This window comes from Acinetobacter sp. A47 (genome assembly GCF_000805455.1).
In the GTDB taxonomy this organism is placed as follows: domain Bacteria; phylum Pseudomonadota; class Gammaproteobacteria; order Pseudomonadales; family Moraxellaceae; genus Acinetobacter.
Genome location: NZ_JSUS01000001.1, coordinates 288,358 through 346,028 on the forward strand (window position 1 = coordinate 288,358; position 57,671 = coordinate 346,028).

Consider the following 57,671-nt stretch of genomic DNA (forward strand, 5'->3'; position numbering starts at 1 on the left):
GGCTGAAAAGGTCAGTTATGATCCAGACCATCTACAGGCAGTAACCTTTCACTTAAACCCCAAGGCCCGTTTTAACAATGGGTTGCCGTTAACGGCAGACGACGTCAAATTTACCTTTGATACCTACCAAAGCAAAGCCAATCTGGGCTTTCAAATGTATTTATCTGATCTGGCAAGAACAGAAGTGCTGTCCAGACATCAGGTTAAATTTATTTTCAAATCTAAAAATAATGTCGAAATGCCCCTGATTGTGGCAAGTTTACCGATCTATTCCAGACAGGACTGGAAAAATAAAGATTTTAGCCGCGTAACACTACAGCCGATTGTAGGCTCCGGGCCTTATGTGGTGGAGCATATTGATGCCGGGCGCAGTATTACCTATAAGCGTAGTCCGGATTATTGGGCCAAACACCTGCCTGTCAATCAAGGACGTTATAATTTTGACCGGCTCAAATACGTTTACTATCGTAATTTGGAAGTCAGTTTTGAAGGTTTTAAAGCGCGGCAATTTAACTTATATGAAGAAAAAAATATCCGTAACTGGATGACATCCTATAACTTTCCCGCAGTCCAGTCAGGGCAGGTCAAAAAGTACAAGGCCCGTTTAGGTACGCCGCTTGATATCCAGAGCCTGGTGTTTAATATCCGTCGCGCGCCTTTAAATGATATTTATCTGCGTCAGGCTCTCACCTATGCCTATGATTTTGAATGGCAAAATAAGGCCCTGTTTTTTAATCAAAACCGTCGTTTGCAGAGTTACTTTGATAATACCGATCTGGCTGCCACAGGACGGCCCGGTGCGGCGGAGCTGAAGATACTGCAGCCTTATCTGGCACAACTCAATCCGGTCATGCGACAGGGGGTAATGGCTGACTGGCATTATCCGGTTTCTGATGGCAGTGGTTTTAATCGCCGCAATTTACTGATCGCGCAAAAGATTTTAAAAGATGCCGGCTATGTTATTCGTGATGGCAAATTATATGACCATACTGGCAAAGCGGTTCAAATTGAGCTGTTGATGCAGCAGGAAAATCCGCAGCGTGAGCTGATGCCTTTTGTACGTAATCTGAAAAGACTCGGGATTCAGGTCAATCTTAGACAGGTAGATGTGCCGCAGTATATGGAGCGGATTCGCCGTCAGGATTTTGACATGATGGTATTAAAATTGCCGCAGACCTTAACACCGGGTAAAGAACAGGCCCAGTTCTGGGGAAGTGCTGCTGCAGATGAAGCAGGCAACTATAACTATTCAGGGATTAAACATCCTGTCATTGACCAGATGATTACAAAAATTGTCAGGGCCAGAACCCGTGAAGAGGTGGTGCTGTATAGCCGTATCCTCGATCGATTGTTACGTGCCGGTTATTACCAGATTTTGACCTATGGCAAACCTGAACGCTGGTTTGCTTATTGGGATATCTATCAGCAACCGTCAGTGAAGCCAAAGCTTTCTGTGGGATGGGAATATTGGTGGGTGGATGCAGATAAGGCCAAGAAACAGGGACAGTCTATACAAAAGCATTAATTAGAATGGTTTTGTCTGGCATTTGATGAAGTTGTTAGATTAATATGACAGAGCCAAACCGGGTTGTTATCTTGATTTTAGGCCAAGCTTTTTGCTGGAGTGACTTTGGTTTCGCCCAATAAGAAGCGATGCTACGAAAGCAAGAGTTCTGGCGCCGCCATAAACGTCGCTCACTACAAAACCTGAGGTGCGAATAGCAAAGATTTATTATCTTTGCCGTACCGCAAGGCGAAAGCTATGCTTGAGTATAGACTACGCAGGTTGTTGCCTTGCGCTTCACCAAAGCTTTAGTCGCTTTGGCTTGCTCAGGTTCTGGATGGTGTTTCCGTGTATTTTATCTCATGTTCGATTTCATAAAAACTTAGTAAATGAATGAATAAGGGTTCGATTTCAATGGTTCACTATATTCTCAAAAGAATGTTGTTGATGATCCCGACACTATTTTTTATTTTATTGATCAATTTCTTGATTGTGCAAATTGCGCCTGGCGGGCCGGTTGAACAGGCCATCCAGCAAATTCAGACTGCACAAGGTCTGGGAACTGGCGCAAGTGGTCAGTCGAATCTGGCAAATCTGGCCCAATATCAGGGGGCACGGGGGTTAAGCCCCGAAATGATTGAAACAATCAAAGCCCAGTACGGTTTTGACCGCCCCGCTACAGAGCGGTTCTGGTTAATGCTGAAAGGATATGCACGTCTGGATTTTGGCAGCAGTTTTTTTAAGGATAAGCCTGTTACCCAGCTATTATACGAAAAAATGCCTGTGACCCTGTCTTTAGGGTTGTGGAGTACTTTCCTGATCTACCTGATTGCCATTCCATTGGGGATTAAAAAAGCCAAAAGTAATGGCTTGCTGTTTGATCAATCCACATCATTACTGCTGGCAGTAAGTTATGCCATTCCATCGTTTGTTTTTGCTATCTTATTAGTCGTTTTTTTTGCCGGGGGGAGCTATCTGCAATGGTTTCCTTTGCAGGGGCTGGTCTCTGAAAATTTTAGCCAGTTGAGTTTGTTGGCAAAAATCAAGGACTATCTGTGGCATATGTGTTTGCCGATTCTGAGCATGCTGCTGGGCAGCTTTGCAGCTCGTAGCTATCTCACCAAATATGCCTTTGTAGAAGAGCTGAACAAGCCTTATGTATTAACAGCCCGGGCCAAGGGGTTAAGTGAGCACCAGGTCCTGTATGGACATGTATTTCGTAACGCGATTCTGATTGTGGTGGCAGCCTTGCCTGAAACGCTGGTGGGGATTTTCTTTGTCGGAAACCTGTTTATCGAGATTATTTTTAATCTGGATGGGATTGGCCTATTAGGTTTCGAGGCGATTACCCAGCGGGATTATCCGGTTATTTTTGGTACCCTGTTTTTATTTACCTTATTCGGCATGATTTTACGCCTGATCGGTGACTTGCTTTATCAGGCCATTGATCCTCGCATTGATTTTGAGTCAAGAGGTCGTTAATGATGTCACCTTTGATGCGTGCACGATTCGGGCGTTTCCGGCAAAATAAACTCGGCTTTGGCTGTCTGATCCTGTTTCTGATCATTTTTGTGCTGTCCTTGCTGGCCGAGCTGATCGCCAACGATAAACCGTTGCTGGTCCGTTATGAGCAGTCCTTTTATTTTCCAGTGCTAAAGGATTATCCGGAAACCACCTTTGGTGGAGCATTTGAAACTGCGGCCGACTATCAGGACCCGGTTGTAAAACAGCTGATACAGGCGCATGGCTGGATGATTTCTCCACCTGTGGCTTTTTCCTATCAGACGCCTAATCTGTCGCTTGCGGTCCCTGTACCTTCTGCACCGAGTGCGCAGAACTGGCTGGGTACCGATGATCAGGGGCGTGATGTATTTGCCCGAATCCTGTATGGATTGCGGATATCTTTATTATTCGGATTTGTGCTTACATGTTGCTCAGCAGGAATAGGCATAATGGTCGGGGCTATACAGGGCTATTATGGAGGCTGGGTAGACCTGATCGGACAGAGAGTCCTGGAAGTATGGGGAGGATTACCCATGCTGTTTATCGTGATGATTCTGGTCAGTATGTTTAGTCCGAGTGTGTACTGGCTGTTTGTGATCATGTTGCTATTTGGCTGGACGGAACTGGTCGGGCTGGTACGGGCCGAATTTCTACGTGCCCGCAATCTGGATTATGTTCGGGCAGCACAGGCTCTGGGCGTGAGCCATCACAAGATTATCGTTAAGCATATATTACCCAATGCCATGAGCTCCAGCCTGTCACAGATTCCGTTTATGCTGACTGCAAATATTATTGCCTTGACTGCCCTGGATTTTCTGGGCTATGGCCTTCCAGCCGATGCAGCTTCACTTGGTGAGCTGCTATTGCAGGGCAAAAATAATCTGGATGCGCCGTGGCTGGTGTTGTCGGGGTTTTTTAGCCTGGCAATTGTTTTGTCTTTACTGATTTATATCGGGGAGGCGGCACGAGATGCTTTTGACCCAAGAAGCTAAACTATCTCGGTTTCAACCTCTGCTTAACGTACAGCAGCTCAGTATTTGTAGCGGAGCTAAAACGCTGCTTGAACAGGTAAGTTTTGTGGTTTATCCGGCACAGACCGTTGCCATGGTCGGGGAGAGCGGTTCGGGTAAATCTATTACTGTACTGGCACTGCTGGGTTTATTGCCTACGGCATTGAGCGTGTCCGGGGCTGTGCAATTTCAGGGTCAGGATTTACTAGGGCTCAGCCAGACACAATTGCAGCACATACGTGGCAAAAAAATTGCCATGATTTTTCAGGAACCGATGACTGCATTGAACCCTTTGCATACCGTGGAAAAAATGATCAGGGAAAGCCTGCTTTTACAGGGACATGCAAAAGCGAGGGTAGCGCAACACACGCTCAACCTGTTACATGAGGTGGGCCTGACTGAAGCAGAACAGATTTTAAAATGCTACCCCCATGAGCTGTCGGGCGGTCAACGTCAGCGTGTGATGATTGCCATGGCTCTGGCGTTAGAGCCAGATATTCTGATTGCTGACGAACCCACGACAGCTCTGGATGTCGTGTTACAGGCACAGGTGGTGAGTTTGCTCAAAAAAATACAGCAACAACGGCAGATGGCGATGATCTTAATCAGTCACGACCTGCATCTGGTGAAGCAATATGCAGATCATGTGGTCGTACTGAATCAGGGGCAGATCGAAGAGCAGGGAAGCAGTGCTGAAATTTTTACGCAACCTCAGAGTGCCTATACACAAAATTTATTAAATCATGATTTTGGGCAAGCTTTGACCTTACAAGCGACCAAGCCTGTACTTGAACTTAAACAGGTCACAGTAACATATCCATTAAAACGGGGTTTATTGAATCGGGTACAGTCTTATCAGATTGCCGCTGAATCCATCAGCTGCCGGCTCATGCAAGGTGAGGCGCTGGGCATTGTCGGGGAAAGTGGTTCAGGCAAGTCCTCGATTGCCTTGGCGATTGCCCGCTTGATTGCCAGTCAGGGCGAAATCATTTTTCAGACTCAAGACCTGAACCGGCTGAATCAGAAACAGCTTCGACCGGTTCGCAGTGAGTTGCAAATTGTTTTTCAGGACCCGTTCAGCAGTTTAAATCCACGGATGACCGTCGAGCAGAGTCTTGCCGAAGCACTCGGATTACACACGATATCCCGGCAACAGCGGGCTGCAAGAATTACCGAAGTCTTGCTCAAGGTCGAGTTGGCTGCTGAGGATAAGCACAAATACCCGCATCAGCTTTCAGGCGGACAACGGCAACGGGTAGCGCTGGCACGGGCGTTGGTGGTGCAACCAAAACTGATTATTCTGGATGAACCCACTTCGGCCCTGGATCGGTCTACCCAGCTTGCCATCATTCAGTTATTACGGCGTTTACAACAGCAAGAGCAGATCAGTTATGTGTTCATTAGTCATGACTTGCAAGTCATAAAGGCCCTGTGTCAAAAAGTGTTGGTGATGCATCATGGAAAAGTTGTGGAATATCAGTCCACTGTCACTTTATTTGCTCAGCCCCAGACTGAATATACCCGTCAGCTCATTGCTGCCAGCGGGTAGCCGGGCAGCACTTCCTGATATTGTAAATAAACTGACATGTGGTATTGTCAATTTGTCGGAATAGCTATTGACACCAATATTAATCGGATTAAATTAGAGTAAACGCTCTAATCGGGACAGAGGATGATCATGAGTCAGATTGCAGACAGTATCCAGATACGCAATACCACATTTAAGAATCGCATTATCAAAGGGGCAATGAGTGAAGCGCTTGCCAATGATGCAGGGCAGCCGAATGATGTGCTGATTGGCTTATATGAAGCCTGGGCAAAAGGCGGTCTGGGATGTGCCGTTACCGGCAATGTCATGGTCAATATTGAAGCCAAGAATGAACCGGGTGTAGTTGCAATCGAAACTGAACGTGATCTGGAAAAGTTAAAACAATGGGCCGCTGTCGGCAAAAAATATGGCATGGTGCAGTTGATCCAGTTATCACATCCGGGACGCCAATGCCCAAAAGGTTTAAATAAGGAAACAGTCGCTCCTTCAGCAGTCCCTTTTAGTCCGGTACTGGCAACCATGTTTGGTACTCCGCGTGAACTGACGCATGAAGAAATTCTGGATATTGTCCAGCGTTTTGCGACCGCCGCTGCGGTCTGTGAAAAGGCAGGTTTTGAAGGGGTGCAGTTTCATGGAGCACACGGTTATCTGATCAGCCAGTTTTTATCGCCTTTGACCAATAAGCGTACTGACCAGTGGGGCGGTTCAATCGAGAACCGGATGCGTTTCTTGCTGGAAATCTATCGGGCCGTGCGTGCGGCAACCTCTGAAGATTTCATCATTTCGGTTAAATTGAATTCGGCTGATTTCCAGCGTGGGGGAATTACCGAAGAAGATGTGATTACTGTATTTAAAGCCATTGATGCAGCCGGTGTTGATATTATTGAAATTTCGGGCGGAACTTATGAGGCACCTGCGATGGCAGGTGTGAAAGCTGAAAAAAGGAAGGCCAGCACCATCGCCCGTGAAGCATACTTTTTAGAGTTTGCCGAAAAGATCCGTGAGCATGTGTCATGCAAACTGATGGTGACTGGTGGCTTTCGTACCGTTGCCGGAATGAATGCAGCATTGGCAAGTGGGGCATGTGATTTTATCGGGATTGCAAGGCCTTTGGCTGTTGAACCGGATTTGCCGGCGCGTTTAATTGCAGGTCATGATGTACGTTATGCCGTCAAACCGATTAAAACCGGCATTCCCTTTGTCGATAAAATGGCAATCATGGAAATTATCTGGTATGCAGCACAATTCAAGGCCATTGGCCTGGGCAAAAAGCCAAACCCGAAACTGTCTCCTTTATTGGTATTCCTGAATTATGCCAAAGGCAATATCAAGGCTGTAGTCAAAGGCCGGGTCAATTCACGGAAGTCTGCATAATGATTTTAGGGCTCTGCGGAGCCCTTTTTATTTTAATTATGGTTTAAACACTGCTGGATTAAGTTCTTTTGTTCGCTTGATTTTTTCATTTAGAATATTTCCTGTATGAGGGGGATATTTATGATTTGGATCATTATTTTAATTATTGTCTTTACAATTATAATTTTGGTTTTAGGCAATACAAATAAAGCAAAAAAAGCAAGTATGCGTAGTCCGATTAAGGGTAAACGTGTGCTAACCATGAATGAACAACCAACCTTTCTAAGGTTAAGGGAAGCCTTGCCAGAACATATTATTTTGGCTCAGGTTGCATTTAGTGCATTCATGACAGCTCAGGGTTATGCGACTCGAAATTTGTTTAACCGGAAGGTTGCTGATTTTGTGGTGTTAGATAAGCAGTTTAATATTGTGGCTGTTGTTGAGCTTGATGATTCATCCCATCGGGGAAAAGAAGATAAGGATGCGCATAGAGACAGTTTAATTGTTGAGGCTGGGCATCGGATCATCCGTTATGCAAGAACACCTGATATAGAGCAGATTAAGCAAGATTTTGGGATAAGTGTTGTGGAGGCTACCACAATTGAAACTGAAAATCCGGAGAAAACGGCATTTGTTGCCGAAGCCTTTGTTTTTGAAACCGAAACAAAACAACAAAAAGGCTGGTAATTGTTATAGGCTAGATTTTGATTAAATAAAAAAAGCCACTGTCTGAATGATGCAGTGGCTTTTTTGAATTTGGCGTCCCTACGGGGATTCGAACCCCGGTTACCGCCGTGAAAGGGCGATGTCCTAGGCCTCTAGACGATAGGGACTTCTTGAGGTGGGTGTATATTAGGGCTCTGTCACCAAAGTGTCAAGAAGGTGAGGAGACAGTTTGTTCAAAATATAGCAAAACAGTTCTGCTGTCTTCTGGGTATCGTATAACGCAGAGTGCGCTTCTTTACCATCAAACTCGATTCCAGCCTGAATACAGGCACGTGCCAATACGGTTTGTCCAAACATCACCGCACTCAACGTAACAGTATCGAATACCGAAAAGCTATGGAACGGGTTCTGGTTTTTGGTACCAGAGCGTGCAATGGCTGCTTGCAGGAAACCTAGATCAAAGTGTGCATTATGTCCCACCAAGACCGCATGGGTACATTGCTGGGCCTTGCGAACTTCATTTAAAGATTTGAAAATACGGCGTAAAGCAGTACGTTCATCTTCAGCCATAGCGATACGCATTGGATTGAATGGATCAATCCCGATAAAATCCAGAGAGCGGCGATCCAGATTGGCTCCTTCAAACGGATTGATATGGGCCTGAAATGCCGGCCCCGGCACGAATTGGCCATGCTCATCATAGACAATTGGAATGCAGGCAATTTCAAGCAAGGCATCGGTTTGTGAATTAAAACCCGCGGTTTCAACATCAACCACAACAGGTAAAAATCCACGAAAACGCTGGCCAATCACAGGAGCTTTGTTTTCTTCTTGTGTCACACTTTTCTCCATTGCAGGGTCTTGCCAGCATGAAGTGGAATGATTTTTTGATCTTCAAGATAATCAAAAGAGTCGGCAACGGTATGCTCTTCCTTGATCAACGTGATGGTTGACGTATTACGCGGTAAACCATAGAAGTCAGCACCAAACATACTCGCAAAGCCTTCCAGACGGTCAAGTTTGCCTACCTGGTCAAATGCCTGTGCATAAAGCTCGATAGCATTTGGTGCACTATAGCAGCCTGCACATCCACAAGCATTTTCTTTGGCATTTTGCGCATGTGGGGCGCTATCTGTACCAAGGAAGAATTTTGGGTTACCGCTGGTGGCGACTTCCAGCAATGTCGTCTGATGGGTTTGACGTTTCAAGATCGGTAAGCAGTAGAAATGAGGCTTGACGCCGCCAACCAGCATGTCATTACGGTTAAACAGTAAATGTTGAGGGGTAATGGTCGCTGCAACGTTACGGTCTTGCTCAAGCACAAAATTGGCCGCATCACTTGTTGTAATATGTTCTAACACGACTTTTAATTGAGGGAACTGGCGGAGTAACGGTGCAAGTACTTCGTCCAGGAACCTTTTTTCACGATCAAAAATATCCACATGATTGTGGGTGACTTCACCGTGTAGCAATAAAGGTACCTGATATTCCTCAAGCTTTTCAATAACGCCATATACCTTGCGGATATCGCTTACGCCATTGTCCGAATTGGTCGTTGCACCGGCGGGGTAGAGTTTAATGGCATTGACCGACTCGGATTCCTTGATTTTACGGACTTCATCTGGCGAGGTATGGTCAGTAAAATAAAGTACCATGCGCGGGTCAAAGTTAAGGCCTTCAGGAACATGGGCAAGAATACGCTCACGGTACGCTAAAGCTTCTTCAACCGTTTTAACCGGTGGAACCAGATTCGGCATACAAATTGCGCGTGCAAACTGCTTGGCCAGATCAGGAACAGTACGTTTTAAAGCTAAACCATCACGCAGGTGTGCGTGCCAATCATCGGGTTGTAAAAGTGTAAGAGTATTCAAGGTCTACTTCAAACTTAAAAATAATACAAATAATAATGCATAAAGTGTGAAAATGGTAACTAGAATTACGGATAAGTGGTTAAGCAAAGCGCATGACAAAATGAGAAATTGTGTTATTTTTATGCGGCACAAGAATAGTGCATTGTAAAAAGAGTAGTCGGGATGGATAACCAGTATGATCTTGATCAATTACGGCGGTCGAAAGAAGATCTAGAGCAACTTGTTGCCCAGCATGTCCAGTCCAAAAATGCCCATCAGATGTTACCCCGGCAACTCGAAAATGAATTCTGGCGGTTTAACATTGACCGGACACGAAGTAATGCCATCCAGTTTTTTGGACAGGGGGTGATTACCTATACTATTTTTGTGCTGTTGATCTTACCCTCCAACTTTATTGTCATTCGCAACAGCGACAATTTCGTGCTGGACTTTGTTTACAGTATTCTCAGCCTGATTGTGGTGGGCATGGCACTTTTCCTGTTTTGGGCCGTTTCCCGTTTTAAACAGGCTGGTTCCATCTTTTATCCTGCCGTCTGCAGTATTGTTTTTTTAACGATCGTATTGAGCTCATTATTAATGATGAGTGTCTCTAACCTGGTCTTGCAGAATCAGGCCATGGTGCTGGTTGCTTTCCTGTATATGCTGGGTTTTATCCTGAGTGGCATTCGGCCTGTCCATATGTTGTGGATTGGTGCTTTTGCGGCGGCGACCATTCTGCTGTTTTTATATATATTGAATATTCCCGGCGATGTGTTAATGATTGGCAGAACGCTGATCGGAAGCCTGCTTCTGGGGTTCTCAATTAGTGTCATGCTGACCTCCAAAGAACGAAAAATATTTATCAAGTCAAAGATTTCAGAAATTGATGAGCAGATTTTAAGAATTCAGGCTTCCGAATTGCTGCATTTAAGCCAGCATGATGAGCTGACCAATGTATCCAATCGGCGTACCTTTGAAGAAATGTTCAGTCATTATTATGAGCAGGCCTGTAAAGACAGGAAGGCCTTATCGGTACTGTTTATCGATATCGATTATTTTAAAAACTATAATGATTTTTATGGTCACCAGATGGGAGATCAGGTCATTTCCGAAATTGCAAAAACCATAAAGAGTGCGATCCGGCATATGGATTTTGTGGCGCGCTATGGTGGCGAAGAGTTTGTGGTATTACTGCCTGAAACACCGGCTCAGGGAGCTTATGCGGTTGCAACCAATATATATCGGGCCATTGACCGTTTAATGATTCCACACCAGAAGTCGCTGGTTTCACGCTATGTCACCATCAGTCTGGGTATTACGGTGTTTAATGGCAATCCGGCGATTCGTCAGGAAAAGCTGATTCATACTGCCGATAAAGCCTTATACCGTGCCAAGCAGCTTGGCCGTAACCAGATCTACTATCAGCCATTGACCAGTGAAGAAACAATGTCTGGAGAATAAAAAAACCGGATATCAAACTGATATCCGGTTTGGCTGGATGGGTCAATCCTGAAGATTATTCAAGGAATTTGACCGTCACGCCTGAACGGACTTTACCGCCCAGATCATTGGCATCCCAGTTGGTCAGACGGATACAGCCATGCGATGCAGTCTTGGAAATTAAAGACGGGTTTGGTGTACCGTGAATACCAAATGATTTTTTGCTCAAACCGATCCAGATATTACCCACTGGGGCATTCGGGCCTGGTGGTAAAGTAAGTGGCTTCAGGTTTTTGCCTTGTACAAAGTTTGATGGCGAATAGCTGTAGTACGGGTTGCGGGCAACACCGACGACTTTATATGTACCTGTTGGTGAAGGGGTGTCCGAACTACCGATGGTTGCCGGGAATGATGCAATCATCTGGTTACGGCTGTTAAACAAATACAGCTGACGTGCACCTTTATGTGCCACAATCAGGTGGATGTCTTCAGGTAAATCATTGCGGACATTGGCAACAATAATTTTTTCACCCGGCTTTTTAAAGGTAGCAGTCGGATTAAGCTTTTTCAGGAAAGCTTCGTCCATATGGAACTTTTCACCCAGCATTTCTGTGACACGGGTGTAATACAAGCCTTTCATTTTTGCTTGCAGGGCGTAGTCTGACGGAATTGAATCGGCATACGGCCCTTTAAAGTCAGCATCCGTCGTGGTGTATTCGACATAGGCTGGTTTGGTCTGTTTGGCAACCAGCGCATCCCAGGTTTCTTTGTTGAGCTGGCCTGTTGGAGTAATACCATTCATCTGCTGGAATGATGCAATGGCTTTGAGGGTATTTTTACCATTTGAACCGTCAATTGCCCCAGGAGAAGCATGTGAATTGTTCAGCATCACATGGGCACGCGCGTAGGCAGGAAGCTGTCCTTTTGGCAAATCTGCAGGCCATTCAGCATTATTCATGCTGTCCAGTGTCCATGAAATTTTAGCTGCTGGGGCTGCTGTTTTGCTTGAATCCGGGGTGTTTTCTAGTTTTTGCGATACAGCAGAAGCAGCACCGGTATCAACCTGAGGTTCAGATGCAGCCTGGGCAGCCACGCCAGATGCGGGTTGTGCCGCAACAGCTGATGCAGGGCGCTCAATCGCCAGAGGATCAATTGGATCTTGTACTGAGCCTGCGATTTTTTTTGGATTTAATGGTTGCTCAGTTGTTGGAGCAGCAAAAGCAACATTAGCAAGAATACAACTTAAACTCATAGCGAGTAATGAGCGAACAAACATGTAATTCAACCTTATGAATTATTCATATTGAGATATAAGATATTGCAAGTATTACAGAAAATGAGCCTGCTTGCAGTAGCAGTTTTGTGTCAAAGCGAAAATTTATTTTAAGTCAGGAAGTTTGTATGGATTTCAAATTATAAATTCCAGCCTAACTTTGTTATCATGCGCGTTATATGAAAAGATTTAGAGATGGTTAATGACAACGTTGAAAAATGATCGTTTTTTACGAGCTTTGTTACGTGAACCTGTAGACACTACACCGGTATGGATGATGCGTCAGGCAGGGCGTTATTTACCAGAATATCGGGAAACACGCGCTCAGGCTGGTGATTTCCTTTCTTTGTGCAAGAATACCGAATTTGCCTGTGAAGTAACTTTACAGCCCTTGCGTCGTTATGAACTCGATGCGGCAATTCTGTTTTCAGATATCTTAACGGTTCCCGATGCTCTGGGGTTAGGACTGTACTTTGAAACCGGTGAAGGTCCGAAGTTCCATAAAACGGTACGTACCGAACAGGACGTTGCCAATCTGCTTAAACTCAATGCCAAGTCCGATCTGGCCTATGTCATGAATGCAGTTTCGACCATTCGTTCTGCTTTGGGCGGTCAGGTGCCATTAATCGGTTTTTCGGGCAGTCCCTGGACACTGGCTACCTATATGATTGAAGGTGGTTCAAGTAAAGAGTTCCGTTTTACCAAGCAGATGATGTATGCGCAGCCAGAAGTTTTGCATGCTTTACTGAATCATCTTGCAGATTCAGTGATTGATTACCTCAATGCCCAGATTGATGCAGGTGCTCAGGCGATCCAGATTTTTGACAGTTGGGGCGGTGCACTGGCGCATAGAGAATATGTTGAGTTTTCCCTGAACTATATGACCAAAATCATTGCTGGGCTGCAACGGGAAAAAGACGGCCGCCGTATTCCGGTGATTGTGTTTACCAAAGGTGGCGGGCAGTGGCTGGAAAATATGCTGACTACAGGTGCAGATGCATTCGGTCTGGACTGGACCACACCGCTATATACCGCACGTGAAGTCATGGCAGGTCGGGCGGCCTTGCAAGGTAATCTGGACCCGGCGGTACTTTATGGTTCAGCCGCTTCAATTGAGAAATCGGTCAAAGCCATGCTGGATGATGCTTATGCCAATGGTGAAAAAACTGGTTATATTGCCAACCTGGGGCATGGGATTACCCAGTGGGTTGATCCGGCACAGCCGAAGATTTTTGTGGACACCGTACATGAATACAGCGCGAAATATTTAGGCTGATATTGAACAGACACTTCAATCTTAAACACGCCAGGATCAGTTTCGTGCAGTTGATTGTATTACCACTCAGTTTTATTACTAAGGCAGCTTCGGCTGCCTTATTTGGGTTATTGTTGCTGATTGCCTTTGCAGTCACTGCACCGATGGGAAGCCACGAATATGGAGGCTTCTTCCGCTATGACTACTTGCTGTTTTATGCATTGATCATTCAGGTATGCCTGATCTATTTAAAGCTGGAATCATGGGCCGAGGCAAAGGTGATTGCCTTGTTTCACATCATGGCAATGGGGATGGAGATCTTTTTGACCCATCCGGCAATTGCTTCCTGGCAATATCCGCAACCTGCCGTATTTAAATTGTGGACTGTACCCTTGTTTGCAGGTTTTATGTATTCGGCTGTGGGGAGTTTTTTTGCCCGTTCTTTACGCTTGTATCAGGTTTCATTCGAAGCTCTGCCACGTTTTAGCAGCATGTTGTGTCTGGCGGTGTTATCGTATTTAAACTTTATGACCAAGTTTTTCATTCCGGATATCCGGATCGCTTTATTTGTCTGGAGTGTGCTGATTTTCTGGAACACCAGACTGCATTTTCAATTGCAGCAGCATCGCTTTAAGGTGCCGATGTTGCCTGTGTTGTTGCTATTGGCTTTTTTGATCTGGGTTGCTGAAAATATCAGCACCTTTTATAAAATCTGGCTTTATCCAAGTCAGGTCGATGCCTGGCATATGGTGGGGTGGGGCAAGCTCGGGTCCTGGTATCTGTTATTATTACTCAGTCTGGTGCTGGTATTAAAGATTTTGGGAACGCGCGATAAACATGGCGCATGGCGGTTAAATTAAGCCAGCGGGTTGAGGGGCGCTTGCCCCTTATATGAATATTTCAGATATATTGCAAAATTTAATTGCTAAAACAGGCCAAGCTGGTTATTTTAATTTCTGTGTAAGCAGAATTACACAACACAATAGTGATAACAAAGCGTTAAAAAAATAATTGATACTGGAGATCATTCCTATGTTAAAAAAAATTGCATTCGCTGCATTATTGGCTGCTGGCTCGACGGTAGCAATGGCAGATAATGATGTGGGCTGTGGTGTGGGTACACAAGTTTGGGCGGGTAAAAAAGGTGTTGCACCAAAAATTCTGGCTGCAACGACCAATGGTATCTTTACCAACCAGCTACTCGGTATTACGTTTGGTACTTTAGGCTGCCGTCAGGGTGGTACGGTTACGGCACAGGTCGTGACATTTACCAATGAAAATGCAGAGTCTTTGGCGCGTGATATGGCAGTGGGTCAGGGCGAAAGCCTAAATGTACTGGCTGAATTGATGCAGATCAAGGCCAGCGATAAAGCACGTTTCTTTGCTGTTTCTAAAGCCAATTTTGCGCAAATTTATTCAAGTAAAAATACGAACTCGCTTCAGGTGTTAGATGCTTTGCAAAGTGTGATGGCAAAAGACGCCGTGCTGAAAGCATACGTTTAATTTACTGTCTGATAAAACCCTGTCTTGATGGCAGGGTTTTCTTATACTTGATTTTTCATACCTAAAAATATTTGCTGCTGAATGAAATTAATTACTTTTGCAATAGCGTCTTTGCTGTGCCATTTTGCCCATGCTACGGTTGAATCCGATGCAGACAAATATTTAGACCTTGCTCAACAAAAACAATTAGACCGGCACATCACATGGCAACGCCTGCTGTATGCCGATCAGCAACAACACAGTGAAGTGACCTATAGCGGATATTTCTACGCAGAAGATGGAAAAACGAATCTAAAACATGAATTACAGGCAGACATTAAGGCCTTATTTGTTGGGGCTGCCGATAACCAGTCAATCCGGTGCAAATTTCCTGCACGCAGCCGCTGGTTAATGCAGCAGCTTCAAATTGCCCCCCAACAGCTTCCCACAGTCAGTTGTCCTGAGTTTGCAGACTGGATTAATCAGATCAAGCCTTATAAAGCCACGCTGATTTATGCCACAGATTTTATGGGCAATCCGAGTTCCATGTTTGGGCACACCTTGTTACGCCTTGATCCGAAAGACCAGAAGCAGCTGAATCTGGTGTCATACGCAGTCAATTATGCGGCTACCGTAAAAGGTGAAGACAACTGGTCTTATGCATGGAAAGGCTTAACCGGACAGTATCCCGGTGAATATTCATTAATGCCGTATTACCGCAAGGTCAAGGAATATGGTGATTTTGAGAGCCGTGATTTGTGGGAGTACGAACTCAATCTGACACCGGAAGAAACCCGCTTTCTGGTGGAGCATATCTGGGAAATGCAGCACGTCAGTTTTCCCTACTATTTTGTCAGCGATAACTGCGCCTACCGTCTACTTGGCTTGATTGATCTGGTGCGGCCACATTTAAACCTGAAACAGCAGTTCAGTTATGCTGCGATTCCGATTGAAACCTTAAAAGCGGTTGATCGGCAAAATCTGGTCAAAGAGGTGGTATACCGGCCTGCACTGGAATCCCAGTTACTTGCTCAAGCCAAACAGCATGGCACAGCTTTGGCAAAAGTTGCACATAAAGTCGCCTTTAACGAGGTCGAACAGACACAGCCAATTCTCAAAAATTACAGTCAGTCTGAGCAGGCCAAAATTCTTGAGATGGCCTATGACGATTTATACCTGCAATTTATTAGCCGTAAAGTTGATACTGATTTTGCCCAACCACAACTGCGCCAGCTCCTTGCTGAGCGTAGTCAGATTCCGGTGGATAAACAACGTCAGGAACCGACCCGACCACAGAAACAGCCGGTCGAAGGGCATCATGCACGTAATATTTCAGTCAATGTGGGTGAAGTACAAGGCCAGAGTTTTGTTGAGCTAGGCCATCGTCAGGCCTACCATGATCTGATTGATCCTCAAGGCGGTTACCGTACCGGCACACAATTACTGTTTCTGGATGGCAGCCTGCAATATCGTGATGACAAGCTTAAACTTGAGCATCTGGATGTATTATCGGTCAATTCATATAATCCGATTCAACCTTTTAAATCGCCCTTCAGCTGGGGATTTAATCTGGGCTGGAAACAGGAAGCCATTGAAAACGGACAGTTTAGCGAAGATAAACAACATGGCGTGATGAACCTGAACATGCAAGCTGGCTATAGTCTGGCAGATTATGACCGTCAACATATTTGCTATGGTCAGCTGCAAAGTCATATTCAAGGTGGCAAAGCGCTGGATAAAGGCTGGCGCGTTGGTGTCGGGCCAACGGTTGGCTGTATGAATCAATGGTCAGACAAAATTAACAGCGTGGTACAGGTAGAGTTGCCGTACTGGCAAGATTTAAGTCAATGGAATTTAAGAGTTGCTACCCAGCTACAATATAGCCTGAGTACCAGTCATGCTGTACGTTTGAATTGGGATTTTGAGCAGCAGGATCATCAGGACTGGAATAAGCTAGGTCTAGCTTATGTACGGTTTTTTTAATCATGTATCATATTGATCAAGCTCATGAATTTGAAAAACTACACCAGCTGCTTGAGGAGCTAAACGGTGTTGTTTCCGATGCACAGAACTGGAGAGTATCGTATCCCGGGTCTTTTGATCACTGGAACAGTATCAAAGAGCAAATCATTGAATATAAACAGAATGAGTATTTGTTTTTTGATTCGTGTCGCCCGGAAACTAGCGATATTTATCAGTTATTAGAACTGGAAATCCATTTTAAAAATTTCTGTCTCGAGATGACCTATCTGATTCGTCTCGGCTATGATCTTGGCCTGGCAGCCCGCCAGATCCGTGAACTTTATCTGTCTGTCTATGCGTTCTGGTTGGCTTATGCGGATTTACTTGCTCTGATTCAACAGCAGGGCCATGCGACGGGTATCACTCCGATTCAACTCGCAACAGACTATGCGCATGCCTTGTTATTGCTGTGCTGTGCCATCTGTTATGGCGATGAAAGTGATATTGTAAAAATAATTGACGGGTTACTGGGTTATCCTTCCGACTGTTTCATTGATCTGATCAGTTATCCTTACCTTGAGGTAGAAACCATCAGTCCCGATTATGCGGTCAACTATCCGTTTCAACAGCTCGATCAGCTCCTGAATACCAGCGTAGAGGCCTCAACCTTAGGGGGATATGTCCAGCAGATCGAGCAGGACCAGCAACAAGGCAAATACTGGTCAAAGAAGTTTTTTCATCAAATTGCACTATTTGGAAAATGGCGCTTTGAAGCCTTGATTATCGCTAAACTGTATCAAATTGACCTGAATGAAATGACGCAATATCAGAGTTTTCCAGAGGCATTTTCAAAAATATCTGATCAGACCTCTGTAATCACATAATATTTTTTGACGGCTTCTACCACTTCAAAGGTTCCGGCAAATGCAGGTGGAATAATACCTGCATGGCCAGCAGTCACTTCAATAAAGTCATTGCTTTTGGCATCATGGATGCGCACAACGCCTTCAATGACCTGAAAGAATTCTTGCTTGTTTTCAGCAAATTGAATCTTCCATGCACCGACTTCACACTGCCAGATGCCACACTGCATATGCGGATGTTCATACAGGCTATAGGTAAGCCGTTCAGGATTACCCTGAACCAGGCGGTCTGGCCGAGGATAATCAATGCTGGCTTCACTTTGTATTAAATGACCGAAACCGGCGAGCTGAATCGATGACATCTCAGTACCTGGATCAATAGCTTTCTGGTACAGCGCTTAAAAATTCACGACGGGACTCTTTATCGGTTTTGAATTCACCAATAAAAGAAACCGTACGTGTGGTCGATTCTTGCTTGCCCACACCACGCATCATCATACACATATGTGCAGAGTCAATCACCACAGCAACACCACGCGCCTGGGTGACCTGGGCAACAGCTTCAGCAATCTGCTGGGTCAGGTTTTCCTGAACCTGCAAGCGGCGCGCAAACATCTCGGTAATGCGAGCAAATTTTGACAGGCCCAGTACCTGTCCTTCAGGTAAATAGGCGATATGCACGCGACCATAAAATGGCAATAAGTGATGTTCGCAAAGCGAATAGAATTCGATGTTTTTAACCAATACCATCTCGTGGTTATCGGAAGGGAAGAGTGCGCTATTCGTAACTTCCTCAAGGGTTTTGCTATAACCGGAAGTTAAAAAAGAAAAAGCTTTCGCCGCACGCATCGGGGTATCTTGTAAGCCCGGGCGATTTAGATCTTCACCAACGGCAGTTAAGATATTTGCGTACGATTGCTGCATAGACATAACAATGTTCACTTAGGTAGGTTGAACAAAAACGGCAATTGTATCAGAAAACGATTAAAAATCTTAATTTTGATATAAATGCCGATTATTGCTTATATTTCGGGTTTTTTTCAGCGCGTTTGAGCAACACCAGCACAGCACCGGTGCCACCCTGATTTTCAGGGGCACTGACAAATGCCAATACATCACGGTGTTGTCTCAGCCAGCCATTCACATAGGTTTTTAAAATCGCTTCCGGGCCTTTACCATGCACAATCTTGATGACATTCTGGTTTTCATCTTTGGCCATCTGGATAATTTGCAAAACCGCTGCACGCGCCTGTTCAACGGTACAACCATGCAAATCCACTGCTTCAAACCAGCGAATTTTACCGGCTTTTAAGTCTTCAAAGACTTTATGTTGCAAGGTGGCAATGCGATAGCTCAAGGCAGCCTGACTTGCAACCGGGTTCAAGATCGCCTGGGTATCTGAAATTTCGGTTAGCTCTTGCTCGGCACCACCTTCTGCTGCAGCACGTTTTGCCAGTGTCTGGGCATCAACTTTTTTGCTACGCGTCACTTTGGTATCGGCAATATTGTTATTGTCGATGGGTTTGACCCCAAGCAGGGCTTTTTTAAACAGTTCTGTATCTTCCAATTCTTCAGCAGCTTGAGCCTTTTTTGACTCGGCTTGCTTGGCAATCGCGCTGGATTGAGGATGAGAGATTTGCTTTTTAAAGGCTTTCAGCAGGTTGTACTGATCTTTAGAAAGCGATGAATCATGTTTACTCATAATTTTAGAACAATAGGCAAGATACCAGAGAGGTGTGAAATTATAGTCTGAAACCGAGATAATTTGAACCGATTGTATACATGCTCATTGTATGAGTTAAAAAGTTAAATAGTCCAACCATTCTATATGATCAAAAATGAATGTTTTTAAATGCTTATAATATTTCTGTCCTGTAAATCTGTCAGGTAGTGTCCATCAAGGATGATAATAAGAAAGCGCTCTTTGGGCAAAAAAAGCAATATCCTGATCTGATATGGCATCTCCAGTAATGAAAACCCGATAAAATATAGGTGCGGCGGCGAGCTCAAAAAAATCACGAACCTGTGTTGAAGCAGACAATTCACCGCGTTGAATGGCTCGGTCAATCAGGGGGTTTGCTAACAAGAAACGCTCTTCCCAAAAATGTTTCCTTGCGGTTTGCACCTGTTCATCAGAGCCTAAGCTTGCTTTTAGAAGGTTGAGGATAAAGGGGCCAGACAGGCTGCTCACAATATTTTTTAAAAACAGGCAGAGATCTTGAAGCGTATCGCCTGTATCGGGTAACACCACATCTGCTTTGATTCTTGTGGATACTACATCCAGAATAAGTTCAATTTTAGACGGCCAACGGCGATAAATCGTGGTTTTGTTGACCTGTGCCAGTTTTGCAATTTCTGGTATTTCAATATTTTCATAATCTGTTGTTAGCAGTAATTGATAAGTTGCCTGATGTATTGCTGTCACTATTTTTTCAGCACGTCCGCCGGGACGTCTTTGTTTTTTGACTTCTGATTCTGTATTTAGCATCTGACCATTCATCCAAAACTGCATATACTGCTTTATATCACCCACTAAAGCAACTATAGTTGCTTTAGTGGGTGATATAAAGGGTGATTCTTCAATGTATTCTAACATTCAGGTTTATATAAACGGTCAGAACATAGCAAATGCCGAGATACTTCAATGGGAAAAGCGACGGGCCCGTCTCGTATTAAAAAAACTGGGACTGAGTTCTAACAGCAATGATTTAATTGTGCTCAGACAGCTGTTGCTTAAAAGAAAGCGTGAATTGGGGCAAGAGGGAATTAAAGCACGTCTGAAAAACGAGTTAAGAATTTCAGATTTTGTTGCGAAACTGATTGCACGTTTATCATTTGGCTATCGCCGATTAAGTATGACTGAAATATTTGTAGAAAATGCGCGGGCAGAGCAGTTTGTAGAATGGTTTGAAACCTGTACTAAACAGAACAATGAAGACGCGATGCTGGCTGGAACGCCTGATCATTACCTTATTTCAACGGCGCATGGTGTTCAGGAAGTGATTGAAACCAATGGAGGCTCACCTTTAGCAGCCCATTTCTATATCGACTACAAAAACTTATCCAGCTTACGTTCAGATAGTGATCCAGACTTTCCTTTGCAAATCGCAGGTGTTGCAAGATCACGTCATGGCTTGGCCATTGGTGGAGTTCGGCATCAATTCCGGAACGAGGGGAATGGTTTTAGGGCAAAATTAACGGTTGAATATCCTTTGTTGATTTTGCCAACCGTCATTTCAGGACATCAATGGCATCTGGCAAATGAGTTTTCTAACTGGAACAGTATTGCATTTGGATGGTCATTGAGTGAGAAAAACTAGTCCACTTATTCTTTTTATACATCGAGAGATCGAGGCTCAAGCTAGAATTTTACCTTGAGCCTGATTCACTTAAATTTGCTTAGGCTGACCAAACAATTCATTAAACGCCTGATCTGGGCGAGGTTGCTTCATAAAACTTTCACCGACCAGGAAAGTATGAATGTCATGGGCTTGCATCATGTCTACATCTGCAGGTGTGGCGATGCCACTTTCAGTAACCAAGGTGCGAGAGGCAGGTAATAATTTCTTTAAACGCAATGAGGTGTTTAAATCTACATCAAAGGTTTTTAGATTACGGTTGTTGACACCCAGAATGCATTGCTCAGACAGCTTTAAAGCACGTTCTAATTCATATTCATCATGCACTTCAACCAGCACATCCAGCTGTTGCTCAAAGGCCGTTTTCGACATTTCTTCCAGCTGTTGATCAGATAGGCAGGCCACGATCAGTAAAATACAATCGGCCTGTAACGCACGTGCTTCAACCACGTTATAAGGATCAACCAGAAAGTCTTTGCGCAAGGCAGGCAGGGCACAATGCTGACGTGCAATGGCAATATTTTCATCGGCGCCCTGAAAGAAATCCACATCCGTTAATACAGATAGGCAAGCAGCACCGGCCTGTTCATACTGCTGGGCAATTTCTGCCGGATTAAAATCCGCACGAATCACGCCTTTAGACGGCGATGCTTTCTTAATTTCGGCAATCACGGCCGGGCGTTTATGTTGCAAGGCCTTTGCAAAACCACGTACCGGGCTTGCCTGTTTTGCCCATTGTTCAACGTCGTGTAAGCTACGTTGTTTTAACCGTGCTGCCAGCTCCTCATGTTTGCGGTCAACAATTTTACCTAAAATGGTATTTTGAATATCGATCATGAGAAGTCCTTAGTCTGCCTGATATTGTTTCAATGTTTTGGTAAATTCAGCGAGAATGCTCATTTTTTCCAAGGCCTGTCCGCCATAAAGAATATCCTGAGCCAGCTCAACGGCCTGTTTATAGGTTTTGGTAATCCCTGCAACGTAAATCCCTGCACCTGCATTAAGGGCAATCATGTTGGCGGCCTTTTCACCAGTCGCCGATTTGTCACGGCTTAACGCATCCTTGATCAGCTTTAAACTTTCTTCCGAGCTATTCACCACTAAACCTGACAAGGTCTGAGAGGGGATGCCGACATCGTCCGGATTGAGTATCCATTCGGTGACTTCGCCATCTTTTAGTTCAGCCACAGTGGTGGGTGCAGCCAGACTGATTTCATCCAGTCCATCTTTAGAATGTACCACCAGTACATGAGTCGCCCCCAGCTGTTTTAATACCTCGGCAATCGGACGGCACAATTCATCTGAAAATACGCCAATCACAAAGCGGTTAACACCCGCCGGATTGGTCAATGGGCCAAGCAAGTTGAAAATACTCCGAATGCCCAATTCACGACGTGGTGCAGCAGCGTATTTCATGGCTTTGTGATGATTTGGTGCAAACAGGAAACCGACGCCAATTTCACGGATACAACGTTCGGTTTGCTGCATATCCAGATCAAGATGGATACCGGCCTGTTCGAGTAAGTCTGAAGAACCCGATTTGCTCGACACGCCACGGTTACCGTGTTTGGCAATGGTCGCCCCCGCAGCAGCAATGACAAAGCTGGAAGCGGTAGAAACATTAAACAGGTTCTGGCCATCACCGCCAGTACCGACGATATCCACCAGATGTGGCAGGTCGCTGACATCAATCTTGATGGCAAATTCACGCATGATACGAGCAGCTGCGGTCATTTCATCAATACTTTCACCTTTCATGCGCAAGCCCATCATCAGCGCACCGATCTGGGCCTCTGTGGCTTCGCCCTGCATGATACTGCGCATGACATCTTCCATTTGGGACTGGGTTAGATGAATGTTCTTGGTAATGTGATTCAGCGCCTGTTGGATATTCATAGTCATGAGTTATAGCATCAATGATTAAAATTTTGTGTGGGGTCGGTTATCAGGATAGAGGTTTGGCTTGATGTGATCCAGTTTCACAAGCTGCGAGTTATGTTAGCAGAAAATAAGCAAAGATTTTTGTTGTTGCCGCAGAGTTTTGAAAAAATTGCTGTTGTATGGGCGCTTCCGGCATTGATCAGTTCAACGGCTTTGTTGAAAAAGGTTTTAATTTATTCTGAGTTTTTATGATAAATAATCAAGCTTTTGGTATATCTTAATCTTACATATCACTAGAAAAAATGCGTATAAATCAAACAAATAAAAGTAGATATAGTAGGGCGGTCTTTCTCTTTTCCATCAATCAATATGTATTTAAATAACTTGAAATATCTAGGGGCTATAAATCATAAACGCTCATTGGTTTTGATATGTGTTGCATTTTTCTATCCCTTACAGGCCCATGCGGAAACCGGGCCTGTAACACCCAGACCGGAGGGAGCTTCGGATAAGGTTGTTCGTGTTGCAGTGACGGGGTCCCGTATTTCTAAAGCGCAAAAAGACGGCCCGACCAGTGTAACCGTGATTACCGCAGCCGATATTGAAAAACACGGCTATAGCAATGCTTTTGATGCATTAAATAACCTGACCCAGAATACCGGTTTTGTACAAGGGGCCGACTATGGCAATACCTTTACGCCTGCAGCCAATGCCATCAGTTTACGGGGACTGGGGCCGAATCATACCTTGACCTTAATCAATGGACACCGGGTCGCCGATTATCCTGTGCCTTATGACGGCTCTGTAAATTTTGTCAATCTGGCCAATATCCCGACAGCCATTATAGATCGGATTGAAATCTTGAATGGCGGAGCTTCCGCGATTTACGGTTCAGATGCAATCGCAGGTGTGGTCAATATCATTTTAAAAAAGAAAACAGATGGGACACAGTTCAATATCAAGGCAGGGGGAACCAAAGAAGGAGGCGAAAACTTACGTCTGCAACTGAGTGGCAGTCAAACATTGGACAAGCTCAACCTGGTATATGGACTTGAACTGAGTGGGCGGGAGCCGATCTGGGCCGCTGACCGGGACTTTATGACCAGTCGGACCCGTTTAGGGGAAAAGCCGGACACGATCGCTGGCCGCAAAAATGCCAAGACGGGACAATATCTTCCGATGGGGGGCTGTGATGCATTTGACGGGCTCTTTAAAGGCTCGGTAACAAATATTGGAAAAGCCGGAACAGATAACTGTGCCAGTGGTCTGGCCCGTCCGACCTACTGGACAGTGCAAACCAAAAACCGGAGCCAGAATGGTTATCTCGGGCTGGACTATGAACTGAACGAGAAAACCCAGTTATTTGCTGATGTGCTGATTGGTGCCAATCAGATTGAAAATAATACCCGCGGCCCGACCTGGACATCTGCTGTCAATCATAAGGGATATTTTTTCAATCAGGATTCCGGGAATTATGAAACCTGGAGCCGCCGTTTTGCACCAGAAGAACTGGGTGGTGTAGAACAGGTCAATAAAAAGTGGCAGGAGTTGTCCTCAAATTTAAACTTTGGTATTCGTGGTGACATCGGGGAGAGTAGCTGGGGCTATGAAGCGGCATATAACGGCTCGATTTATACCAGTCAGCTACGCCGTCAGGGCCTGATCCGGTCAAATATTGATGAATTCTTTTTAGGTCAGCAATTGGGTACAGATCAGGACGGGGTTCCGATTTATTCGCCTCATCTGGATCGTTTAAACCGGCCTCTGACGGCTAGTGAATTTGAACGTATTTCAGGAAGCACAAAAGAAAAGGATAAGTCGTGGGCACAAAGTTTAACCTTGAGTGCCAATGGTGATGTGTTTGAATTACCGGCTGGAACGGCCAAGCTTGCCGCAGTGGCTGAGCTTGGTCGGCAGGGGTTTCGCATTAAGCCGGATAAGGCTCTGGAAAAAGGGGCATTTTACAATACCAGTTCCAATGGAGAATATGGTGGGGCCCGGACGCGTCAGGCCTTGGGCGCAGAATTATTTCTGCCTCTGGCCAAACCGTTAAATGTGACCCTTTCGGGGCGTTATGACCGTTATGCCTTATCGGATAGCAGCATTGATAAATTTACCTTTGGTTCGGGTTTAGAGTTTAGGCCTCATCCCACTTTACTGGTTCGGGGGAATTATGCGACCAGTTTCCGCGCCCCAGATATGAACTACCTGTTTTTAAATAAACAGGATGGTTATTTCCCGAGTACAACCGATTATTTACGTTGCAGCCAGACCGGTCAGCCCTTAGACAAGTGTAGCTTTAAAGACTATTCACCGGGAGCAAACTACACTTTAACCGGAAATAAAGCGCTAAAACCTGAAGAAGGCAAATCCTATGGCGCAGGTTTTGTCTGGTCGCCTAGCAACAAGTTTGATATTTCCGTGGATTACTGGGATATCAAGATTGATAATCTGGTAACCAATCTGAGTCCGGATAAAATTTTACGTCAGGAGGCTGCCTGTCGTTTAGGAACGCAAGATATCAATTCTGCAGCATGTATCGATGCACTGGCACGGGTGGAGCGTAACCCCGACAATGCAATGGTAAATCCGAATGTGATTACCAATATCAATATTGTCCCGATCAATGCGGCTTCAGATCATACCCGTGGTCTTGATTTCACCAGCAGATGGCGCTGGAAAACAGACCGTCTGGGGAACTTCCTATGGACAGTGAACTATAGCCGGGTGCTAGAGCGTGAATATCAGCAATCTAAAGACGGCGAGAAAGATAACTATTTAAAAGACTTGACCATTCCAGACTGGCGAGACCGTTTTAATACCAGTCTCAGCTGGAACCTGGGAGATTGGGCGTCAACCGTACTGGTCAATCGTTATGGCAAGATTCCAAACGGCAATCAAACGGCCTATCTAAGCCCAACCTATCTGGTGAACTGGAGCGGAAGTTACCAGATCACTGCAAATGCTTCTGCATCAATCATTATCAATAACCTGTTTGATAAAGTAAAACGGGATGATACGGGAGGATGGCCATATTATCCGGTCGGTTCTTATTCACCCTTCGGCCGTCAGGGCTGGCTAGAGTTTAACTACAAATTCTAACAAGGCGTTATGGATGCAGCAAAGTGGTACGCCATTTGCTGCGTCTTTTATTTTTAAAAATTATCGAGGACAGCTCTGCTATGTTGCTCAAACCTTCATTTAAAAAAACATTGCTACTGACAACATTACTTTCACTCTCTGCGACAGCGGTTTTTGCATCGACATCGAATGGCAGCGAACAGATTCCTATTGGCAAGCTACCGGAATGGGCAATCCCCCAATCTTATGATCTGGACTTTAAAATTGATCCTGAGCAAAAAAGGTATAGCGGGACAACCACAATTCACTTACAACTGACGCAGGCCACCGATCATCTGTGGATTCATGGCAAGTCTTTATCGGTACAGGCTGTGACTATAACTGCTACAGATGGCAGCAAGACCAAGGCTCAATATGAACAGGCTTCAGATGTGGACGGGGTGAGTGTGATCCGGTTTGGCAAGCGCTTGCCTGCTGGTCAGTATCGTCTGGTAATCGATTTTAATGCCGCTTATGACCAGCAACTGGATGGCATTTATAAAATCGAATTTGAAGGCAAACCCTATGTCATGACCCAGATGGAAGCGATCAGTGCGCGCCAGTCTTTTCCTTCATTTGATGAACCACGCTTCAAGACGCCTTTTAATATTCGCTTAACCATTCCAAATAAATATTCAGGCTTCGCCAATACCAATCAGGTTGCTGAACAGACCGAAAAATCAGGTTGGAAAACCCTCAGTTTTGCTCCAACAAAACCTCTGCCAACGTATTTACTGGCATTGGCAGTTGGACCTTGGCAAGTACAAAAAGGCCCTGATATTGCTGCAACCGCATGGCGTAAAGAGGCGGTCAAATTACGGGGGCTAGCGCCTGAGGGCAAGGCTAAAAAAATGCAGCATGCCTTGTCGGAAACCCCCGCCATTCTGAAAACACTGGAAGATTATTTTGCCTATGGTTATCCATTTGACAAGCTGGACTTGCTGGCAGCCCCTGATTTTGCAGCTGGGGCAATGGAAAACCCCGGCCTGATTACTTTCAGGGACTATCTGATGTTGCTGGATCAGGACTCGCCGATATCTTTTGTCCAGAATTCATTCAATGTCAATGCCCATGAACTGGCACATCAATGGTTTGGTGATGTGGTGACCATGCCGTGGTGGGATGACCTGTGGTTGAATGAGTCTTTTGCGACCTGGATGCAAAGTAAAATCACGCAACAGCTCCATCCTGAATTTAATGCTGATCTGGAGCGAGTGGCCGATACGGCGGGTGCCATGAAAAGCGATGGTCTGGTCAGTGTACGCCGTATCCGCCAGCCAATTTTAAGTAATGCCGATATCCAGACGGCATTTGACGGAATTACCTATCAAAAAGGTGCGGCAGTCCTGAATATGTTTGAAACCTATCTGGGCGAGGAAAAATTCAAGCAGGGGGTACGCAATTATATTAAGAAGCATCAGTATGGTAATGCCACAGCCAATGATCTCATTGGGGCATTGGCAGAGCAGTCCGGTCAGGGCGAACGCTTTGCCAAAGCCATGAAAAGTTTTATTGATCAGCCGGGCGTACCACTGCTCAATACATCCTTACAGCAGCAAGGCAACAAGGTCTTTTTAAATGTCCAGCAATCCCGCTATTTGCCGGTCGGTTCCAAGGGTGATGCAAACAGCGTGTGGGGTGTACCATTATGTGTCCGTTACGAGGTACCGAATGCACCGAGCAAGGTACAGTGTGCACTGATTGATCAGGCGCAAGCCAAGATTGAACTTAAAGGCGCAACCCCGGATAGCTGGTACATTCCAAATGCCAATGCCGCGGGGTATTATCAGTTTAGCTTGCGGGAAAAAGAGCTGGCACGCTTAACCGCAGCAACGGGGAAACTGTCTCATAGCGAGCAACTGGCATATGCCTATGCAATTTCAGCCGCATTTAACCATGGTGATATCAATCTGTTGGCAGTGGTTGAGGTGGCGAAAAAGCTTGCTCAATCAGATAGCCGCCATATTGGCACGGCCTTATTCCAGCAATTGAGCGAAATTGACCGTCATGTTTTAAAAACACAAGCTGAACGTGAACATTTTAGAAAAGTTCTGGCACATATTTACCTGCCAAAACTGAACCAGCTGGGGTATGCCAACAAAGCAGGCGAGCCGGCTGAAGACCGTTTATGGCGCAGTGAGTTGACACAATTTCTGGCATTAGACATTCAGGTTCCTGACGTCAGGGAAAAACTGTTAAAGCAATCCGATGCTGTATTTGAACAGACACAACTGGACTTTGCACAGCTGACTCCGGAACTATTACCTGCCATTTTGGCAGTACGTGTGCAAGAAAAGGGCAAGCCTGCGTTTGATCGTTTAGCTGGAGAATTACAGCGGGTTACCCAGCCGACCCAGCGTCTGGCCATCCTGTCTGCTTTAGGTTCAGCCAACCAGACTGCAACACGCGAACAGGCCCGCCAGCTTATTCTGGACCCAAGGGTCAAAGTCGGTGAGGTACGTACCGTGATTAACTCAATCAATAATTATGGTGGTGAGCACGGTGCATTATGGTCATGGTTCCAGGTCAATCACGATGCTGTCTTTGACCGTCTGGGCAAATCTTCTGCCGGGCGCTTTCCAGCCCTGTTTAGTGGGGCTGCATGTAGCCAGCAGGAAGCAACACAGCTCAACAGCTTCTTTGCGCCACGTATCAAAGAACTGGTTGGGGTCGAACGAGGTTTGAATCAGACCAAGGAGCGGATTCAACTCTGCGAATCCTTAGTGGCAAAACAGGAAAGTTCAGTCGTACAGCAGTTAAAACTCTAAGGCGGCAAGCCATAAAAAAAGCCAACGTAAAATGTTGGCTTTTTTTATATTCAGGATAATTTAAGCATCATCCGCAGCGTCAGGATTTCTGACCCCCAGTAACTGGCTGGTTGCTGTACCTGCCGTCATTGAGCCGTTGACATTCAGGGCAGTACGACCCATATCAATGAGCGGTTCAATGGATATCAGCAAGGCCACCAGGGTAATCGGTAAACCCATCGCTGGCAGCACAATTAAAGCCGCGAACGTGGCACCGCCTCCGACACCAGCAACACCAATTGAACTCAGTGTTACGACAACGACCAGTTGTGCAATCCACAATGGGTCAAGCGGATTGATGCCAACGGTTGGCGCAACCATGACAGCAAGCATGGCTGGATACAAGCCTGCACAGCCATTCTGGCCAATGGTGGCACCAAATGAAGCCGAGAAACTGGCAATGCCTTCCGGTACGCCAAGCTGTTTGGTCTGGGCTTCAATATTCAACGGAATACTGGCAGCACTGGAACGGCTGGTAAATGCAAAGCTCAGTACCGGAAATACTTTCTTGAAAAAGTCGATCGGATTAACACGCACAAATAGCAAGATCAGCGCATGGACAAGGAACATGATCGCAAGACCGAGGTAGGATGCCACCAGGAACTCGCCGAGCTTGACGATGTCTGCAAGGTTGGCCGTTGCCACCATTTTGGTCATGAGAGCCAGCACACCATAAGGGGTAAACTGCATGACCAGACGGACCAGGCTGATGACCAGCGCCTGTAAGGCTTCAATACCATGCCGGATTCTTTCGCCGTTAACCGTATCCTTATCCATTAACTTCAGTGCGGCTACACCTAAAAACGCAGAAAAAATCACTACGCTGATAATGGCGGTCGGGCGTACACCGGTTAAGTCTGCAAATGGATTTTGCGGGAACAGGGACAGCAGCAGTTTCGGAACATCCAGATCGGTAACCTGTCCAATATACTGACTTTGGATGGCCGCCAGACGAGCAGCTTCTTTGGTTCCCTGTACCAGACCTTCGGCAGACAAGCCAAACAGGTTGGTAATACCCGCACCGACCAGCGCCGCAATTGCTGTAGTAGCCAGCAGGATACCAATCACCAGAACACTGATTTTTCCAAGCGAGGCGGTCTGGTGCAATTTCACTACAGCACTCAGGATCGAAACGAAAATCAGTGGCATGATCACCATTTGCAAGAGCTGCACATAGCCATTACCGACAAGGTTAATCCATGCAACCGAATGCTCGATCACGGGACTGTCACCATAGATCGTTTTCAGTGCTAAACCAAAAAAGATACCCACCACCATACCGATAAGGACCTTTTTGGAAAGGCTCCAGTCTTTTCGGTAACTCAAAAACAGGCCTGCCAGTAGCAGGACAAAAACAATAATATTCAATAAAACCAAGGTATTCACAATAGGTTATCCTGATCGATATTTCAGGGAGGTGCTAAAAACAATGGGGTGGATTCTACCATTCAGCAGCCCTGAAACTTAATCATTCCTATGACTATAGTTAATCTAAAAAATTAAAAAGATGCCTGCGGATAGCAAAATACCCTGTTCAGGTCATTTTTAATAACATGTGAAAAGTGGATTAATTATTGAAAAAGAATGATTTGTTTTTAAATAAAGCCTGATAAAGATTATTTTAGTGCTGAAATTTCAACCGGTATGTATGAGTTCTATATGGTTTTTATATGTTCAAAATACAAGCAGCCCATTGACTTAAAATGGGCTGCTTCGGGCTGAAATGAACATGCTCAATGTCGTTTAGGCATAAATATCCAGAAAGTTTTTGAAAATCTGATGGCCATGTTCACTTAAAATCGATTCAGGGTGGAATTGTACTCCTTCGACTGGCAAGGTCTTATGCTTGACCCCCATAATTTCTTCAATCGTGCCATCTGCCTGATTGGTCCAGCAGGTCAGCTCAAGACATTCAGGCAAGGTTTCCTGTTCAATCACCAGTGAGTGATAACGTGTTGCTGCAAATGGTGACGGCAGGTTGCTAAAAATTCCTTTGTCGGTGTGATACATGTCAGACAAGCGGCCATGCATGACCGTCTTGGCACGGATGATGTTCCCGCCAAATGCCTGACCAATGGCTTGATGGCCTAAGCATACACCCAGCAATGGTATTTTTCCGGCAAAATGATGAATCGCTGGAATGGAAATTCCGGCTTCAGTCGGAGAGCAAGGGCCGGGGCCAATCACCAGATATTTTGGCTGCCATCGTTCAATATCCTCTAATGAGACTTGATCATTGCGAACTACTTTTACGTCCTGATTCAACTCGCCAAAATACTGGACGATGTTGTAGGTAAAAGAGTCGTAATTGTCGATCATTAGAAGCATTTTATATTCAACCTATTGAATGTAAATGATATTTTTTATTGATGTGGTTTCGGTACTCAATTCGATACTCAATATTGGAAAAGTATCTATAAAAACAAAACCACCTCAATAGGTGGCTAATATAACAAAAAAAGAAGTGACCAGTTTAACTATTTGATGCATTGAAAATGTGCACAAACAAAGCGGTAACCGGTCAGCAGACTTTGAAATCAGAAATCATGACCATCAAGGCAGAGCATAATTTTACCGGAAATAAAAAAACATTCTGCCTGAGCCACAGGATAAGCCTAGATCTGGCGTGTGTTATCAATCAGCCAAGCCAGAACATCACCGGACAGGTGTTCGGCCAGTTTTTCCTGCACGGTTTGATGGTAGCGATTTAACCAGTCTTTTTCTTCCTGTGTGAGCATATCCACAACGATGCAGTCTAAATGAATCGGGCAAAGGGTGAGGGTTTCAAATTCTAAAAACTCACCGTAGGTTTTTTCAAAACCGGTGTGGAGCTGGTTGGCAACCAGATTTTCAATCCGAATGCCATATTGGCCTTCATGATAGAGTCCCGGTTCATTGGAGATAATCATGCCCTCACGCAGTTTGCTATATGCATGGATAGGGGCGTAATAAGAAAGCACTTGTGGCCCTTCATGAACATTCAGTGCAAAGCCTACACCGTGTCCTGTGCCGTGACGATAATCCAGACCATGCTGCCATAAAGTCTGGCGACAGATTGAATCGAGCAGAGGCGCGGCCAAACCTTCTGGATAAATGGTTTTTGCCAAAGCAATATGGCATTTTAAAACCAGTGTATAGTCACGCTTCTGTTGCGCTGTTGGCGTCCCGACAGGAACAACACGGGTAATATCCGTGGTTCCATCGACGTACTGCCCGCCCGAGTCGATCAATAACAGGCCATCACCTTTAATGAACGAATACTGTTCTGGCGTTGCACGGTAGTGAGGCAATGCACCATTGGCATTAAAGCCCGCAATCGTGGCAAAACTTGGGCCGATAAAGCCGTCTTGTTGCGCTCGGAAGGCGGTAATTTTCTCATCAATGGTCAGTTCTGAAATGTTCTCCTGACGATCAAGGGCTTTTTCTAGCCAGTGGAAGAAATGGCAAAGAGCGACGCCATCTTTCACCATGGCATGACGGATATGCGCTATTTCACTTGCCTGCTTGCGCGATTTAAAAAGTGTACTCGGATTGATGTCGTAGACAACCTGAATATCCTTTGCAATCGCCTGTTGATGAAAAATAGAGACTTTGGCCGGATCTAACAGTATCGATGCATGAGTCATATTGGCCAGAAAAGCGGCTGTTTCCTGATAGTGACGAAGCTCGATACCATCAGCTGTGAAAGCCTGTTGGGTGGCTAAGTCAACTTTGCTGCGATCAATAAATAACACAGCCTGTTGAGTGCTGATAAAAAGATGTGAGAGAAATACCGGGTTGTATTCTACATCTTGGCCCCGTACATTTAGCACCCAGGCAATATCATCTAGAGATGAAATGAAATGCCCTTCAATTGCCTTGGTCGCTAATGTTTCGCGGATGGCCTGAATTTTTTCTTTACGGGACAGGGCATTTAATCCTTCAGGCATTAAATGAATCTGCTCTAAAGGAAGTTCTGGACGATTAGACCAGATCGAGCCAATTAAATCTTGCTGGGTTTCAAGTTTGAAACCGCCTTGTTTGGCGGTATGTTCCAGTGCCTTAAATTGCTGGATTGAAAGCGTTTGCCCATTGACTGAAATGACCGAACTGGTCGGTAGGTTTTGCTCAAGCCAGGCAAGATGGGTCGAAGATTCATCACTGGTCAGTTTTTGTAATTGGAAGCCGGTGCCAGCGAGTTGTTGTTCGGCCTGAACCCAATAACGGCCATCGGCCCATAGACCTGCAAAGTTCTGGGTCACAACCACAGTGCCAACCGAGCCGCTAAAGCCGCTTAACCACTGCCTTGCTTTCCAGTAATCAGGTAAATACTCCGACATATGCGGGTCTGCACTCATGACAACCAAGGCATCAACATGCTGACTGGTCATGAGTTCACGAAGTTGTGCTAGTTTTTCCGGAACAGTTAAGTCGTTCATATGGTTTCCAAATCAGGTTGAACTTTGCTGGTACTTTTGCCCATTAATTTGTTGATTGGTTTCTTTAATAAAAATAACACGATTGCCCCAATAACCAAGGCCAGTACGCAGCGCATAAACAGGGTAGGTAAATTTTCGATAGCATCTGCTGCGACCTGTCCACCAATCAGGCCTGCCATGAGGTTGCCCAAAGCCGAACCGGTAAACCAGAGTCCCATCATTTGCCCGCGAATAACCTCTGGCGCAAGTTTGGTCATGGTTGATAAACCGATCGGGCTGAGGCAAAGTTCTCCTATAGTAAGCAGAAATAAAGCTCCAACTAACCAGAAGGGGGAAACCAGACCATCGTTAATGGCAAAATGGCTCGCCAGGGCCATCAGTAAAAAACCGCCTGCTGCCATTACAAGAGCAATAATAAACTTTGAAATATAACTTGGATCTTGGTTCGATTTACCTAATTTTGCCCATAGCCAGGCTGCCACCGGTGCAAAAATAATAATAAAAATCGCGTTAATTGATTGAAACCAGACTGTTGGAATTTCAAAACCGAACACATGACGGTCGGTATGATCTTGTGCGAACAGGTTAAAGGAGGTCGGATTTTGCTCAAAGGCTGACCAGAACAGGGCAGAAGTGATCAGGAGGACAAAACAGATAATGATTTTAAATTTTTCACTTTGCTCTAAATTGAGGAAAAGCAGCAAATAAGCAAAATAACCAATAATTCCAAGGCCAATTCCTACGGTTAAGTAGGCCGCAACTGTGACCGGGTTGATATGAATGATTCCCATATAAGTCAGGGCAATCACCGCTGCGACTGTAAATAAAAAGCCAAATACAATTTTAGGGGCATTTTTATTGTCTACCACAGGTTGGTTGCAGCTGTTGCTTTGTTGCCGTAGTGCGTTAAAAGTTGCGAGCTGGGGCATCGCCATACATCGGAAAATTAAGAGTGCAATGAGCATCCCGAGGCCGCCGATACCAAAGCCTAAATGCCAGCCATGGTCTCTGACCAGAAGCCCCGTAATCAGCGGTGCCGTAAATGAGCCTATGTTAATGCCCATATAGAAAATGGAAAAACCCGCATCACGTCTTGCATCCTGGGCCTTATATAAAGTTCCGACGATGACTGAAATGCATGTTTTAAACAGACCTGAACCTAAAACAATCAGAACTAAACCTAAGTAAAAGAAGGACTGATCAAGTAGGGCGGTCAGGGCAATTGACAGATGGCCCAAGGCAATAATAATTGAACCATACCAGACTGCACGTGCTTGGCCTAACCAGTTATCGGCAACCCATCCACCGAAAACGGTCATTAGATACATGGAACCTGCAAATAATCCAACAATTGCAGCGGCAGTTGGCCGATCCAGTCCCAGCCCACCTTGATTGACCATGGCAATCATATAAAGAATCAGCAAAGGTCGGATACCATAATAGGAAAATCTTTCCCAGAGCTCGGTAAAAAACAGCGTTTGTAGGGGTTTGGGATGGCCGAAAAAAGCTTTATCGGATTGATCAAAGTCATATTTCATTATTCAATTCCTTGAATGCTTTTAAGTTTTTATAAACATAACTTTGAGTTTGTTTATTCATAACAAAAAATTATGCATAAGATTTTTAGTTTTTTTAATAACAAATGCAAGTTTGACCTGTATAAAAAAAGTGAATGAAAAAGAACATGAATTGTAAAATTTGTTTTAGCCCGGCGTGGCCAAGATGAACAGAGGCAGCTTTATGCAGGCTAGGACAGCCAGCAGATCGCAGCCTTATGCCGGAAAACGCAGAAAATAAAAAAACAACCGGTTTTTAAATCAAGACAGTCCTTTGATTGAGATTTTAACCAGCCAGATCCGGTGGCTGAAAAGTCAATTAAGCTACTCATCCGGTAAGCTGGCTGCAAGAGATGAGATTATTTGTGACTCGTCCGGTCAGAATCTCGATATTTTATATCAGAAAGTATTATGATCATGACCGACTGTTAGAAATTGATGCAATGGGTTATATCAGTGCAACAATTTTGCACTAAATTAGGGCAATAATGAGCAATTTAAATATGCCATAATTTGAAAATGTGTGAATATGGTGCATTTACACAAGCAAACAGTATAATGGGTCCAAGACAAGGAGCCTAAATCATGAATACTTATAAGTAATTCAAAGTTTTAGGTATGCTGTAAAAATGTTGGTATGATAATTGCTAATTATACCTCAACACCTAACACGCACTTAACAAGTGCATAAAAATTTCATTGGAGCAAATGAGCATGGCGAACAAGGTCCTTCAACTCATCAAAGAAAGTGGCGCAAAATGGGTCGATTTTCGCTTTACTGATACCAAGGGCAAAGAGCAGCACGTCACTTACCCGGCAGATACCATTGATGAAGATACCTTTGAAGACGGTAAAATGTTTGATGGTTCTTCAATTGCTGGTTGGAAAGGCATTGAAGCATCTGACATGATCTTACGTCCAGATGCTGAAACCGGTTTCCTTGACCCGTTCTTTGCTGAACCGACTGTTGTTGTGACTTGTGACGTTATTGAGCCATCAACTGGCCAAGGTTACGAGCGTGACCCACGTTCAATTGCTCGCCGTGCTGAAGAATACTTAAAATCTACAGGGATTGGTGATACTGCTTTCTTTGGTCCAGAACCAGAATTCTTCGTTTTTGACGAAGTGAAATGGGACATCGACATGTCTGGCGCGCGCCACACCCTGATCGCTGAAGAAGCAGCATGGTCAACCGGTAAAGACTATGAAGCAGGTAACTCAGGTCACCGTCCACGTGTGAAAGGCGGTTACTTCCCGGTTCCTCCGGTTGATTCTTCACAAGACATGCGTGCTGACATGTGTGCAAAAATTGAAGACATCATGGGCCCGGGCCGTGTAGAAGTACATCACCACGAAGTTGCATCTTGCCAGTTAGAAATTGGTGTAAGCTTCAACACTTTAGTTCGTAAAGCGGACGAAGTTCAACAGTTCAAATATGCAGTTTGGAACGTTGCCCATCAATATGCAAAAACAGCAACCTTTATGCCTAAACCAATGGTAGGTGATAACGGTTCTGGTATGCACGTGCATATGTCAATCTCTAAAGATGGCAAGAACCTGTTTGCTGGTGATGAATATGCCGGTTTATCAGAAATGGCATTGTTCTTCATTGGTGGTGTGATCAAGCACGCTCGTGCATTGAATGCAATTACCAACCCTTCTACAAACTCGTATAAGCGTTTGGTTCCACATTTTGAAGCGCCGATCATGCTTGCTTACTCAGCACGTAACCGTTCTGCTTCGATCCGTATTCCTTACGTTTCTAGCCCGAAAGGCAAGCGTATTGAAGCACGTTTCCCAGATCCAATGATGAACCCGTACCTAGGTTTCGCGGCATTGTTGATGGCTGGTCTTGATGGTATCCAGAACAAGATCCACCCAGGTGAAGCTGCTGATAAAAACTTATATGACCTTCCTCCTGAAGAAGAAGCAAAAATTCCAACCGTTGCTCACAGCCTGGACATGGCACTTGAAGCACTTAAGAATGACCATGAATTCCTGTTGAAGGGTGGTGTATTCACTAAAGAAATGCTTGATGCATATATCGAACTTAAAACTGAAGATGTTCGTCGTCTTAACACGACAACTCACCCGGTTGAACTTGATATGTACTACAGCCTGTAATACCCCTTCATTCAAAAAAGCTCGCTTCGGCGAGCTTTTTTTATGTTTTTGATTCGATTGAAAGTCGTACTCTTTTTTGAAAAAAAATCATGTACACTCATAGGGTCTGCTGACACTTCACCTTGCGAGCTAAAGCTCTCATTGCGACAGAGGATATTTTTTAGATGTTACAAGGCGGGCCGTACGAAATTTAGTGCTTCTAAATGAATACGAGCTAACGTCGTAACATCAAAAAATTTCCCTGTCCCGAAGGGTTATGTCTAAAACCTCCCCAAACTTCGTTATGAAACTTGACAAGGGTATCGCCATTGTCTACGTTTCATGCCTTGTTTCTGTGGTTTTAGCCTATAACGCAATGCATGGCTGAGGTATCAGCAGACCCTAATGATGTTTTTAGTGAGCCAAGCATGCGAAATTTACGACCAAACAGAATAAAAGGAAAAGAGCTTCCTGCAGTATTAAAAAAATGGTTGTATGCATCAGGATCACTGACCCAACAATTGACCGATCTGGGGCAAGGTCAGTTTCATGTTGAACGTATTAAAGAACATTATCAGCGAATGACCTTGACTGACAGCCAGTGGATGAAAATGCCGCCCCAGCATGTGGCATGGGTGCGAGAAACCCATCTTTATGGTAGTGAACAACTGGCCTGGGTAAAAGCCAAAAGTATTTTCCCGATTTTAAGCCTGCAAAAGCAGGCAAGATTATTTCAGCATATCGGTAATAAACCGATAGGCTGGTTCCTGTTTCACAGAACCAGTCCAGCTTGTGAAAGACGGGTCATCTATCTGGAAGAAGGATGGACACGTCAGAGTTGTTATACTTGGCATGGTTGTAAATTTATCGTGCAGGAAACCTTTTTACCCGCATTTGAACAGTTTATTCAACAGCATTGACGCTAAGGATTATTATGGAAACAGTGCAGCATACGTCTTGGCGACAACGTTTGGAAGCCTATTATTATCTTTGCCGTTTTGATAAGCCGATTGGTACGGAACTGGTATTCTGGCCTACTATGTGGGCATTATGGATTGCATCTAAAGGTATACCGGACCTAAAAATCCTCCTGATTATGATCTTGGGCGTTATCTTCATGCGGGCTGCAGGCTGTGCCATTAATGACTTTGCTGACCGTAAAGTAGATGCGCATGTTGAAAGAACCAAGACACGTCCTTTAGCCACGGGTGTAATTCGGGCAAAAGAGGCGGTTTTTGTATTTCTGGCTTTGGTGGCAGCAAGTGCTGCACTATTATTTTTTCTGCCGATTGAAAGCTTTTACTGGTCGTTTGGTGCGCTATTTCTAGCGTTTATTTATCCTTTTATGAAGCGCTATACCCACTTGCCTCAGGTTTTTTTAGGTGCGGCTTTTTCCTGGTCCATTCCTATGGCCTATACGGCTGTTGGGCAAACGCCTGATTTAACCTGCTGGTTGCTTTATTTTGGCAATCTGGCCTGGACTGTGGCCTACGATACCCAATATGCAATTACAGACCGTGAATATGACTTAAAGATTGGGGTGAAATCGACGGCGATTCTATTTGGACGTTACGATATCCAGATCATCGGTTTGCTCCAGATGCTAAGCCTGCTCCTGATAGGGGGGGCCTTGTATCTGGAAAACCTGTTACTCCCATTTGGGCTGGCTGCACTAGGTGTTGTGGCGGCAGATTTTGCCTATCAGGCTTACAAAACAAAAGACCGTAATCCTCAAATCTGTTTCTGGGCCTTCCGTCATAATCGCTGGGTTGGGCTGATTATTTTTATTGGCATTTTTCTGGGTTTAATCTTTTAAATTGACTGGTTCGTTGAAAAGTGTCCTAGGCAGGGCACTTTTTTTATGTCTTAATAAGCTGGCATGTAGTTTCATGCACAACAAAAACAAGGACTAAAAGGATATTTTATGAAACGGTCTAAAATCGCACTGGCAATGGCATTTTCTATTTCTGCTTCATTCTTAACGGCATGTAATGATAATGATGATAACTATACCGGGGTAGATTCGGATAAAACCTATTTATCTGAAAGCACTTATTCCAAGGATAAAGTGGATAATGCTTCATCAATTAAAGTCATGACTTATAATATGGTAAATGTTCAGGGCCGTACTGCCAAAGCGACTGCCTTGGTTATGTTCCCGAAAGTTGCGGCGCCTAAAGATGGCTATCGTGTGGTGGTGTGGGAGCATGGAACAGTCGGGGTGGGTGATAGTTGCGCGCCTAGTAATAATGTAATCAGTGCACGTTTTAAAATTCTTGCTGAAAGCTTGCTGGCTGCTGGTTATGTGATCGTTGCTCCTGATTATGAAGGTTTAGGTACACCCGGCATTCATCCTTACCTGAACCTGTCTAGTGAAGCAAAATCTGCACTGGCTGCCGTCAAGGCTGCAAAAGATCATTATGGCATGCAGCTAAATGGTGAATGGATGTCGATTGGCCAGTCTCAAGGGGGGCAGGCCTCTTTGGGTACAGCAGAATATGCAAATGCTGATACCAGTTATAAAGGGGCAGTTGCTGGCGCACCTGCGTCGAGTTTAGGAAAAATTATTCTTGAAGTTGCGCCTGCAGCTTTGGCCGATATCGAGTCTAAAGAAATAGCAGCTGGTGTACCGCTGAGCAAACGTGTATCTGTTGATTCTTATGCGACCTTACTGGCTTATGCGGCATTAACCGGTGTAGGGATCAAGGCTTATGAACCAAGATTTAATTATCGAGATCTGTTTCAGGAGAGAGCAAAACCACTTGCTGAGTTTGCAGAAGGTACAACCGGTGAGAATGGTCTTTGTCTTGATGATGGCAGTGATCCGAGCCTTAGCCTGATCGAGAAGTTTAAAACGGACATTATTCAGTATATGAATGCTAATCCTGATAAAAAGGTAATGGATTATCCTGGTCTGGATGTGAACAACTTTAAAAATAATGAGACCGTTCAAAAGTTTCTGATCGCGAGCCAGCCTGGTACAAAACGTATTGACAAGCCTGTTTATATTGTACAGGGAACAGCTGATACAAACGTACCGTTCCCTGTTACCAAAGCATTAGTTGCGAATCTGGAGGCATTAGGTTCAGCAAATGTGAAGCTCGATCCTGTCTTAAATGCGACCCATACTCAAGCGATCGTCTGCCGAAATCTGCAGGTATATAATTTTGTTCAGGCCCAGATGCCTGCTAAAACAAATATTGTGGTTGATCCTGCCAAGATTGATGCCAGCCAGAGCCCTCACTGTACGGGTAAATTTTAAGATTTTCATTTAGGTAGAAATTTGCTTTAAAAAAGAGTCTCTTTATCGAGGCTCTTTTTTGTTATATTGTTGCATTGTTAAAATAGATGTCGTTTGAGTTTAAAGCAGCTATGAGCCAGCAACCTGTTGAAAAAAAATCAGTTCCTTGGTTATTGATGAGTCTGGGGTTGTTGATCCCTATTTTTATTGTGGGAATGGCTTTTCTTGCGGCAAAAAGTGATGCGCAAACCAAGAAGAAATATGATCAGCAACATGCAGAGATTGCCAAAAAGTTTGAACAGCAGAAAAGTGCTGAACAAACAGCAAAAGCCGAATAGAGACAGCAATAACTTTTGTTAGCGGATATCTATCTGCAACTGTCTTACAGAAGGGATCTGGGTATAACGGTATACCCGATAACCCGCTTCTTTAAGCATCTGGTCGCGTTTCTTGTCTTCCAGTTCTTTACCAGCATGGCTTGGATCATCTAGTTCAATCACGGCCAGTACATTCATTTCCTGATCCAGAATAACAAAGTCGGTGACCTTGCGATTGAACTTACTACGGATCTTATAATGATCACTGGTAATTAATGCGCTAAAAGCCACCTGGGCAAGCACATGGTGCTGTGGAAAGGCTTGCTGTAAACGGACAAACATGCGTGTTTCAAACGCTGTAATCACGGGGCGGGCAAAAAATTTCTGTTTGGGAAAGAAAGGGCGTAGGCAGCTATAAAGCAGCAACGCTGTGCTGATCAAGCCAATGCCAAGGAACAGGAGATGATTCGATTCAAACATATATTTAACAAGGCGCAAATAAAAAACCCACTCGCTAAGAGTGGGTTTTTAGAATCTTGGCTCTCCCACCTGGGCTCGAACCAGGGACCTGCGGATTAACAGTCCGTCGCTCTACCGACTGAGCTATGGGAGAATCTGGAACGAATTCTAGGGCTTAAATGCAGGTCCGTCAAGTAAAATGAGTATGAATAATAAACGCTTAATAAAAATATTGTGGATTAGCGGGCAACCTGATTACATTGTGCCAGTTCAGGAGAGCGTGCGTCCCAACTTGCGCCTGCCGAGTTTTTATAATAACTGATCTTGCCAATCCGTAGCACCAGGCTTTGACAAGAGTCGACCGATAAAGCATTGCCCCAAGGGCCAGACATACTGCACACTTTTCCATTGCATTTCCACACCACATTGGGCCCGTTCTCGATCGAGACGGTCACGGTGCCTTTGTAAGAAGAACCAGCATACCAGGTGGTCTGAGCTGCCATCGCCGGGCTACAAAACAATAGTGTGCACAACAGGATCTTTTTCATTATTTGCTTTCCCTAATATAATAATGAAGTTTTATTTTAGATTATAAAAAAGAGAAGCGGTTTAAATTTGTACAATATTCAACATGAAATGCACAAAGTCTCAGTCATTCAAATGCAGCATATTTTTAATGGGTGTAAAAATAAAAAGCCCAGATCAATGATCTGGGCTTTTTAGAATCTTGGCTCTCCCACCTGGGCTCGAACCAGGGACCTGCGGATTAACAGTCCGTCGCTCTACCGACTGAGCTATGGGAGAATCTGAGTGCCATTATAGGCAGCTTTTAAAATCGGTCAAGCTAAAAATGTCATGTTTCCTTCATTTTTGTGTCGTATGCTTTTTATTTGCACAATTACGCTAAAGTTGGAAAAATAACTTGAACTTTAATCAGGCTATTGCTAGATTCAAACGAGAAAGAACGTTTAGATATTCATCTAAACAGTGTGGATTTAACCCTACTTGCCAGCACTAAAATGGCTAAACCGGAGGACAAAATGACAAGTCTCAGTATTCCAACTATTTTTTCAAATTTTTCTTTTTATCAACAACATTATCTCGATATTATCCAAGATCCGGCACAGTACTATACGCCAGTCGAACATGCATTCTTAAATACCTTTCCTTTTAAGCAACAAGCCTTGTATCTGGGGGATTTACTGCAATTATGGTTTGGTAATAAATGGAAAATTCAAAGCATTAACAATTTATTGCCACAAAAAAATATAGCCACGCTCGATCAAGATTCCCCATTGTATTTATTTCAACTGGGTGGTGAACTCTTTCTAGGGGCAAATACGGCACTGGCCTGGTCGGTTGCAGAACAGAAGGTCATCAGCGTACAGGTAAAAAGTATCTGGCAATATGCAGTGTTCAGTCATTTGTGCATTCGGCCAAAGCTATTCAAGCCAAATAGAGCGATTGCATAGGGCTATGATGAAATAGCCCATTGGTTTTGATTTTAATCTATGGACGAATGATCATGCAGGTTGCAGTCGCATGTGCATAGAGCTTGCCTTCTGCATCAATAATTTTGCCTTCGGAAATCCCTAGATTTTTACTGAGATTAATTATATTTCCAGTGGCAATCAGCTTCTGATTTCTTGGCACAGGCCGGCACATTTTAATGTTGAGATCAATGGTGCCGTAGCCTACGCCAGCTTCCAAAAGGGTATGTACAGCACAACCGGTCACTGAGTCCAGTACTGTTGCAGCAAAACCGCCATGCACACCACCGAGAGGGTTCAGGTGTCGTTCATCGGCCTGTACTTCAAATTTGATATAACCTTCCGCAACTTCAATGGGTTGCATGGGAATAGTTTGGCTAATACTGGCGGGTGGAATTTTCCCTTCACACATGGCGGTTAAAAATTCAAGTCCATTCATTTCTTTTGGATGTTTCATCTTATATTTCCTTTTATAGTTCTAAAATAGAACCTGTCGATACCATAGCCTTGACAGATCGGGCTGTCAATATTGCGCATCTATTCGTTGAGTATGTTGTAAATTCCAAGTTACTCGCGAAATGCTTTGTTTTATAATGGTTATAAATGTCTTTATAACAATTTTGAATAAAAGGTAAATTTATAATGAACGGACAATGTGTATGTGGCGAAACCACTTTTGAAGTTGAATTAAGTAATCATGATGTGCATGCCTGCCATTGCTCCATTTGTCGTAGACAGACCAGTGGCGTGATTATGACGCTTGATGTCGAACAGGGCAGTCTAAAATTTTTAAAACAAGACTATCTCTCTATCTATAACTCATCGGCATGGGGAGAGCGTGGTTTTTGTAATGCGTGTGGAACAAATTTGTTTTGGCGCACTAAAGATCAAAATTATTGCAATATCAATGCATTTTCTCTGAATGAACCACCACAAAATCTTAATTTGGATCTGGAAATTTATATTGATTGCAAACCGGATTTTTATACGTTTCAGAATTCAACCAAGAAGATGACAGAGGCAGAGGTCATTGCACGCTTTAATGAAGAGCCCCAAAAATAGCTTGGGCGGAATATCTGGATAAAAGAATCACATAAAAAAAAGCTTCCATCTGGAAGCTTTTTTTTATAGCAGAACTTATTTTGCAGCTTTTTCCGCTTCGATTGATGCAATGGCAGCGTCTACGCCGTCAATTGAATCAGCTGCTTTTTTGATACGGGCTAAAGCATCCACCAGCACTTCATCCGCAGTTGCATAAGAGATACGCATAAAACCGCCTAAACCGAATGCATCGCCAGGAACTACGGCAACACCGGTTTCTTCAAGTAACCATTCAGAGAATTCTGTACAAGATTTTAAACCTTTGGCACGAATCAATGGACGGATGTTGGCGTAGGCATAGAAAGCACCATCAGCAGGTAAGCAAGAAATACCTTTGATGTCATTTAGGCCATTTACGACTAAGTCATGACGGCGTTTGAATGCTTCGATCATCGGCTGTAAGACATCTTGTGGGCCATTCAATGCCGCTTCAGCCGCAACTTGTGAAATCGAAGTCGGGTTTGAAGTAGATTGAGACTGGATTTTTTTCATTGCGCCAATGATTTTTGCAGGGCCTGCTGCATAACCAATACGCCAGCCTGTCATTGCATAGGCTTTAGACACACCGTTTAAAACGATGGTGCGGTCATACAGGTCTGGGGCAACCGTTGCGATGTTGTAGAACTCATCTTCCCAGCGGATTGGTTCGTACATGTCATCAGATGCAACAAAAACTTGCGGGTGACGACGTAATACTTCAGCCAAAGCTTCGAGTTCAGCTTTGGTGTAGATCATGCCTGTCGGGTTCGATGGGCTGTTTAAGACCACTAAACGTGTATTTGGAGTAATTGCCGCTTCCAGTTGTTGTGGGGTGATTTTGAAACGTTGTTCTTCACCACATTTCACGATCACTGGTGTGCCTTCAGCAATGATCACCATATCTGGATAGCTAACCCAGAACGGTGCAGGAATAATCACTTCATCGCCTTTGTTTAACAAGGCAAGTGCCAGATTAAAGAAGCTCTGTTTACCACCACAAGACACCAGAATCTGGTTAGCTTGATAATCAAGGTTATTATCGCGTTTAAGTTTGGCAATAATTGCTTTTTTTAAGCCTGGCGTACCATCTACTGCTGTGTATTTGGTAAAGCCGTTATTAATGGCTTCAATAGCAGCGTCTTTGATGTGTTGAGGGGTGTCGAAGTCTGGTTCGCCTGCACCTAAACCAATCACGTTTTTACCTGCAGCTTTAAGCTCAGCAGCCTTGTTGGTTACTGCAAGTGTAGGGGACGGTTTGATAGCATTGACACGATCAGAGAGACGTACGTCCACGGCATTATTCCTTCTTATGGGATTAAAAAATAAAAAGCAGTTTATCTTAGCCTAATTAGGCCTTATTGTGGTCGAAACTTGACTTAAACGAATAAAAAAGTTACGAAAAAGCAGGACACATCAATATTCTATTTTTTTACATATTTTATTTTTATCAAAACAGGCAAAATCCATTACAATAGCGGCTAGAAATCTGGATTTCGAGAGAATTTCAATGAGTACTCAACAGCCCAAGGCGAAAAAAGCTTTGGTGAAACTGCCATTTCCGATGCCTTCCGCTCAGGAGACCTCCGAGGATGCTGCGCACAATCAGGTTCGTCCAAAACCTGAACAGTATGCAGACCGCACCTGGATGCCACCTCGCGGTACACGCCGCTCAATGGGCAAGCGTTAATAAAAAAGCCAATCTGACGGATTGGCTTTTTTACATTTAATGGCGGTTTAATGGATGCTGGATTTCCTGTTCACCGCGCCACAGTTTGATGAAATCATATTCATCAATATCGTAAAGTTCCATTAAGGCAATAATGACGCTGACAAAAATCATCGCCCCTTCAGTATTGTCATGAAAATTAAAAATCTTGCCGTTGAGCTTGCCAAGAATATCGTTGATTTCATGTTCACGGCCACGCCCATAGCGGTCTCGTGGGTAAAGTTCTTCATTTAAAACCACCAGTGCAATGGCTTTTTCAGCTGCCGTTAAAGTGGTTTTATCCAGTGCCTCTTCAAAAGATTCATAACCATGATTGAAATAGAAAATCACCTCATCCTTGATAAAGGCATGTACGGTTGCGGCAGTGAGATCGGGAAATTGTGAAACCGCATCTTCTTCGATATAAGGCCGGAATGATTCGGGAAAAATCACATTATGATGGATGCCTTTAAATAACGGGGCAATTTCCGAGACTTTATAGCCTGCAATACCACAGCCCAAGGCGGTCAGAAAGTATTTCATCTTTGCATGATTTTTTGCATAGACCTTAAAATCATCAACATAATGCCCGATTTGGGCGAGGGGCATCTGTTGTAAGTGTTCATTTAAGGTTGGAATGGCAAAACTCTGCCCGGCCCAGCCACGACCAACACCGTTGACGGCTGCAAAATGTTGTGCTGCGACACGTGCTGCGCCGCTGTCATGTATACCCGCCAGATTACTGCCAAAAACAAAAACCGTATCTTCAGGGAGCTCTGTGACTATCGTTTCATCGTGATATTGGTAAGACATATTTTTACCATTCAAATCGGGTATGACTTCATGTTGCAGTTGATTCGGCGGATGGTCAAGCAAAATCTACCAAATTGCACCGCACAAAAGATTTCATAAAATCATCGTTGCAACACTTTAAATCAGTCATGCTTTGCCCCATAAATAGAGATTAAGTTTTAGTGTAGGAATGAGCCTGTGAGCGAAAACCAGCCTTTTGAGTTAGTCACCAACTATCAGCCTGCCGGCGATCAGCCTCAGGCCATTGAGAAACTGGTCAGAGGTATTGAACAGGGTTTTCGTAATCAGTTACTGCTCGGGGTAACCGGTTCGGGTAAAACCTATACCATGGCCAATGTCATTGCCCAAACCCAGCGTCCGACCATTGTGATGGCGCATAACAAAACCCTTGCAGCCCAGCTCTACGGCGAGTTCAAGGCATTCTTTCCCAATAATGCGGTGGAATATTTCGTCAGTTACTATGACTATTACCAGCCAGAAGCCTATGTACCATCTTCCGATACCTTTATCGAAAAGGATTCGGCGATCAATGATCACATTGACCAGATGCGCCTGTCTGCAACACGTGCCTTATTAGAGCGTCGAGATGCCATTATTGTGGCTTCGGTTTCTGCCATTTATGGTTTGGGTGATCCCAATGCTTATATGCAAATGCTGTTGCATATCGTACAGGGTGACCGGGTGAGCCGGGATGACATTATCCGTCGTCTGGTAGAGATGCAATACACCCGGAATGAGCTGGAATTCTTGCGTGGTACTTATCGTATCCGTGGTGAAATCATTGATATTTTCCCTGCCGAATCGGATAAGGATGCAATCCGGGTTGAATTATTTGATGATGAGGTCGATTCGATCCGCTGGTTTGATCCATTGACCGGAAAAATGGTCCGCAAAGTCCCTCGTGTGACCATTTATCCAAAAAGTCACTACGTAACGCCGAAAGATCATTTAACCCGTGCCATTGATACGATTAAGGATGAACTGAAAGACCAGCTAAAATTTTTCAAGGATCATGACAAGTTGCTGGAAGCACAACGCATAGAGCAGCGTACCCGTTATGATCTGGAAATGATGCAGCAGCTCGGTTATACCAACGGGATTGAGAACTATTCCCGCCATCTTTCAGGCCGTGCGGCAGGTGAGGCACCGCCGACACTATTTGATTATGTGCCTGAAGATGCCTTGCTGATTATTGATGAATCGCATGTGACCGTGCCACAGATTGGGGCGATGTATAAAGGTGACCGTTCGCGCAAGGAAAACCTGGTGAATTATGGCTTCCGCTTACCGAGTGCCTTGGATAACCGTCCGATGAAATTTGAGGAGTGGGAGCGGATTGTTCCAGCCACGGTGTTTGTCAGTGCAACACCAGCACAGTACGAGCTTGAAAAGTCTGAACAGATTGTGGAGCAGGTGGTTCGCCCGACCGGCCTGATTGATCCGGAAATTGAGGTACGTCCTGTATTAACACAGGTGGATGATGTCTTGTCCGAGATCAATATTCGTAAACAGCTGAATGAACGGGTGCTGGTGACTACCTTGACCAAACGTATGGCGGAGGATTTAACATCATACCTGAAAGAGTATGGTATCAAGGTCGCCTATCTGCATTCCGATATTGATACGGTTGAACGGGTCAAGATTATCCATGAGTTGCGTACCGGTGTGCATGATGTACTGGTCGGGATTAACCTGTTACGTGAAGGTCTGGATATGCCTGAGGTGTCTCTGGTAGCGATTCTGGATGCCGATAAGGAAGGTTTCCTGCGTTCAGAGCGATCCCTGATCCAGACCATTGGCCGTGCAGCACGTAATGTAAAAGGTAAAGCGATTTTATATGCAGACCGGATGACCGATTCCATGCGTAAGGCAATCGATGAAACCGAGCGCCGCCGTAATAAACAGATCGAGTTTAATGAGGCGCATGGCATTACCCCACGGAGTGCAGTCCGTCAGGCTATCAAGGAAATCGATACCGGTGAGGTGCTGACGGATGAGGAAATTGATGACAATGTCATTACACAGTCGGCGGGCATTAGTGCTGATGAGCAACATCTTTTATCTGACCCGAAACTGTTTGCCAAGCATATCAGCAAGCTTGAGAAAGAGATGTTGAAAGCTTCCAAAGAGTTACAGTTTGAACAGGCGGCACGGCTACGTGACGAAATTGTGCGTCTGAAAGCACACATGTTGCAATCATAAGCCAACAGAGAAGTCCTCAAAAGCGATACATATCGCAACAGTTTTTGTTTATTAAATAGGCTATTTTGATTAGCTAAGTATATGACTATTGATAACAAATTCAGTTATGAGGATTTCTCATGCCATTGATTAAAAATTTCCCGAAAGCAAGTTGGCGTTTGGCAAAGATTGCCGTGGGTGGGGTGGTTTTAACCGGGTTGGCTGTTGGCACCATTGCTTATGCTCAGGCCAAGCCTTTGCCAACGGTTGAAAAGGTAGAGCTCGATAAATATCTGGGAGTCTGGTATGAGGTTGCCCGAAAGCCGATGTTCTTTGAGCGTAAGTGTGTTTATAACATTACCGCGACTTATACCTTAAATGAAAATGGCAATATTGTGGTTGATAACAAATGCTATGACGATGAGGGAAATCTGCAGCAAAGCATTGGTGAAGCCTTTGTCGCCAATGCACCGTTTAATACCAAGTTACGCGTCAGTTTCTTGCCTGAAGTCGTGCGCTGGGTGCCTATGGCGCGAGGTGATTACTGGATTCTGAAACTGGATAGCGACTATCAGACTGTTCTGGTCGGAGAGCCGGGTCGCAAATATTTATGGGTCTTGTCCCGTACCCCGCATCCGCATAAAGAAACCATTCATGAATATTTAAATTATGCCAAATCACTGGGCTATAACATTAGTGACATGATTTACCCTGAACACCGTTAAAATAAGATATACTTGTATAAAAACCATGCATGCATGGTTTTTTTTATTTTTATATAGTGGATAAATCACATATTTTTTAATTTTTAAAAACAGAGGTTCAGGTGTTTAAAGGCGTTGCTTATTCAGTTTTGGCTTCTGTAACCTTTGGGGTTCTGTATTTTTATACCCAGTTGCTCGGTACACTGGACAGTGAACAGACATTTGGCTGGCGCATTATTGCAACTTTGCCTTTTTTAACCCTGTTTATGTGGTTGAGTGGTGATCTAGGCCTGATCAGCACTATTTTTAAAAGAATTCTGGGCAAACCCTTATTATTGCCATTTTTAATGATGACTTCGGTGCTGACTTCAGCGCAGTTGTGGTTATTCCTGTGGGCACCCATGCATGGCCGTGGCCTGCAAGTGTCGTTGGGATACTTTCTGCTGCCCCTTGTGTTGGTGCTTGCCGGACGTTTTTTGTATGGCGAGACCTTATCAAGACTACAGACGCTTGCAGTATTGCTCGCGGTCTTCGGTGTAGGGCATGAAATCTGGCGCTTGGGCAGCATTGCCTGGGAAACCGTGTTTGTTGCTCTTGGTTATGCTGCCTATTTCATTCTGCGTAAAAAACTGCAGACTGATCATTTAGGTGGGTTCTGGTGGGATCTTTTACTGATCCTTCCCGTTGCTGTTGTATTTACCCAGACTGGTGATTTGCCTTTAGTGAAGTTTCTGGAACAGCCGACACTGATTTTTGTTGTCATCGGGCTAGGAGTATTAAGTGCGGTTGGTCTGGGAAGTTATATTCTTGCCAGCCGGTATTTGCCCCTGATTATTTTTGGTTTGCTTGGTTATCTGGAGCCTGTATTGCTGGCACTTGCCTCGTTGTTGATGGGAGAAAAAATTGGTACTGAAGAATGGCTGACCTATATTCCGATCTGGCTGGCGGTGCTGGTGCTGGTGCTTGAAGGGGCAGTGCATGTATATCAGCAAAGACAGCGCAAACGGCATTTGGAGCTCAACCTGAAACAATATGGCAAGCGTGTCGATCGGGATGAAAATGCCTGAAAAATGGCCGGGGTTATCAATAAAATTGTTATGGGTGTGACAGCCATCACAGCTATTTTGATGATAAAAAAAGATTTTTACCAAAATTCACAAAAATAATTATAGGTATTTTATGAATTTATAGTCAATTAGGTCAAAATCTTAGCTCGTTTAACAGCTTTTGATTCAATCTTGATGATAATTCCATTACAATAATGGCGTTTTAAAAATTCACGCCCAGTATATATAAATTAGAGGACGTCACTGTGAGCAAAGAAACAATCATTGCCTTACACGCAGAACACCAAGGTCGTTGGAAAAACCGTGAAGAAATCGCGGAACGTATGATTACCCTGATTGGTCAATTGTACCGTGAGAAAAATATTGTTGTTTCTGTTTACGGTCGTTCTTTAATTAACCGCTCAGTGATCCAGATTTTAAAAACCCACCGTCGTACCCGTATGCTTGATGTGGAACTTTCTGTGGTTAACACCTTCCCGATTCTGGAAGCGTTAATGAAAGTTGACAATATCGGTTCGGCTGAAGTGGATATCGGTAAGCTTGCTGTTGAATATAAAAAACAAGGCGGTGATGTTGACGCTTTTGTTGCTCAGGCCGTTACTTCGATTCAGGGCAATGCTGCAACTGCTGCACCGAAAGATGTCGTACTTTACGGTTTTGGCCGTATCGGTCGTATCCTGGCTCGCTTGATTATCAGCCAGTCTGGTTTGGGTCGTGGCTTAAGCCTTAAAGCAATCGTTGTGCGTAAATCATCAGATGGTGATTTGGCAAAACGTGCTTCTTTATTACGTCGTGACTCTATTCACGGTACTTTTGACGGCACGATTTCTGTCGATGAAGAAAACGAAGCAATCATTGCAAATGGCCAGTTCATTAAAGTGATCTATGCGTCAAACCCGAGCGAAGTGGACTACACTGCTTATGGTATTGAAAATGCGCTTTTAATTGACAATACCGGTAAATGGCGTGATGTAGATGGTTTGAGCCAGCACCTGAACTGCGCTGGTGTTGCCCGTGTGGTACTTACTGCACCAGGTAAGGGTGACATGAAAAACGTCGTGTTTGGTGTAAACCAGGCAGACATTCTTGATGAAGACAAAATCATCTCTGCAGCAAGCTGTACAACCAATGCGATTACACCTGTATTAAAAGTACTTGATGACAAATACAAGGTATTGAATGGTCACGTTGAAACAGTTCACTCATTCACAAATGACCAGAACCTGATTGATAACTACCATAAAGCAGACCGTCGTGGCCGTGCTGCGACCTTGAACATGGTGATTACAGAAACTGGTGCTGCAAAAGCTGTAGCCAAGGCATTGCCTGCGCTTAAAGGCAAGTTAACCGGTAACTCTGTACGTGTTCCGACACCAAACGTTTCTCTTGCGATCTTGAACCTGACTTTGGATAAAGAGATTGATCGTGAAGAAGTAAACGAGTACATTCGCCTGATCTCGATTAACTCGAAGTTACAGGGTCAAATCGGTTATACCAACTCGAGCGAAGTGGTTTCAAGTGACTTTATCGGTTCGCGTACTGCCGGTGTATTCGATGCACAAGCGACCATCACTTCAGGTAACCGCTTAACGGCTTATGTCTGGTACGATAACGAAGTAGGTTATAGCTGTCAGGTATTACGTATTGCTGAACAGATGTGTGGTGTAAGCTACGCAAAAGTTCCTGCTGAAACAAATGCATAATTTGTTTGCAACGCAAATAAAAAAGCTCGGTTCTTAGCCGGGCTTTTTTAATGACTGTACAGAATATATGCTGAATAAAACATAAAAATCGATGAGAATGATGGAAAAGGGAAATAATTAAATAAGGGATAGATCATTGTTGCAGTTCAGACGTTTATTTGTGGTATTTGCCCTGATTGTGGTCGCCAATCTGTGTGGGGTGTATATTGCAATGTGGGTATTCAAGCATTTCAATATTTATATTCCCTTAAAGAATCAGGATGTTGCAATTGACTTGCAGGAACCTCTGCAGGTTCGCGTCAAAGTAAAGGATGCCCTGAATGTTGATGTAAATGGCCGTGTTGATGCCAAAATTCCGATCAACGAGCAACTGAATGTTCCACTGACCCAAACCCTGACACCACGGGTTTATTTTGACAATCTGGTTCCCATTAGCACCAGCATTCCTGTCAAGGAAACCATCAAGGTGAATCAGAGCTTGCCGATTGATACCAAGGTGCAGGTCAGAATACTGGGTAAGGATGTCTCGCTACCGTTAAAAGGTTCGATTCCGTTGCAACTCGATGTACCGATTGATATTCAGGTGCCGTTACAGCAAAAGGTTCATTTGAAGTTTGATGCGCCGGTTCGTACCGTGCTCAAGGAAAATCTGAATATTCCGCTAAAGGCCCAGCTGGATGCCAATATTCCGATTCAGGGGAATTTAAATGTACCGATTACTTCTGAACTCAATGCTTCTGTTGATGTTAAAAATACCTTGCCGGTGAAAATTGCTCAGGGTGAACTCAAGATTCCTTTATCCAGTATGTATCTGAACCGCGTAAAAACCCAGCCTGCAGATGAGCCAGCGTCACCAGCCGATATCAAGGTGGGTGAGTGATGGATATCACCAAGTCACTAAAAAGTATGCTGATCAGTTTTGTGATCGTGACTACCTTGGTGGCCATCCTGTTTTGGCTATATCTGAATATTCAGGCCTCTTTGGTTGTTTCAGCACAGCAGGCTGATATTCGCCTGCCTGAATCATTAGGCACCAAGATTCAGGTGGGAGACCATCTGCGGGTCAAGTCTCAAGGCCAGTTGAATACGGTGCTGGATATTGATCGTAGTTTGAGCTTGCCTTTAACCGGAAAATACCTTGCCGATCTCAGCTTTGAAGTGGAAACCCCGATTACCGTCGATATTAACTATGAAACCATTCTCAAGGTTGACGAGGTTGTGCCGATAGAAACCAGTACCGATCTGATCTATCAGAATAAATTATTGCCAAAATTTCCCTTGAGCCTGAATATTCCAGTCAAGCTGGATATCCCGTTCCAATTAAAACGAACCTATACCGTTCCCGTAAAAATTGTATTTGATGGCCCGGTGCATTTTGCTTTTGATGAAACGATTGCTTTACCGGTGAAGCATCAGTTTAAACCCAGCTTTTATATGAATGATGCTATCAATATGAGCAAAATCTCGTCTTTTGATGCCGTAATGTATAACTCGGTTCAGCAGACCAAAGCCAATCTGGATATGCAGATGGATTTACCCTTAAAAAATGTAAAACCGTAAACGGTATTGTGTTCATGCAGCAAATAAATAAAAGGTAATGCTGTACAGCCGAGTCTGTCAAAATGCCCATTTCCCACGGCTGAATGACTCAATTTGCCTGTTGAACCAAGAATAATTCCAAAAAAATCAAATTGCTGATTTTTCTATTCGAGAATTTTCTTAAAATGTGGCAAAATACCCCGTTTTAAAGAATTTAGAGGATTGGCACATGCGCTTTGTTGATGAAGCAGTCATTACCGTAGAGGCTGGCGACGGTGGCAATGGCGTAGCCAGTTTTCGCCGTGAAAAATTTGTCCCTTTTGGTGGCCCGGATGGGGGTGACGGGGGACGTGGCGGAAGTATTTACATCCAAGCCGATGATGATACCAGCACACTGGTAGATTACCGTTATACCCGTCGTTATCGTGCAGAACGCGGTAAAAACGGTTCAGGTGCAAACTGTTCTGGCCGTGGCGGTGAAGACGTTATTTTAAAAGTGCCAGTGGGTACAACCATTGTTGATACCGAATCTGGCGACATTATTGGTGACCTGGTGGCTGATGGCCAGCGTGTTAAGGTTGCCAATGGTGGTGATGGTGGCTTAGGCAATACACATTTTAAATCATCAACCAACCGTGCACCGCGTAAATGTACACACGGGGTGAAGGGTGAATATCGCGAAGTCCGTCTGGAGCTGAAAGTGCTTGCAGATGTCGGCCTGTTAGGTATGCCAAATGCCGGTAAATCGACGTTTATTCGTGCTGTGAGTGCGGCAAAGCCAAAGGTTGCAGACTATCCGTTTACCACCATGGTACCAAATCTGGGTGTGGTCGATGCCGACCGTCACCGTTCGTTCGTCATGGCAGATATTCCGGGCCTGATCGAAGGGGCAGCAGAAGGCGCTGGGCTCGGGATTCGCTTCCTGAAGCATTTGGCACGTACCCGTATCCTGTTACATATTGTTGATGTACAGCCGATTGATGGTTCTGATCCGGCACACAATGCGCGGGCGATTTTTGCCGAGCTGGAGAAGTTCTCTCCAACATTGGCAAAACTTCCGGTGGTATTGGTATTGAACAAACTGGACCAGCTTCCTGAAGAATCCAAGGATGAATGGTGTCAGCACATTCTGGATGAACTGCAATGGAAAGGTCCGGTATTTAAGACCTCTGGCCTGATGTCTGAAGGGACAAAAGAGGTCGTGTACTATCTCATGGATCAAATTGAGCAGCAACGTGAACGCGAGCTTGAAGATCCGGAGTACGCAGCAGAAGTGAAAGCATTCCGTGAGCAGCTTGAAGCTGAGACACGTGAACAAACCATCGCAGCAAAAGAAGCATATCGTGCCATGCGTAAAGCTCAGCGTGAAGCAGGTCTGGACGATGATGAAGACTTTGATGACGATGAGGATGAAGGCGGCGTGGAAAGTATCTACGTTCGTGACTAGTGAACCGAGGGAAAAATGATAGAAGTGGTCGATGGGCAACGTCAGCTCAATGCGTGTAAACGAATCGTTGTTAAAATCGGATCATCTTTACTCACCGCAAACGGGCAAGGTCTGGATTTAAATGCAATTTCGCACTGGGCGAAACAGATTGCAGATCTACACAATGCCGGACACGAGATTATTCTGGTGTCATCAGGTGCGGTTGCAGAAGGGATGGTACGCATGAAACTTGCGAGTCGACCCACTGATTTACCCAGTTTACAGGCATGTGCGGCCATCGGCCAAATGGGCCTGATTCATACCTGGTCAAGCGTACTGGATCAACATGGCATCCAGACTGCACAGGTTTTGCTGACGCATGACGATCTGGCAGATCGTCGCCGTTATCTCAACTCATGTGATGCATTGCAGAACCTGATTGACTGGCGGGTTATTCCGGTAATTAATGAAAACGATACGGTATCGACTGACGAAATCCGTTTTGGCGATAACGATACCTTGGCGGCCATGGTTGCAGGTCAGGTACATGCAGAATTGCTTATTATCCTGACAGACCAGCAGGGGATGTTTGACTCTGATCCGCGCAGTAACCCGAATGCCAAGCTGTTTTCAGCCGTTCGGGCACTGGATGATAGCCTGTTTGAAATGGCAGGCGGCGGCGGTGTGCTGGGTCGTGGCGGTATGGTGACCAAGGTTCGTGCTGCGCGTCTCGCAGCACGATCAGGTTGTCCAACGTTGATTGCCAGTGGTGAAAGTGACAATGTTCTTGCACGCTTAATGGCGGGCGAGATGTTGGGTACCTTATTTACCACCGATAACGACCGTGTCACGGCACATCAACAATGGCTGGCAGCGCATTTACAGACAGCAGGGCGTTTGGTGATTGATGATGGTGCGGTTGAAGCGATCAAGCGCAAGCATCGTAGTTTGTTACCGGTCGGCGTAAAAGCGATTGAAGGTCATTTTGATCGTGGTGATGTGGTGGAATGTGTGGATAGAAACGGTAGCCGTATTGCGGTTGGGCGTGTCAATTTCAGTTCACGTTCGGCAGAAATGATCAAGGGTTTATCATCAGAAAAAGTCTATCAGGTACTTGGTGAAGCACGTTCACTGGAAATGATTCATCGGGACCATATGGCCATTTATTAAATTGTCACCCATAAAAAAGCTCGCTTTAGGCGGGCTTTTTTATTGCTGCTGTTTTTTGCGGGGCATCTGCAGTACAGGGAGACCTTTTTGCTCGCCCATCATGTATGGATAATCGGCCAGTGAAAGCATGTCTAAATCTTCTTCACTATTGCCATAGGCATAAATTGCGTCATAATCGTCTAACTGATATTTTTCTAAAATACGCAGTTTTTTCTGTTCAGAGCTACAGTCTGCCGAGTAATATTTTCCGGTGAATACCCCGTTTTTTATTTCTGTCCGGGTGCAGATTAAATCAATCTTGAGTACTTCACAGATTGGAACCAGATAGAGGTCAACCGAGGCGGAGACGAGCACCACCTGATCACCACGTTGCTGATGCTGCCGCAATTGCCTAAATAAATCGGGATCCAATTTTTTTAACAATTTCTGGGCATATTGCTGCGCCAGTTTTTCTACAACCTCAACTGGCATGCCTTTAAACATGGTTGCAAACAGGCGTGGTCGCATGGCATGTGCAGGGTAGAGGCGTAAATAGTAGGCCTGTATCCACGGCAGGATTTTCAGGCCTCGTTTCACAATATGACGTTTTGTTAATGCAAAGAAAATAAATCCGGTAAAACTGTCTTTTGGATACAGTGTCCCGTCAAAATCAAACAGGGCAAGGTTTAAAGCTTGATGTTCTTTGCTCTTTGCATGCATGTTTCATATCGTCCATTTACACGACTTGCGAACCAGTTGGTATTGTAATCCCGGCTCAGTTTCGGGCCTGAAATGATGACCTCAGGCATGATTGCATAAATCGGTGCTTTATTGGTTTTAGTTTGATAGAGTTTTTGCACAGCCAGATAGGTCTGGGTGTCTTCAAACTTTTTCTGTTTTTCTTTCTTTAAGTCTGCACGGATTTGACGTGGTGTAACCAGTATTTTATTGTTGGTAAATGCCGAAATAATCTCTTTTTCGGACTGGCTCAGTGCCGATTGCGGGCTGCCATCCTTGTTATAAAGTAATAAATCTCCATCGAGATCCAGATCTTTACCCTGTATCACTTCCAGCATCTTTTGAAATGCAGCATTACGGCTGGAGTACATACCCGAGTTATAATCTGCAAAACGATAAATGGCTTTGTCATAATCTGCTGAATATTCCATCAGGCGATGAATACCATAATATAAGCCGCCGTATTGGGTATACAGGTCATCGCGTAACTCTGCCATATTGCCGCTTTGGCGTTTATGCTCTTTGGCGTAGTTGATATGGACCTGCATTGAACCCAGAGTTGTAATCGGGTTCATTTTCTCGCCAATATCCTGTCCAACCAGTTTGGCTGCACCAGTCAAGGCACTGACATGATAATGCTTGGACATATAATCAAAAATTTCACGATAAAGCAGGTCCAGCTCACGTTCGGTTTTTACCTTGCGCATCTGGCTCATATAATTATTTTCTGGCGAAGGCTGGTTTCTTAAAACATCTTCAAAATAGCCTGCCACCGTGCCACCAATGGTTTCACCCAGCTTGGCTTCAAATTTTTCCTTGAGGCGGGTATTGATTTCCTGAACTGCTTTTTCACCCAGGCCGGGTACAGCGGGGTCAGCAACAAAGTTGGACTCCTGATCGACCACAGCGACAATGCTACATACATTTTGCTTGGTCTTGGGAATACTTAACTGTTGCATGATATCAAAGATATCTTGTGACCATGATTGGCGGTCATTCACCCGTGGTGGAAGAACCTTTTTGATCTGTTCTGCCTTCATTTCAGGTTCTCTGCCATTTGACCACCAAGCGTTGTCGCCACAAGCGGTTAAGCTTACGCTGATTG

Annotated in this window: 51 protein-coding genes, 3 tRNA genes and 1 pseudogene (2 of these 55 only partly in view); 32 read left to right on the plus strand and 23 right to left on the minus strand. The window is 44.6% G+C overall.

Annotation, left to right across the window (positions count from 1 at the left end; all coding sequences use genetic code 11):
* The 6 genes from OC23_RS01275 to OC23_RS01300 all read left to right on the plus strand — a co-directional run.
* Positions 1–1,525, plus strand: the 3' portion of a protein-coding gene (locus OC23_RS01275; protein WP_038342207.1) for an extracellular solute-binding protein. It extends 317 nt beyond the left edge of the window; the window shows 1,525 of its 1,842 coding nt (coding positions 318–1,842); its start codon lies off the left edge, out of view; the stop codon is at positions 1,523–1,525.
* A 393-nt stretch (positions 1,526–1,918) separates the two neighbouring features.
* Positions 1,919–2,986, plus strand: coding sequence for a microcin C ABC transporter permease YejB (gene yejB, locus OC23_RS01280; protein WP_038342208.1), 1,068 nt, complete (start codon positions 1,919–1,921; stop codon positions 2,984–2,986).
* Positions 2,987–2,988: 2 nt separating this feature from the next.
* The gene (locus OC23_RS01285) at positions 2,989–3,999 is read left to right on the plus strand and encodes an ABC transporter permease (protein ID WP_038342577.1); all 1,011 of its coding nucleotides are present in this window, start codon (positions 2,989–2,991) and stop codon (positions 3,997–3,999) included.
* Complete coding sequence (locus tag OC23_RS01290) at positions 3,977–5,566, plus strand: ABC transporter ATP-binding protein (protein ID WP_038342209.1); 1,590 nt, start codon at positions 3,977–3,979, stop codon at positions 5,564–5,566. The genes OC23_RS01285 and OC23_RS01290 overlap by 23 nt, the downstream gene beginning before the upstream one ends.
* A gap of 129 nt (positions 5,567–5,695) precedes the next feature.
* A complete protein-coding gene (locus OC23_RS01295) occupies positions 5,696–6,940 on the plus strand; it encodes an NADH:flavin oxidoreductase/NADH oxidase family protein (RefSeq protein ID WP_038342210.1) in 1,245 nt (414 codons plus the stop codon).
* A 120-nt stretch (positions 6,941–7,060) separates the two neighbouring features.
* On the plus strand, positions 7,061–7,606 hold the full coding sequence (locus tag OC23_RS01300; protein WP_038342211.1) for a DUF2726 domain-containing protein: 546 nt from the start codon (positions 7,061–7,063) through the stop codon (positions 7,604–7,606).
* Between the two features lie 70 nt (positions 7,607–7,676).
* On the opposite strand, the gene OC23_RS01305 is transcribed toward OC23_RS01300, so the two are convergent.
* From OC23_RS01305 to pyrC, 3 genes are all read right to left on the minus strand, one after another.
* Positions 7,677–7,752, minus strand: a tRNA-Glu gene (locus OC23_RS01305).
* A 19-nt stretch (positions 7,753–7,771) separates the two neighbouring features.
* Complete coding sequence (gene rnt, locus OC23_RS01310; protein ID WP_038342212.1) at positions 7,772–8,437, minus strand: ribonuclease T; 666 nt, start codon at positions 8,435–8,437, stop codon at positions 7,772–7,774.
* Complete coding sequence (gene pyrC, locus OC23_RS01315) at positions 8,422–9,456, minus strand: dihydroorotase (RefSeq protein WP_038342213.1); 1,035 nt, start codon at positions 9,454–9,456, stop codon at positions 8,422–8,424. Before pyrC ends, rnt begins: the two co-directional genes overlap by 16 nt.
* Before the next feature lie 162 nt (positions 9,457–9,618).
* Here pyrC and OC23_RS01320 point away from each other — a divergent pair, with 162 nt between their 5' ends.
* A complete protein-coding gene (locus OC23_RS01320) occupies positions 9,619–10,896 on the plus strand; it encodes a diguanylate cyclase (RefSeq protein ID WP_038342214.1) in 1,278 nt (425 codons plus the stop codon).
* A gap of 55 nt (positions 10,897–10,951) precedes the next feature.
* On the opposite strand, the gene OC23_RS01325 is transcribed toward OC23_RS01320, so the two are convergent.
* Positions 10,952–12,151 carry a L,D-transpeptidase family protein gene (locus OC23_RS01325; RefSeq protein WP_038342215.1) on the minus strand — a complete coding sequence of 400 codons (1,200 nt, stop codon included), beginning with the start codon at positions 12,149–12,151 and terminating at the stop codon, positions 10,952–10,954.
* Positions 12,152–12,350: 199 nt separating this feature from the next.
* Here OC23_RS01325 and hemE point away from each other — a divergent pair, with 199 nt between their 5' ends.
* The 5 genes from hemE (at position 12,351) to OC23_RS01350 (ending at position 17,731) form a co-directional block, all read left to right on the plus strand.
* A complete protein-coding gene (hemE, locus tag OC23_RS01330) occupies positions 12,351–13,424 on the plus strand; it encodes a uroporphyrinogen decarboxylase (protein ID WP_038342216.1) in 1,074 nt (357 codons plus the stop codon).
* Between the two features lie 44 nt (positions 13,425–13,468).
* Complete coding sequence (locus OC23_RS01335) at positions 13,469–14,263, plus strand: DUF817 family protein (protein ID WP_038342217.1); 795 nt, start codon at positions 13,469–13,471, stop codon at positions 14,261–14,263.
* Positions 14,264–14,435: 172 nt separating this feature from the next.
* Entirely contained in the window at positions 14,436–14,906 is a 471-nt protein-coding gene (locus tag OC23_RS01340) for a DUF3015 family protein (RefSeq protein ID WP_038342218.1), read from the plus strand.
* A gap of 81 nt (positions 14,907–14,987) precedes the next feature.
* Entirely contained in the window at positions 14,988–16,868 is a 1,881-nt protein-coding gene (locus tag OC23_RS01345; RefSeq protein WP_038342219.1) for a DUF4105 domain-containing protein, read from the plus strand.
* 2 nt (positions 16,869–16,870) lie between these two features.
* Positions 16,871–17,731, plus strand: a complete 861-nt coding sequence (locus OC23_RS01350) for a PoNe immunity protein domain-containing protein (RefSeq protein ID WP_038342220.1) — start codon at positions 16,871–16,873, stop codon at positions 17,729–17,731.
* Here the strand turns inward: OC23_RS01350 and OC23_RS01355 are convergent.
* The 4 genes from OC23_RS01355 to OC23_RS01370 form a co-directional block, all read right to left on the minus strand.
* The gene (locus OC23_RS01355; protein ID WP_038342221.1) at positions 17,710–18,072 is read right to left on the minus strand and encodes a cupin domain-containing protein; all 363 of its coding nucleotides are present in this window, start codon (positions 18,070–18,072) and stop codon (positions 17,710–17,712) included. The genes OC23_RS01350 and OC23_RS01355 overlap by 22 nt on opposite strands.
* 13 nt (positions 18,073–18,085) lie before the next feature.
* Entirely contained in the window at positions 18,086–18,634 is a 549-nt protein-coding gene (gene folE, locus OC23_RS01360) for a GTP cyclohydrolase I FolE (RefSeq protein WP_171194729.1), read from the minus strand.
* A 91-nt stretch (positions 18,635–18,725) separates the two neighbouring features.
* The gene (locus OC23_RS01365; RefSeq protein WP_038342223.1) at positions 18,726–19,412 is read right to left on the minus strand and encodes a Smr/MutS family protein; all 687 of its coding nucleotides are present in this window, start codon (positions 19,410–19,412) and stop codon (positions 18,726–18,728) included.
* A 195-nt stretch (positions 19,413–19,607) separates the two neighbouring features.
* Positions 19,608–20,210, minus strand: a complete 603-nt coding sequence (locus tag OC23_RS01370) for a TetR/AcrR family transcriptional regulator (RefSeq protein ID WP_038342224.1) — start codon at positions 20,208–20,210, stop codon at positions 19,608–19,610.
* Positions 20,211–20,292: 82 nt separating this feature from the next.
* On the opposite strand from OC23_RS01370, the gene OC23_RS01375 reads away from it, so the two are divergent.
* Entirely contained in the window at positions 20,293–21,030 is a 738-nt protein-coding gene (locus OC23_RS01375; protein ID WP_052209125.1) for a hypothetical protein, read from the plus strand.
* 69 nt (positions 21,031–21,099) lie between these two features.
* Here OC23_RS01375 and trpC read toward each other — a convergent pair whose 3' ends face one another.
* Entirely contained in the window at positions 21,100–21,906 is an 807-nt protein-coding gene (gene trpC / locus OC23_RS01380) for an indole-3-glycerol phosphate synthase TrpC (RefSeq protein ID WP_038342225.1), read from the minus strand.
* Between the two features lie 9 nt (positions 21,907–21,915).
* On the minus strand, positions 21,916–22,965 hold the full coding sequence (gene trpD, locus OC23_RS01385) for an anthranilate phosphoribosyltransferase (RefSeq protein ID WP_038342580.1): 1,050 nt from the start codon (positions 22,963–22,965) through the stop codon (positions 21,916–21,918).
* Between the two features lie 99 nt (positions 22,966–23,064).
* Between trpD and OC23_RS19105 the strand changes: the two genes are divergently transcribed.
* The 3 genes and pseudogenes from OC23_RS19105 to OC23_RS01395 all read left to right on the plus strand — a co-directional run bounded on the left by OC23_RS19105 (position 23,065) and on the right by OC23_RS01395 (position 28,838).
* Entirely contained in the window at positions 23,065–23,202 is a 138-nt protein-coding gene (locus OC23_RS19105; protein ID WP_161792249.1) for a hypothetical protein, read from the plus strand.
* Between the two features lie 117 nt (positions 23,203–23,319).
* Positions 23,320–26,052: a TonB-dependent receptor gene (locus OC23_RS01390; protein WP_038342226.1), complete on the plus strand. Its 2,733-nt coding sequence runs from the start codon at positions 23,320–23,322 to the stop codon at positions 26,050–26,052.
* 13 nt (positions 26,053–26,065) lie between these two features.
* Positions 26,066–28,838: pseudogene (locus OC23_RS01395) on the plus strand (M1 family metallopeptidase).
* A 60-nt stretch (positions 28,839–28,898) separates the two neighbouring features.
* On the opposite strand, the gene OC23_RS01400 reads toward OC23_RS01395, so the two are convergent.
* The 4 genes from OC23_RS01400 to OC23_RS01415 all read right to left on the minus strand — a co-directional run bounded on the left by OC23_RS01400 (position 28,899) and on the right by OC23_RS01415 (position 34,833).
* Positions 28,899–30,263, minus strand: a complete 1,365-nt coding sequence (locus tag OC23_RS01400; RefSeq protein WP_038342227.1) for an L-cystine transporter — start codon at positions 30,261–30,263, stop codon at positions 28,899–28,901.
* Positions 30,264–30,620: 357 nt separating this feature from the next.
* Complete coding sequence (locus OC23_RS01405) at positions 30,621–31,205, minus strand: anthranilate synthase component II (protein WP_038342228.1); 585 nt, start codon at positions 31,203–31,205, stop codon at positions 30,621–30,623.
* 287 nt (positions 31,206–31,492) lie between these two features.
* Positions 31,493–33,295 carry an aminopeptidase P family protein gene (locus tag OC23_RS01410; protein ID WP_038342230.1) on the minus strand — a complete coding sequence of 601 codons (1,803 nt, stop codon included), beginning with the start codon at positions 33,293–33,295 and terminating at the stop codon, positions 31,493–31,495.
* Positions 33,292–34,833: a peptide MFS transporter gene (locus OC23_RS01415; RefSeq protein ID WP_038342232.1), complete on the minus strand. Its 1,542-nt coding sequence runs from the start codon at positions 34,831–34,833 to the stop codon at positions 33,292–33,294. Before OC23_RS01415 ends, OC23_RS01410 begins: the two co-directional genes overlap by 4 nt.
* 726 nt (positions 34,834–35,559) lie before the next feature.
* On the opposite strand from OC23_RS01415, the gene glnA reads away from it, so the two are divergent.
* The 5 genes from glnA to OC23_RS01440 all read left to right on the plus strand — a co-directional run bounded on the left by glnA (position 35,560) and on the right by OC23_RS01440 (position 40,533).
* Complete coding sequence (glnA, locus tag OC23_RS01420; protein WP_171194718.1) at positions 35,560–36,975, plus strand: type I glutamate--ammonia ligase; 1,416 nt, start codon at positions 35,560–35,562, stop codon at positions 36,973–36,975.
* A gap of 407 nt (positions 36,976–37,382) precedes the next feature.
* Positions 37,383–37,874, plus strand: coding sequence for a chorismate--pyruvate lyase family protein (locus tag OC23_RS01425; RefSeq protein WP_038342583.1), 492 nt, complete (start codon positions 37,383–37,385; stop codon positions 37,872–37,874).
* A 14-nt stretch (positions 37,875–37,888) separates the two neighbouring features.
* Complete coding sequence (ubiA, locus tag OC23_RS01430; protein ID WP_038342237.1) at positions 37,889–38,770, plus strand: 4-hydroxybenzoate octaprenyltransferase; 882 nt, start codon at positions 37,889–37,891, stop codon at positions 38,768–38,770.
* A 108-nt stretch (positions 38,771–38,878) separates the two neighbouring features.
* Complete coding sequence (locus OC23_RS01435; RefSeq protein ID WP_038342238.1) at positions 38,879–40,216, plus strand: lipase family protein; 1,338 nt, start codon at positions 38,879–38,881, stop codon at positions 40,214–40,216.
* Positions 40,217–40,326: 110 nt separating this feature from the next.
* Complete coding sequence (locus OC23_RS01440; RefSeq protein ID WP_038342584.1) at positions 40,327–40,533, plus strand: hypothetical protein; 207 nt, start codon at positions 40,327–40,329, stop codon at positions 40,531–40,533.
* Between the two features lie 18 nt (positions 40,534–40,551).
* Here the strand turns inward: OC23_RS01440 and OC23_RS01445 are convergent, their stop codons facing one another.
* The 4 genes from OC23_RS01445 to OC23_RS01460 all read right to left on the minus strand — a co-directional run bounded on the left by OC23_RS01445 (position 40,552) and on the right by OC23_RS01460 (position 41,775).
* The gene (locus OC23_RS01445; RefSeq protein WP_038342241.1) at positions 40,552–40,992 is read right to left on the minus strand and encodes a DUF2726 domain-containing protein; all 441 of its coding nucleotides are present in this window, start codon (positions 40,990–40,992) and stop codon (positions 40,552–40,554) included.
* A gap of 57 nt (positions 40,993–41,049) precedes the next feature.
* A tRNA-Asn gene (locus OC23_RS01450) sits at positions 41,050–41,125 on the minus strand.
* A gap of 85 nt (positions 41,126–41,210) precedes the next feature.
* Complete coding sequence (locus OC23_RS01455) at positions 41,211–41,519, minus strand: hypothetical protein (RefSeq protein ID WP_038342243.1); 309 nt, start codon at positions 41,517–41,519, stop codon at positions 41,211–41,213.
* A 180-nt stretch (positions 41,520–41,699) separates the two neighbouring features.
* Positions 41,700–41,775 (minus strand) — tRNA-Asn (locus OC23_RS01460).
* Positions 41,776–42,011: 236 nt separating this feature from the next.
* On the opposite strand from OC23_RS01460, the gene OC23_RS01465 reads away from it, so the two are divergent.
* Entirely contained in the window at positions 42,012–42,443 is a 432-nt protein-coding gene (locus tag OC23_RS01465; RefSeq protein WP_038342586.1) for a hypothetical protein, read from the plus strand.
* A 37-nt stretch (positions 42,444–42,480) separates the two neighbouring features.
* Here the strand turns inward: OC23_RS01465 and OC23_RS01470 are convergent, their stop codons facing one another.
* Entirely contained in the window at positions 42,481–42,918 is a 438-nt protein-coding gene (locus OC23_RS01470; protein WP_038342245.1) for a PaaI family thioesterase, read from the minus strand.
* A gap of 185 nt (positions 42,919–43,103) precedes the next feature.
* Here OC23_RS01470 and OC23_RS01475 point away from each other — a divergent pair, with 185 nt between their 5' ends.
* Entirely contained in the window at positions 43,104–43,523 is a 420-nt protein-coding gene (locus tag OC23_RS01475) for a GFA family protein (RefSeq protein WP_038342247.1), read from the plus strand.
* Between the two features lie 75 nt (positions 43,524–43,598).
* On the opposite strand, the gene OC23_RS01480 is transcribed toward OC23_RS01475, so the two are convergent.
* On the minus strand, positions 43,599–44,834 hold the full coding sequence (locus tag OC23_RS01480; protein WP_038342248.1) for a pyridoxal phosphate-dependent aminotransferase: 1,236 nt from the start codon (positions 44,832–44,834) through the stop codon (positions 43,599–43,601).
* Between the two features lie 214 nt (positions 44,835–45,048).
* On the opposite strand from OC23_RS01480, the gene OC23_RS01485 reads away from it, so the two are divergent.
* Complete coding sequence (locus OC23_RS01485; protein WP_038342249.1) at positions 45,049–45,228, plus strand: hypothetical protein; 180 nt, start codon at positions 45,049–45,051, stop codon at positions 45,226–45,228.
* 36 nt (positions 45,229–45,264) lie between these two features.
* Here the strand turns inward: OC23_RS01485 and OC23_RS01490 are convergent, their stop codons facing one another.
* Positions 45,265–46,059 carry a hypothetical protein gene (locus tag OC23_RS01490; RefSeq protein ID WP_038342587.1) on the minus strand — a complete coding sequence of 265 codons (795 nt, stop codon included), beginning with the start codon at positions 46,057–46,059 and terminating at the stop codon, positions 45,265–45,267.
* A 177-nt stretch (positions 46,060–46,236) separates the two neighbouring features.
* Between OC23_RS01490 and uvrB the strand changes: the two genes are divergently transcribed.
* From uvrB to proB, 8 genes are all read left to right on the plus strand, one after another.
* The gene (gene uvrB / locus OC23_RS01495; RefSeq protein ID WP_038342250.1) at positions 46,237–48,261 is read left to right on the plus strand and encodes an excinuclease ABC subunit UvrB; all 2,025 of its coding nucleotides are present in this window, start codon (positions 46,237–46,239) and stop codon (positions 48,259–48,261) included.
* Positions 48,262–48,380: 119 nt separating this feature from the next.
* Positions 48,381–48,965: a lipocalin family protein gene (locus OC23_RS01500; protein WP_038342251.1), complete on the plus strand. Its 585-nt coding sequence runs from the start codon at positions 48,381–48,383 to the stop codon at positions 48,963–48,965.
* Positions 48,966–49,066: 101 nt separating this feature from the next.
* Entirely contained in the window at positions 49,067–50,011 is a 945-nt protein-coding gene (rarD, locus tag OC23_RS01505; protein ID WP_038342252.1) for an EamA family transporter RarD, read from the plus strand.
* 245 nt (positions 50,012–50,256) lie between these two features.
* Complete coding sequence (locus OC23_RS01510; protein ID WP_038342254.1) at positions 50,257–51,714, plus strand: glyceraldehyde-3-phosphate dehydrogenase; 1,458 nt, start codon at positions 50,257–50,259, stop codon at positions 51,712–51,714.
* A gap of 136 nt (positions 51,715–51,850) precedes the next feature.
* A complete protein-coding gene (locus OC23_RS01515) occupies positions 51,851–52,594 on the plus strand; it encodes a hypothetical protein (protein WP_038342256.1) in 744 nt (247 codons plus the stop codon).
* Positions 52,594–53,274, plus strand: coding sequence for a hypothetical protein (locus OC23_RS01520; protein ID WP_038342257.1), 681 nt, complete (start codon positions 52,594–52,596; stop codon positions 53,272–53,274). Before OC23_RS01515 ends, OC23_RS01520 begins: the two co-directional genes overlap by 1 nt.
* Positions 53,275–53,482: 208 nt before the next feature.
* Complete coding sequence (gene cgtA, locus OC23_RS01525) at positions 53,483–54,700, plus strand: Obg family GTPase CgtA (protein ID WP_038342258.1); 1,218 nt, start codon at positions 53,483–53,485, stop codon at positions 54,698–54,700.
* Between the two features lie 15 nt (positions 54,701–54,715).
* Positions 54,716–55,849: a glutamate 5-kinase gene (proB, locus tag OC23_RS01530; protein ID WP_038342259.1), complete on the plus strand. Its 1,134-nt coding sequence runs from the start codon at positions 54,716–54,718 to the stop codon at positions 55,847–55,849.
* 39 nt (positions 55,850–55,888) lie between these two features.
* Here proB and OC23_RS01535 read toward each other — a convergent pair whose 3' ends face one another.
* Together OC23_RS01535 and OC23_RS01540 are read right to left on the minus strand one after the other, a co-directional pair.
* Positions 55,889–56,548 carry an HAD-IB family hydrolase gene (locus OC23_RS01535; RefSeq protein ID WP_038342260.1) on the minus strand — a complete coding sequence of 220 codons (660 nt, stop codon included), beginning with the start codon at positions 56,546–56,548 and terminating at the stop codon, positions 55,889–55,891.
* Positions 56,515–57,671, minus strand: the 3' portion of a protein-coding gene (locus OC23_RS01540; RefSeq protein ID WP_038342261.1) for a DUF1615 family protein. The gene runs 52 nt beyond the window's last position; 1,157 of the gene's 1,209 nt are visible here — the last part of the coding sequence; the start codon falls outside the window, past its right edge; it ends in the stop codon at positions 56,515–56,517. Before OC23_RS01540 ends, OC23_RS01535 begins: the two co-directional genes overlap by 34 nt.

Excerpts from the sequence above, each read along its gene's own strand:
- yejB (WP_038342208.1), top strand. The coding sequence starts at position 1,919 with ATGGTTCACTATATTCTCAAAAGAATGTTGTTGATGATCCCGACACTA.
- OC23_RS01285 (WP_038342577.1), top strand. The coding sequence starts at position 2,989 with ATGTCACCTTTGATGCGTGCACGATTCGGGCGTTTCCGGCAAAATAAA.
- OC23_RS01290 (WP_038342209.1), top strand. The coding sequence starts at position 3,977 with ATGCTTTTGACCCAAGAAGCTAAACTATCTCGGTTTCAACCTCTGCTT.
- OC23_RS01295 (WP_038342210.1), top strand. The coding sequence starts at position 5,696 with ATGAGTCAGATTGCAGACAGTATCCAGATACGCAATACCACATTTAAG.
- OC23_RS01300 (WP_038342211.1), top strand. The coding sequence starts at position 7,061 with ATGATTTGGATCATTATTTTAATTATTGTCTTTACAATTATAATTTTG.
- rnt (WP_038342212.1), bottom strand. The coding sequence starts at position 8,437 with ATGGAGAAAAGTGTGACACAAGAAGAAAACAAAGCTCCTGTGATTGGC.
- OC23_RS01320 (WP_038342214.1), top strand. The coding sequence starts at position 9,619 with ATGGATAACCAGTATGATCTTGATCAATTACGGCGGTCGAAAGAAGAT.
- OC23_RS01325 (WP_038342215.1), bottom strand. The coding sequence starts at position 12,151 with ATGTTTGTTCGCTCATTACTCGCTATGAGTTTAAGTTGTATTCTTGCT.
- hemE (WP_038342216.1), top strand. The coding sequence starts at position 12,351 with ATGACAACGTTGAAAAATGATCGTTTTTTACGAGCTTTGTTACGTGAA.
- OC23_RS01340 (WP_038342218.1), top strand. The coding sequence starts at position 14,436 with ATGTTAAAAAAAATTGCATTCGCTGCATTATTGGCTGCTGGCTCGACG.
- OC23_RS01345 (WP_038342219.1), top strand. The coding sequence starts at position 14,988 with ATGAAATTAATTACTTTTGCAATAGCGTCTTTGCTGTGCCATTTTGCC.
- OC23_RS01350 (WP_038342220.1), top strand. The coding sequence starts at position 16,871 with ATGTATCATATTGATCAAGCTCATGAATTTGAAAAACTACACCAGCTG.
- OC23_RS01355 (WP_038342221.1), bottom strand. The coding sequence starts at position 18,072 with ATGTCATCGATTCAGCTCGCCGGTTTCGGTCATTTAATACAAAGTGAA.
- folE (WP_171194729.1), bottom strand. The coding sequence starts at position 18,634 with ATGCAGCAATCGTACGCAAATATCTTAACTGCCGTTGGTGAAGATCTA.
- OC23_RS01365 (WP_038342223.1), bottom strand. The coding sequence starts at position 19,412 with ATGAGTAAACATGATTCATCGCTTTCTAAAGATCAGTACAACCTGCTG.
- OC23_RS01370 (WP_038342224.1), bottom strand. The coding sequence starts at position 20,210 with ATGAATGGTCAGATGCTAAATACAGAATCAGAAGTCAAAAAACAAAGA.
- OC23_RS01375 (WP_052209125.1), top strand. The coding sequence starts at position 20,293 with ATGTATTCTAACATTCAGGTTTATATAAACGGTCAGAACATAGCAAAT.
- trpC (WP_038342225.1), bottom strand. The coding sequence starts at position 21,906 with ATGATCGATATTCAAAATACCATTTTAGGTAAAATTGTTGACCGCAAA.
- trpD (WP_038342580.1), bottom strand. The coding sequence starts at position 22,965 with ATGAATATCCAACAGGCGCTGAATCACATTACCAAGAACATTCATCTA.
- OC23_RS19105 (WP_161792249.1), top strand. The coding sequence starts at position 23,065 with ATGTTAGCAGAAAATAAGCAAAGATTTTTGTTGTTGCCGCAGAGTTTT.
- OC23_RS01390 (WP_038342226.1), top strand. The coding sequence starts at position 23,320 with ATGTATTTAAATAACTTGAAATATCTAGGGGCTATAAATCATAAACGC.
- OC23_RS01405 (WP_038342228.1), bottom strand. The coding sequence starts at position 31,205 with ATGCTTCTAATGATCGACAATTACGACTCTTTTACCTACAACATCGTC.
- OC23_RS01410 (WP_038342230.1), bottom strand. The coding sequence starts at position 33,295 with ATGAACGACTTAACTGTTCCGGAAAAACTAGCACAACTTCGTGAACTC.
- OC23_RS01415 (WP_038342232.1), bottom strand. The coding sequence starts at position 34,833 with ATGAAATATGACTTTGATCAATCCGATAAAGCTTTTTTCGGCCATCCC.
- glnA (WP_171194718.1), top strand. The coding sequence starts at position 35,560 with ATGAGCATGGCGAACAAGGTCCTTCAACTCATCAAAGAAAGTGGCGCA.
- OC23_RS01425 (WP_038342583.1), top strand. The coding sequence starts at position 37,383 with ATGCGAAATTTACGACCAAACAGAATAAAAGGAAAAGAGCTTCCTGCA.
- ubiA (WP_038342237.1), top strand. The coding sequence starts at position 37,889 with ATGGAAACAGTGCAGCATACGTCTTGGCGACAACGTTTGGAAGCCTAT.
- OC23_RS01435 (WP_038342238.1), top strand. The coding sequence starts at position 38,879 with ATGAAACGGTCTAAAATCGCACTGGCAATGGCATTTTCTATTTCTGCT.
- OC23_RS01440 (WP_038342584.1), top strand. The coding sequence starts at position 40,327 with ATGAGCCAGCAACCTGTTGAAAAAAAATCAGTTCCTTGGTTATTGATG.
- OC23_RS01445 (WP_038342241.1), bottom strand. The coding sequence starts at position 40,992 with ATGTTTGAATCGAATCATCTCCTGTTCCTTGGCATTGGCTTGATCAGC.
- OC23_RS01455 (WP_038342243.1), bottom strand. The coding sequence starts at position 41,519 with ATGAAAAAGATCCTGTTGTGCACACTATTGTTTTGTAGCCCGGCGATG.
- OC23_RS01465 (WP_038342586.1), top strand. The coding sequence starts at position 42,012 with ATGACAAGTCTCAGTATTCCAACTATTTTTTCAAATTTTTCTTTTTAT.
- OC23_RS01470 (WP_038342245.1), bottom strand. The coding sequence starts at position 42,918 with ATGAAACATCCAAAAGAAATGAATGGACTTGAATTTTTAACCGCCATG.
- OC23_RS01475 (WP_038342247.1), top strand. The coding sequence starts at position 43,104 with ATGAACGGACAATGTGTATGTGGCGAAACCACTTTTGAAGTTGAATTA.
- OC23_RS01485 (WP_038342249.1), top strand. The coding sequence starts at position 45,049 with ATGAGTACTCAACAGCCCAAGGCGAAAAAAGCTTTGGTGAAACTGCCA.
- OC23_RS01490 (WP_038342587.1), bottom strand. The coding sequence starts at position 46,059 with ATGTCTTACCAATATCACGATGAAACGATAGTCACAGAGCTCCCTGAA.
- OC23_RS01500 (WP_038342251.1), top strand. The coding sequence starts at position 48,381 with ATGCCATTGATTAAAAATTTCCCGAAAGCAAGTTGGCGTTTGGCAAAG.
- OC23_RS01520 (WP_038342257.1), top strand. The coding sequence starts at position 52,594 with ATGGATATCACCAAGTCACTAAAAAGTATGCTGATCAGTTTTGTGATC.
- cgtA (WP_038342258.1), top strand. The coding sequence starts at position 53,483 with ATGCGCTTTGTTGATGAAGCAGTCATTACCGTAGAGGCTGGCGACGGT.
- proB (WP_038342259.1), top strand. The coding sequence starts at position 54,716 with ATGATAGAAGTGGTCGATGGGCAACGTCAGCTCAATGCGTGTAAACGA.
- OC23_RS01535 (WP_038342260.1), bottom strand. The coding sequence starts at position 56,548 with ATGCATGCAAAGAGCAAAGAACATCAAGCTTTAAACCTTGCCCTGTTT.